39 protein-coding genes and 3 rRNA genes (2 of these 42 running past the window's edge) are annotated in these 57671 nt (G+C 67.1%); 33 read left to right on the plus strand and 9 right to left on the minus strand.

Features of this window, described 5'->3' with window-relative positions; translation table 11 throughout:
• From AIF0345_RS06090 to AIF0345_RS06120, 7 genes are all read left to right on the plus strand, one after another.
• Positions 1-149, plus strand: partial view of a flavodoxin domain-containing protein gene (locus tag AIF0345_RS06090; protein ID WP_043563907.1) — the final stretch only. It extends 346 nt beyond the left edge of the window; the window shows 149 of its 495 coding nt (coding positions 347-495); its start codon lies beyond the left edge, outside the window; its stop codon occupies positions 147-149.
• Positions 150-292: 143 nt separating this feature from the next.
• The gene (gene argC, locus AIF0345_RS06095; protein ID WP_285297650.1) at positions 293-1411 is read left to right on the plus strand and encodes an N-acetyl-gamma-glutamyl-phosphate reductase; all 1119 of its coding nucleotides are present in this window, start codon (positions 293-295) and stop codon (positions 1409-1411) included.
• A complete protein-coding gene (argJ, locus tag AIF0345_RS06100; protein ID WP_268916714.1) occupies positions 1408-2601 on the plus strand; it encodes a bifunctional glutamate N-acetyltransferase/amino-acid acetyltransferase ArgJ in 1194 nt (397 codons plus the stop codon). Before argC ends, argJ begins: the two co-directional genes overlap by 4 nt.
• Positions 2598-3563, plus strand: coding sequence for an acetylglutamate kinase (argB, locus tag AIF0345_RS06105; RefSeq protein WP_285297652.1), 966 nt, complete (start codon positions 2598-2600; stop codon positions 3561-3563). Before argJ ends, argB begins: the two co-directional genes overlap by 4 nt.
• Positions 3560-4834: an acetylornithine transaminase gene (locus AIF0345_RS06110; RefSeq protein WP_285297654.1), complete on the plus strand. Its 1275-nt coding sequence runs from the start codon at positions 3560-3562 to the stop codon at positions 4832-4834. The genes argB and AIF0345_RS06110 overlap by 4 nt, the downstream gene beginning before the upstream one ends.
• Entirely contained in the window at positions 4831-5424 is a 594-nt protein-coding gene (locus AIF0345_RS06115; protein WP_285297657.1) for an arginine repressor, read from the plus strand. The genes AIF0345_RS06110 and AIF0345_RS06115 overlap by 4 nt, the downstream gene beginning before the upstream one ends.
• A 68-nt stretch (positions 5425-5492) precedes the next feature.
• A complete protein-coding gene (locus tag AIF0345_RS06120; RefSeq protein ID WP_043563896.1) occupies positions 5493-6716 on the plus strand; it encodes an argininosuccinate synthase in 1224 nt (407 codons plus the stop codon).
• A 254-nt stretch (positions 6717-6970) separates the two neighbouring features.
• On the opposite strand, the gene AIF0345_RS06125 is transcribed toward AIF0345_RS06120, so the two are convergent.
• The 3 genes from AIF0345_RS06125 to AIF0345_RS06135 form a co-directional block, all read right to left on the minus strand.
• Positions 6971-8818 (minus strand): variant leucine-rich repeat-containing protein, encoded by a 1848-nt coding sequence (locus AIF0345_RS06125; RefSeq protein WP_285297659.1) that lies wholly within the window; start codon positions 8816-8818, stop codon positions 6971-6973.
• A 236-nt stretch (positions 8819-9054) separates the two neighbouring features.
• Positions 9055-10797 carry a variant leucine-rich repeat-containing protein gene (locus AIF0345_RS06130; RefSeq protein WP_285297661.1) on the minus strand — a complete coding sequence of 581 codons (1743 nt, stop codon included), beginning with the start codon at positions 10795-10797 and terminating at the stop codon, positions 9055-9057.
• A gap of 156 nt (positions 10798-10953) precedes the next feature.
• Entirely contained in the window at positions 10954-13602 is a 2649-nt protein-coding gene (locus AIF0345_RS06135) for a variant leucine-rich repeat-containing protein (RefSeq protein ID WP_285297663.1), read from the minus strand.
• A gap of 242 nt (positions 13603-13844) precedes the next feature.
• Here AIF0345_RS06135 and AIF0345_RS06140 point away from each other — a divergent pair, with 242 nt between their 5' ends.
• The 11 genes from AIF0345_RS06140 to AIF0345_RS06190 all read left to right on the plus strand — a co-directional run bounded on the left by AIF0345_RS06140 (position 13845) and on the right by AIF0345_RS06190 (position 28308).
• Positions 13845-15194 (plus strand): O-antigen ligase family protein, encoded by a 1350-nt coding sequence (locus AIF0345_RS06140; RefSeq protein ID WP_043564399.1) that lies wholly within the window; start codon positions 13845-13847, stop codon positions 15192-15194.
• Positions 15195-15309: 115 nt separating this feature from the next.
• Positions 15310-16800, plus strand: a complete 1491-nt coding sequence (gene argH, locus AIF0345_RS06145; protein WP_285297664.1) for an argininosuccinate lyase — start codon at positions 15310-15312, stop codon at positions 16798-16800.
• A gap of 4 nt (positions 16801-16804) precedes the next feature.
• On the plus strand, positions 16805-17470 hold the full coding sequence (locus tag AIF0345_RS06150; protein WP_285297665.1) for a DNA-3-methyladenine glycosylase: 666 nt from the start codon (positions 16805-16807) through the stop codon (positions 17468-17470).
• Complete coding sequence (locus tag AIF0345_RS06155) at positions 17470-18093, plus strand: class I SAM-dependent methyltransferase (protein ID WP_285297666.1); 624 nt, start codon at positions 17470-17472, stop codon at positions 18091-18093. The genes AIF0345_RS06150 and AIF0345_RS06155 overlap by 1 nt, the downstream gene beginning before the upstream one ends.
• Positions 18090-18767, plus strand: coding sequence for an endonuclease III domain-containing protein (locus AIF0345_RS06160; RefSeq protein ID WP_285297667.1), 678 nt, complete (start codon positions 18090-18092; stop codon positions 18765-18767). The genes AIF0345_RS06155 and AIF0345_RS06160 overlap by 4 nt, the downstream gene beginning before the upstream one ends.
• 174 nt (positions 18768-18941) lie before the next feature.
• Complete coding sequence (gene tyrS / locus AIF0345_RS06165) at positions 18942-20246, plus strand: tyrosine--tRNA ligase (RefSeq protein WP_285297668.1); 1305 nt, start codon at positions 18942-18944, stop codon at positions 20244-20246.
• A 553-nt stretch (positions 20247-20799) separates the two neighbouring features.
• Positions 20800-22350 (plus strand): 16S ribosomal RNA (locus tag AIF0345_RS06170).
• 555 nt (positions 22351-22905) lie between these two features.
• Positions 22906-26097, plus strand: a 23S ribosomal RNA gene (locus tag AIF0345_RS06175).
• Between the two features lie 204 nt (positions 26098-26301).
• A 5S ribosomal RNA gene (gene rrf / locus AIF0345_RS06180) occupies positions 26302-26418 on the plus strand.
• The 16S, 23S and 5S rRNA genes sit together here, the layout of an rRNA operon.
• Positions 26419-26732: 314 nt before the next feature.
• Positions 26733-28037, plus strand: coding sequence for a threonine/serine exporter family protein (locus AIF0345_RS06185; RefSeq protein WP_268918621.1), 1305 nt, complete (start codon positions 26733-26735; stop codon positions 28035-28037).
• Positions 28038-28146: 109 nt separating this feature from the next.
• Positions 28147-28308 (plus strand): hypothetical protein, encoded by a 162-nt coding sequence (locus tag AIF0345_RS06190; protein ID WP_156966737.1) that lies wholly within the window; start codon positions 28147-28149, stop codon positions 28306-28308.
• Positions 28309-28829: 521 nt separating this feature from the next.
• On the opposite strand, the gene AIF0345_RS06195 is transcribed toward AIF0345_RS06190, so the two are convergent.
• From AIF0345_RS06195 to AIF0345_RS06205, 3 genes are all read right to left on the minus strand, one after another.
• Positions 28830-29381 carry an O-acetyl-ADP-ribose deacetylase gene (locus AIF0345_RS06195; protein WP_043563105.1) on the minus strand — a complete coding sequence of 184 codons (552 nt, stop codon included), beginning with the start codon at positions 29379-29381 and terminating at the stop codon, positions 28830-28832.
• A gap of 110 nt (positions 29382-29491) precedes the next feature.
• Positions 29492-30514 carry a DUF5692 family protein gene (locus AIF0345_RS06200; protein WP_285297669.1) on the minus strand — a complete coding sequence of 341 codons (1023 nt, stop codon included), beginning with the start codon at positions 30512-30514 and terminating at the stop codon, positions 29492-29494.
• A 2-nt stretch (positions 30515-30516) separates the two neighbouring features.
• Positions 30517-31482 carry a hypothetical protein gene (locus AIF0345_RS06205; RefSeq protein ID WP_268918620.1) on the minus strand — a complete coding sequence of 322 codons (966 nt, stop codon included), beginning with the start codon at positions 31480-31482 and terminating at the stop codon, positions 30517-30519.
• Positions 31483-31739: 257 nt separating this feature from the next.
• Between AIF0345_RS06205 and AIF0345_RS06210 the strand changes: the two genes are divergently transcribed.
• The gene (locus AIF0345_RS06210) at positions 31740-33107 is read left to right on the plus strand and encodes a DUF5692 family protein (protein ID WP_285297670.1); all 1368 of its coding nucleotides are present in this window, start codon (positions 31740-31742) and stop codon (positions 33105-33107) included.
• A 37-nt stretch (positions 33108-33144) separates the two neighbouring features.
• Here the strand turns inward: AIF0345_RS06210 and AIF0345_RS06215 are convergent, their stop codons facing one another.
• The gene (locus tag AIF0345_RS06215) at positions 33145-34758 is read right to left on the minus strand and encodes an aspartate:alanine exchanger family transporter (RefSeq protein WP_043563097.1); all 1614 of its coding nucleotides are present in this window, start codon (positions 34756-34758) and stop codon (positions 33145-33147) included.
• Between the two features lie 289 nt (positions 34759-35047).
• Between AIF0345_RS06215 and AIF0345_RS06220 the strand changes: the two genes are divergently transcribed.
• From AIF0345_RS06220 to AIF0345_RS06235, 4 genes are all read left to right on the plus strand, one after another.
• Positions 35048-36841, plus strand: coding sequence for an acetolactate synthase large subunit (locus AIF0345_RS06220; protein ID WP_285297671.1), 1794 nt, complete (start codon positions 35048-35050; stop codon positions 36839-36841).
• Between the two features lie 4 nt (positions 36842-36845).
• Positions 36846-37358, plus strand: a complete 513-nt coding sequence (gene ilvN, locus AIF0345_RS06225; RefSeq protein WP_285297672.1) for an acetolactate synthase small subunit — start codon at positions 36846-36848, stop codon at positions 37356-37358.
• A 9-nt stretch (positions 37359-37367) separates the two neighbouring features.
• Entirely contained in the window at positions 37368-38399 is a 1032-nt protein-coding gene (ilvC, locus tag AIF0345_RS06230; RefSeq protein ID WP_285297673.1) for a ketol-acid reductoisomerase, read from the plus strand.
• Positions 38400-38586: 187 nt separating this feature from the next.
• Entirely contained in the window at positions 38587-39396 is an 810-nt protein-coding gene (locus AIF0345_RS06235) for a hypothetical protein (protein ID WP_285297674.1), read from the plus strand.
• Between the two features lie 10 nt (positions 39397-39406).
• Here the strand turns inward: AIF0345_RS06235 and AIF0345_RS06240 are convergent, their stop codons facing one another.
• Complete coding sequence (locus AIF0345_RS06240) at positions 39407-40159, minus strand: gametogenetin (protein WP_285297675.1); 753 nt, start codon at positions 40157-40159, stop codon at positions 39407-39409.
• Positions 40160-40436: 277 nt separating this feature from the next.
• Between AIF0345_RS06240 and AIF0345_RS06245 the strand changes: the two genes are divergently transcribed.
• The 10 genes from AIF0345_RS06245 to AIF0345_RS06290 all read left to right on the plus strand — a co-directional run bounded on the left by AIF0345_RS06245 (position 40437) and on the right by AIF0345_RS06290 (position 57573).
• Positions 40437-41630 carry an LCP family protein gene (locus AIF0345_RS06245; protein ID WP_285297676.1) on the plus strand — a complete coding sequence of 398 codons (1194 nt, stop codon included), beginning with the start codon at positions 40437-40439 and terminating at the stop codon, positions 41628-41630.
• Between the two features lie 63 nt (positions 41631-41693).
• Positions 41694-42974: a UDP-N-acetyl-D-mannosamine dehydrogenase gene (wecC, locus tag AIF0345_RS06250; protein WP_285297677.1), complete on the plus strand. Its 1281-nt coding sequence runs from the start codon at positions 41694-41696 to the stop codon at positions 42972-42974.
• 56 nt (positions 42975-43030) lie between these two features.
• On the plus strand, positions 43031-46015 hold the full coding sequence (locus tag AIF0345_RS06255) for a bifunctional glycosyltransferase/CDP-glycerol:glycerophosphate glycerophosphotransferase (protein ID WP_285297678.1): 2985 nt from the start codon (positions 43031-43033) through the stop codon (positions 46013-46015).
• A gap of 153 nt (positions 46016-46168) precedes the next feature.
• Positions 46169-46561, plus strand: a complete 393-nt coding sequence (gene tagD / locus AIF0345_RS06260) for a glycerol-3-phosphate cytidylyltransferase (protein WP_285297679.1) — start codon at positions 46169-46171, stop codon at positions 46559-46561.
• Positions 46561-47961 (plus strand): tetratricopeptide repeat protein, encoded by a 1401-nt coding sequence (locus AIF0345_RS06265; RefSeq protein WP_285297680.1) that lies wholly within the window; start codon positions 46561-46563, stop codon positions 47959-47961. The genes tagD and AIF0345_RS06265 overlap by 1 nt, the downstream gene beginning before the upstream one ends.
• Positions 47861-50341: a glycosyltransferase gene (locus AIF0345_RS06270; RefSeq protein WP_285297681.1), complete on the plus strand. Its 2481-nt coding sequence runs from the start codon at positions 47861-47863 to the stop codon at positions 50339-50341. The genes AIF0345_RS06265 and AIF0345_RS06270 overlap by 101 nt, the downstream gene beginning before the upstream one ends.
• A gap of 60 nt (positions 50342-50401) precedes the next feature.
• The gene (locus AIF0345_RS06275) at positions 50402-52204 is read left to right on the plus strand and encodes a glycosyltransferase family 61 protein (protein ID WP_285297682.1); all 1803 of its coding nucleotides are present in this window, start codon (positions 50402-50404) and stop codon (positions 52202-52204) included.
• A 52-nt stretch (positions 52205-52256) separates the two neighbouring features.
• Positions 52257-54110: a glycosyltransferase family protein gene (locus tag AIF0345_RS06280; RefSeq protein WP_311136105.1), complete on the plus strand. Its 1854-nt coding sequence runs from the start codon at positions 52257-52259 to the stop codon at positions 54108-54110.
• Positions 54107-56401 carry a CDP-glycerol glycerophosphotransferase family protein gene (locus tag AIF0345_RS06285; protein WP_285297683.1) on the plus strand — a complete coding sequence of 765 codons (2295 nt, stop codon included), beginning with the start codon at positions 54107-54109 and terminating at the stop codon, positions 56399-56401. The genes AIF0345_RS06280 and AIF0345_RS06285 overlap by 4 nt, the downstream gene beginning before the upstream one ends.
• Positions 56401-57573, plus strand: a complete 1173-nt coding sequence (locus AIF0345_RS06290) for a glycosyltransferase family 2 protein (RefSeq protein WP_285297684.1) — start codon at positions 56401-56403, stop codon at positions 57571-57573. Before AIF0345_RS06285 ends, AIF0345_RS06290 begins: the two co-directional genes overlap by 1 nt.
• Before the next feature lie 32 nt (positions 57574-57605).
• Here the strand turns inward: AIF0345_RS06290 and AIF0345_RS06295 are convergent, their stop codons facing one another.
• Positions 57606-57671, minus strand: the end of a protein-coding gene (locus AIF0345_RS06295; protein ID WP_285297685.1) for a DUF6270 domain-containing protein. The gene runs 666 nt beyond the window's last position; 66 of the gene's 732 nt are visible here — the last part of the coding sequence; the start codon falls outside the window, past its right edge — the gene reads right to left on this strand; it ends in the stop codon at positions 57606-57608.

Here is a 57671-nt window from a genome sequence, read left to right on the forward strand (position 1 = left end):
TTTCCGGCCGCTTCGACCCCGGCTCGCTGAACGTGCGTGAGCGCACCATCGCCCGTCTTGGTGGCGCCACCGAGGGCGACTTCCTCGACCTCGACGCCGTGCGCGCCTGGGGCGCCTCCATCGCGGCCACCCTGTGCAACAGCCTGTGAGCCGGTTGGCGTGACCCGGGCTGCCCGTACCGGACGCCGCATCATCCTGAACCGCATGTGAGCAGGGCCTATGTGAGCAAGGCTACGGCGCAGCGAAGCCGCCCAGGATCGTATTTCTATGCATAGCGTCGTATTGTCCTGGCATGACGTGGACAGCAGCAGTCGCCGGCGCAACCGGGTACGCCGGTGGTGAGGTCCTCCGCCTTCTTGCGGCTCACCCGGACATTCAGATCGGCGCCGTCACGGCGAACTCCTCCGCGGGGGACCGGCTCGGCACACACCACCCCCACCTCGTGCCTCTGGCGGACAGGACCGTGGAGCCCACCGACGTCGGCCGCCTCGCCGGGCACGACGTCGTCGTCCTCGCCCTGCCCCACGGAGCCTCGGGAGCCGTCACCGCGGCCATCCAGGACGCCGTGGCCGCAGGCGACTGGGGCGGCCCGCCGCCCGTCCTGGTCGACTGCGGGGCCGACCACCGCCTGACCGACGCCGACGCCTGGGCTCGCTTCTACGGCACGCCGTACGCCGGGGCGTGGACCTACGGCATGCCCGAGCTCCTCCACGCCGAGGAGACCGCCGCCGCCGCCCAGCGCCGCGAGCTGGCCTCCACCCGCCGCATCGCCGTCCCCGGCTGCAACGTCACCGCGGTCACCCTCGCGGCGCAGCCTGGCGTCGCCGCAGGCCTGATCGAGCCCTCCCAGCTCACGGCCGTTCTCGCCGTCGGCTACTCCGGCGCGGGCAAGTCCCTCAAGCCGCACCTGACCGCGGCCGAGGCGCTCGGCAGCGCCCGGCCCTACGCCGTGGGCGGCACCCACCGCCACATTCCAGAGATCATCCAGAACCTGTGCGTGGCGGGAGCCGACGCCGATGGCGTGCGACTGTCCTTCACCCCGGTGCTGGTGCCCATGAGCCGCGGCATCCTGGCCACCGTCACCGCCCCGGTGACCGACATCGTCCTGGACTGCGAGCACCCCGACGAGGTCCTCCGCAGCGCCTGGCACTCCTGCTACGGCTCCTTCGGCGAGGGGGAACGGGTCGTCCATCTCCTTGCGGAGGGGGTCTGGCCGACCAGCGGGGCCGTGGCCGGATCCGGCCTGGCCACCGTGCAGGTCGCCTACGACCGCGCCGCGGGCGCGGCCATCATGATGTGCGCCATCGACAACCTCGGCAAGGGCACGGCCAGCGCGGCTGTGCAGTCCCTCAACCTCGCCCTGGGCCTGCCCGAGACCACGGGCGTCATCGTGGAAGGAGTCGCCCCATGAGCGTCACCGCAGCCAAGGGATTCCGCGCAGCCGGCATAAGGGCCGGGCTCAAGCACTCAGGCAAGCCCGACCTGGCCCTGGTCGTCAACGACGGTCCGCTGGATGTGGCCGCTGGGGTCTTCACCACCAACCGGTTCATCGCCGCGCCCGCCGTGTGGTCGCGCGAGGTCATCGCCGGGAGGCACGGCCGCCCCGGCAGCGCCCGCGCCGTCATCGTCAACTCCGGCTCCGCCAACGCCTGCACCGGAGCCCGGGGGGTCGCCGACGCGGCCGCCACCGCCGAGCACCTCGCCGGTCTCCTGGACGCAGACGCCGGGGAGATCCTGGTGTGCTCCACCGGCGTGATCGGCGTGCCGATCGACATGCCGGTCCTCCTGGAGGGGGCCGGGGCGGCGATGCGCGTCCTGGCGGCCTCCCAGCGGGCGGGGCACGACGCCGCCGAGGCGATCATGACCACCGACACCGTGCCCAAGGAGGATGCGGTCACGGTCGCCGGCGCCGACGGCGCCTGGACGATCGGCGGGATGATCAAGGGTGTCGGCATGCTCGCCCCCGGCATGGCCACCATGCTGTGCTTCATCACCACCGACGCCGTCGTGGACGCGACCGCCGCCCAGCGCGCCGTGTCGGCGGCCGCAGCGCGCACGGTCAACCGCATCAGCTCCGACGGCTGCATGTCGACCAACGACACCGTCCTCCTCATGGCCTCGGGCGCCTCCGGCGTCACCCCCGAGCCCGGGGCCTTCGACGACGCCGTCGCCGAGGTCCTCGCCCGGCTCGGCCGCCGTCTGGTGGCCGACGCCGAGGGCGCCACCCACGACATCGCCATCACCGTGACCGGGGCGGTCAGCGAGGCCGCCGCCGAGGCCGCCGCCCGCACGGTGTCCTCCTCCAACCTCCTGAAGTGCGCCGTGGCTGGCGGTGACGCCAACTGGGGGCGCGTCGTGTCCCAGCTGGGGGCCGTGCCCGCGGACGTGTGCCCCTTCGACCCCGACCAGGTCGACGTCGCCATCAACGGCGTCACGATCTTCCGTCACGGCAGCCCGGGGGCGAGCCGGGAGACGGTGGACATGAGCGCCCGCGAGACCCGCATCAACATCGACCTGTCCGCCGGTGACGCCCGCGCCACCGTGTGGACCAACGACCTGACCCACGGCTACGTCACGATTAACGGGGACTACACGACATGACCGACTCGACAAGCTCGACGGGCTCGACGCGTTCAGACGCCGGCCCCGCCCTGCCCCCGGAGGTCAAGGCCTCCGTCCTCCTGGAGGCCGTGCCCTGGCTGCGCACCTACAAGGGCGCCACCATGGTCATCAAGTACGGCGGGAACGCCATGGTGGACGAGGATCTCAAACGGGCCTTCGCCCAGGACGTCCTCTTCCTGTACCAGGTCGGTGTGCGCCCCGTCGTCGTCCACGGCGGCGGCCCCCAGATCAACACCATGCTCAAGCGCCTGGGTATCGGCTCGGAGTTCCGCGGCGGCCTGCGGGTGACCACCCCCGAGGTCATGGACGTGGTCCGCATGGTGCTCACCGGCTCCGTGCAGCGCGAGCTCGTCTCCCTGCTCAACATCGACGGCACCGCGGCGGTGGGCATCAGCGGGGAGGACGGGGGCCTGCTGCGGGCCCGCCAGCGTCAGGCCACGGTGGACGGCCAAAGCGTGGACGTGGGTCTGGTGGGCGACGTCGTCGACGTACGGCCCGAGCCCATCATCGACCTGCTCGACCAGGGGCGGATCCCCGTCATCTCCTCGGTGGCGCCCCTGGTGACCGATTCGGTCACGGTCCTCAACGTCAATGCCGATACCGCTGCCGCGGCCATCGCCGTTGCCCTGAGGGCCCGCACCCTGCTCATGCTCACCGACGTCGAGGGGCTCTACTCCGCCTGGCCGGATCGCGGCTCCCTGGTCCCCTTCATCAGCGCGCACGCGCTCGAGGCGCTCCTGCCCACTCTGGAGACCGGGATGATCCCCAAGATGGAGGCCTGCCTGCGGGCCGTGCACGGGGGAGTGGGGCAGGCCCATGTTGTCGACGGGCGTCAGGCGCACAGCATGCTCCTGGAGATCGTCACCGATCAGGGCGTGGGCACCGTCATCCACCCGGGCGACGCCCCGATCCCACCGCTGAACGGAGGCAGAAAGCTATGACCGCATCATCCGCTGAGGCCGCTGGACCCGCTGAACAGCTTCACGCGCGGGCGGACTCCAACCGGGAGTGGCTGCAGCGCTACACCGGCGCCATCATGAACACCTTCGGCACGCCGGCGCGCGTCCTCGTGCGCGGGCGCGGTGCCCATGTGTGGGACGCCGATGGCGCCGAGTACATCGACCTGCTCGCCGGCATCGCCGTGGACTGCCTGGGTCATGCTCATCCAGCGATCGTGGCGGCCGTGACCGACCAGATCTCGACCCTGGGCCACATCTCGAACTTCTTCGCCTCGCCGGCCCAGGTGAGCCTGGCGGAGGAGCTCGACGCGCTCGTCTTCCCCTCCGCCCGCCCGGGCGCGTCCAAGGTCTTTCTCGCCAACTCCGGCACCGAGGCCAACGAGGCCGCCTTCAAGATCGCCCGCCGTCACGGGGGCTCGGCCAGGCCGCGCATACTCGCTCTGGAGAGCGCCTTCCACGGCCGTACCATGGGCGCCCTGGCGCTGACTCACAAGGCCGCCTACCGGGAGCCCTTCGAGCCGCTGCCCGGAGGCGTGGAGTTCATTCCCGCCGGCGACGTCGATGCGCTGCGGGCGGCCCTGGGCTCCGATGTCGCGGCGCTGTTCGTCGAGCCGATCCAGGGCGAGGCGGGTGTGCGCGAGCTGCCGGCCGGCTATCTCGAGGCGGCCCGCGAGCTGACCTCGGCCGCGGGTGCTCTGCTCATGATCGACGAGGTCCAGACCGGCATGGGACGCACCGGCGCCTGGATGGCCCACCACCTGCTCGCCCCGGGCGTCACGCCGGACGTCGTCACCCTGGCCAAGGGGCTGGGCGGGGGCGTGCCCATCGGCGCGGCCATCGCCGTCGGGCCGGCCGCCGAGCTCCTCGGACCCGGGCAGCACGGCACCACCTTCGGCGGCAACCCTGTCGCCGCGGCCGCCGCGCTGGCTGTCATCAGCACCATTCGCGACCAGGGCCTGCTCAGGCGCGTGAGCGAGCTCGGCGAGCGCTGGGCCGCCTCCCTGGGAGCGCTGGACGCCGTCATCGAGGTCCGCGGGCGCGGCCTGCTGCGCGGTCTCGGCCTGGCCGACGGTGTTGGACCGGCCGCACAGGTGGTCGAGGATCTGGCTCAGCGGGGCTTCATCATCAACGCTCCCCGTACGGACACACTGCGGCTGGCTCCGCCCTTCATCCTGTCCGACGCCGACGCCGACGCCTTCACCGGGGCGCTGTCCGAGGTCCTGGCCAGACGGCTTCAGCGGGGGGCGCCATGAGCCGACCGCAGACCTACCCTGCGGCCGATGAGATCGTGGCGGCCGGTGCGCCGTCGCCCGCCACCAAGACGGCCCGTCAGGGTCTCATCGTCCAGATCCTGGGCAAGGAGCGCATCCGCTCGCAGGCCGAGCTGCGCCGCGCCCTGGCCGACCGCGGGGTGTCCACCACCCAGGCCACGCTCTCACGCGACCTCGTCGAGCTGCGGGCCACCAAGATGCGCGGTCCCGGCGGCGTCCAGGTCTATGCGATACCCGAGGCGGGCGCGCCCGGTCAGGTCCGCCCCAGCATGCCCGGCCCGGCCACCTCCGACGACGAGTCGTCCATAGCCGATCACACGACCTCGCGCCTGACACGCTGGTGCGCGGACCTGCTGGTGACCGCCGAGTGGGCCGGCAACCAGGTGGTCCTGCGCACGCCCGCGGGTGCCGCTCAGCTGCTGGCGGGCGCCGTCGACGACGCCATGCTGCCCGGGATCCTGGGCTGCATCGCGGGGGACGACACCGTCCTGGTCGTCACCCGGTCCAAGGACGTCGCCAGCGGCCTGGCCGCGCATCTGCTGTCCCTGGCGGAGCCCGGCGCTCGACGCTGAGTCGAGGCCGCACCAATTCCTGGTCCCACACGCTGCTTCGGCAGCACCACCCAGAAAAGAGAAGACACATGAGTGCTCACAAGGACCGCGTTGTCCTCGCCTACTCCGGGGGTCTCGATACCTCTGTGGCCATCGGCTGGATCGGCGAGCAGACAGGGCGAGAGGTTGTCACGGTCGCCGTCGATGTCGGCCAGGGTGGAGAGGACCTCGATGTGATCCGCCGACGTGCGCTGGACTGCGGCGCCGTTGAGGCCTATGTGGCGGATGCGCGCGAGGAGTTCGCTGAGGAGTACTGCATGCCCGCCCTGAAGGCCAACGCCCTGTACGAGGGCATCTACCCGCTGGTGTCCGCCCTGTCCCGTCCCGTCATCGCCAAGCACCTGGTCAAGGTCGCCCGCGAGTTCGGCGCCACCACCGTCGCTCACGGCTGCACCGGTAAGGGCAACGATCAGGTCCGGTTCGAGGTCGCCATCACCTCCATGGCTCCCGACATGGACTGCATCTCCCCGGTGCGCGATCTGGCCCTGACCCGTGACGTCGCGATCGACTACGCCGAGCGCCACAACCTGCCCATCGAGACCACCAAGCACAACCCCTTCTCCATCGACCAGAACGTGTGGGGGCGCGCCATCGAGACCGGGTTCCTGGAGGACCTGTGGAATGCACCGACCAAGGACGTCTACGTCTATACCGATGACCCGACCTACCCGCCGCTGCCCGACGAGGTCGTCATCACCTTCGAGCGCGGCACCCCGGTGGCCATCGACGGCAAGAAGGTCACGCCGCTGGAGGCCATCCAGGAGCTCAACCGCCGGGCGGGCGCCCAGGGCGTCGGCCGTATCGACATGGTTGAGGACCGGCTGGTCGGCATCAAGTCCCGCGAGATCTACGAGGCTCCCGGAGCCGTTGCTCTCATCGAGGCCCATCAGGCGCTGGAGTCGGTGACCCTGGAGCGTCTTCAGCATCGCTACAAGCGGCAGATGGAACAGGCCTGGAGCGACCTGGTCTACGAGGCGCAGTGGTACTCCCCGCTCAAGCGGTCCATGGACGCCTTCATCGAGGACACCCAGAAGTACGTCTCCGGAGACATCCGCATGGTGCTGCACGGTGGGCGCGCCACGGTCAACGGCCGGCGCTCCGAGTCGGGTCTCTACGACTTCAACCTGGCGACCTATGAGACCGGCGACACCTTCGACCAGTCCTCCTCGCGCGGCTTCATCGAGATCTTCGGCATGCAGTCCAAACTCGCCGCCGCCCGGGACGCGCGCATGGGGGAGGGTGCCGGGTTCTGAGACCGGCGCTTCCCAAGAGGCGGCCCGACCCGGCGCTATGCCCCCGGACTCAATCATCTGGATGAGTGAGTCCGGGGGCCTGTCTCTGCACGACCGTGCGAGGGGCGAGGAGACCCGACCGCTCCCTTAAACCGATCGTGAGCCGGAGATCCACCCTACCGATCCCGACGCGGGTTTCTACCGATCTCGGCGAGGGGAGGGGTCGCAGGCCCGCCGAAGCCCGGTGGAGTCACGCATCTGGGGAGAAGACGCGTCTACTGCGCGGGGATGTAGCAGGAGAGGGTCTTGTCCTTGGAGACGAGCAGACGGGTCGGGGATCCCGCATGGCTCTTGACATTGCCCGCGCTGGGCAGGCTTCCGCGCACGCTCTGGAACAGTGGAGAGAGCATCGGTGTCGATGAGGGAGTCTCCCAGAGATGTTTCCCGGTAGAGACGTCGACGAGGGCCGTGACCTTGTTCCCCTCAGAGGTGGAGGAACAGTCGATAAATCCCGATCCGTCCGCCAGGATGTTCGCGGTGAGGTTCCACTTCTTCTCTGTGGAATCGTATCCCAGGTTGAGCAGGGGCTCGACCGCGCCGTCGTCGTTCCAACGGATGCAGCCGGTCCCGTACGGGACGAACGCAACGCCGTTCTCCGCAACGACGGCCTCCAGCCCGCTGAACTCCGCCAATGACTGCTGCACGACCTCGAGCGAGGGCACGCCATTGAACCTGATGCCTGTGCAGTTGCTGTCCTGCTCCCATTGCGGCTCTCCGGCGAAGCTGAAGGCATGAGCAGTCAGGACACCAGGCTTCGAGACGGTGCTGGTCAGGACGACGACCCCGTCTGCGGCCAGGATCATCCAGCCCTTGTCCTTGCCGTCCTCGAACGCGGGCAATGCCGCCACGATTTCTCCTGTGGATGTGCTCACGAGACTCGGAGTGAGCTCGCGCTGCTCATCCTGCGATGAAGTGCTGGAGGCCCGGTAACCAATGAGGATGTCCGGCTGCAATGGATCGAAGAAGGCGTTGGTGTAGGACTCGGATGTGCGCCAGAGCTCGTTCCCCTGACGATCGATCGCGGTTAGGGCCCCCGCTGTCTTGTTCTCCTCGCCCGGCGGCACCTCCAGAAGGAGAGCGGAGTCGTCGTCCACCGCCCCCAGGAACAGGGACGACGATGCGTTCCAGGGGACAGGGGTCACCTCTCCGCTGTGGGGATCGATGACCATGTCCTTCCGCATGGGCGACTCGCCCCACCATGATGTCCACACGCTGAATCGGCTCGGATCGCGCTGGTCGTCCTTGCTCCAGCTCGACAGCGGAACCTCGACGGGACTCCCGGGGCCGGAGTCGTCAAGTGGGTAGACGCGGTAGGCTGCGGGCTGCTCGTCTGTGCTCTGAGCGTAGAACTCGCCGAACAGATAGTCTCCCGCGGGGGATACGCTCTGACCCGCGAATGAGGCAATCGACCACGCCTGCGCAACGCCCCCGATGAACCGTCCGGACATTGCGGATACGGAGAAGCTCCGCTGCTCATCCGGAAATGCTGCTGGGGCGGCATTCTTCGGGCGTTGGGACAGCCTCCACGCGCCGACACCCGTCAGGGCTCCGACAACGGCAATGCCGATGCCAATGGGAAGTGCCTTGGTCACAGACCGGCGTCGCACACCTGACGGCGCCGGGTCCGCGCCGGGCTGGTCCGGCTGCTGGTCGGCCTCGGCCGGGGGCTGGTCGGCTTCGGCCGGGGGCTGGTCGGCCTTGGCCGGGGGCTGGTCCGGCTGCTGGTCGGCCTTGGCCGACGACTGCGGCTTGCCCGGAGCCTCTCCGGGCCGAGCCGACTGCTGGGAGACGGCGCCCGGCTCATCCGAGGGCCCGGTGTCGTCTGCCTGGTCCTCGGCATCCGCCTCCGCCTGGACCCGCGGATACGAGGTGGTTGTGGCGCTCTGCGTCGCGATCCAGTTGGTGAGCGCTCGGAAGCAGCGGGGATGCTCGAGGATGGCAGGGTGCAGGTCGGGACGCCGCGTGGCGATCCGTGCCAGCTCACCGGCGGGAGTATCGGGATTGCGCAGCGCTTCGGCATCAAGGTCCGGCTGCGATTGAGAAGAGGATGGGGTGTGGGTCACAGCCAGGAGGGTAGCGCAGATCCCGTGCTCGTATCGTTACCAACGACTATGACGTCCGTGACCACTTCGTGGGACGCACGAGGTCCGGCACCGGTTCTGACCTGCGAGACGCCGAGGCCGGACGGGCCCGGGTGCCTGCCACAGGGCCGCCCCAGGGCCGACGGCGATACCCGACCCTTGCGGGGCTGCCAGCGCCTGTGATCTACATCGCCTACAGCCTCCGGCGGTGCCGCGGGTCAGGACGCCGGCCTGAAGCAGGTGGTGGTCCTCTGCGAATCGAGACTGATGACGAGCAGAGTTTTTGATGGCCCGCCGACAGCGGAATCGTCGAGTCCTGTTTTTATCTTGCCCTGGTAGGAGCTCGGCAGCATGCCGATACCTTGGTTCCACGGGCTGTGTGCGAGATACCCGGACATGCCCCATTCCTGGGTCCCGGTGCTCGTGTTGAACATGCGGATATTCGCGTCGTCGATATTATTCGCCGCGAGAAGTCCTGATCCATCGGCCAGGACGGTGAAGTAGGAGAAATTATCTAGACGCGCTTCGCCGGCGTCGTATCTACTGAGTTCAATGGGCGTTCCCGCGCCTTCGCGGGACAAGGCGCGGTCCGCCGCCTGGACGAGGGCGGTGCCGTTCTCGGCGATGAGCGCGGTCGAGCCGTCCTGACGTGTCAGGGCTTGGTTGACCACGTTCAAGGACGGTACTCCGCAGAAGACGATCTCGGCGAATCCGCCGGTAAGGCTCCACGCCGACTCGCCGTCGAAAGCGTAAGCCTCCGCCGTGACGTTATGGCGATCGTTCGAGAAGAGCACGAGGCCGTCGGAGGCAAGGAGAAGGCCGCCGTTTCTCTCCTCGGCATCCGGGCTGGCGAAAGTTGTCGATGGGAGCTCTGCCCGCGTGGCGCCAGTTTTAGTGTCGAGGATGTGGGGCGTCGCCGAACTGCTTCCAGGATCCTTATCCCGATAGCCTATGAGCAGGTCGGGGTGAGCCGGGTCGAGAAATCCATTGGTATAGTTTTCGGCGGTGCGCCACAGCTCATGGCCCTGTCTGTCCACGCAGATAATGGCGCCTTGCGGATGCGCGAAAGAGTCTCTCTCGTAAGGGTGAGGGGCCTCTATGAGAATCGCCGTGTCTTTGTCCGGTGCACCCAGGAACGTATTATTGGTGGTGTCCCAGGGGACGGGGACGATGTGAGACGAAGAGGTGTCGTAAATATTGTCCTGAATAAGCGGGCAGTTGCCCCACCATGAGCGGACAACACTCTGCGGCATGCCGTCGAAGCCTATTTTTTCTCCCGAGAAGACAACGGGCGAGCCGAGGTTGTCTGCGCTAATGGGGTAGACCAGGATCTCTGATTCTCTGTCGTGCTCCGACTTCGAGCGCATCATACTCACGTTACCTCCGTCCGGAGACATGGAGGAAGACTGTCCGGAAATATCCCAGATTTCGGAAGGTCCTTGTAGGAACCCACCGTCCAGGGCGGACATCGAGAATGACGCCGAATTTCCGGTCGTCACATTGCGGTGGGTGGCCCACCAGGCGCCTGCGCCTCCGAGAGCCCCCACAGCGGTGATGCCGATGCCCGCAGACAGCGTCTTGACCACCGACCGGCGTCGTATCCCGGATGGCATATCCGGCGGGGTCTTCTGCTGCTGGGAGACGGACTGTGACGCGGACTGCTGCGGGCTTGTGCCTGACCGTTGTGGTTGTTGCGGGGCTGCGCTCGCCCGGTCCCGCTGTGGTGGAGTAGTTGGGCCGGGCTGGGCCGGGTGCTGGGAGTTGGCGCTCAGGGGCTGAGGCGCGTCGCCCTGGGCGGCGATCCAGGCGGCCAGGCCGGGATAGCAGCTGGGGTGCGCGGCGATGGCGGGGTGCAGGTCAGGGCGACGCGCCGCTATCCGCGCCAGCTCTGCAGGGGGAGTGGCCGGGATGCGCAGTGCGTCGGCGTCGAGGTCCTGATGCGGAGATGGGATCTCGGTCATAAATCGCAGGGTATCGCGGACCGCGCCGTCTCCGGCACCTCCCGACAGTTTCACTTCTAAGACTTCGGCAACGAGCGCCTCCCCCGACAGTCCGCCCGCAGTGACACTGCCGATGACCCGGTGCTCGGGTCGTCGGCAGCATGAGGGTGACGCGTCTCAGGACCCCGGTGCGAAGCAGGTAACGGTCGCCGAGAGGCCCGTGCCGCTGGAGACGAGCATGATCCCGGCAGGACTGGGGCCATTTCTCGTCACGCCCCCGGTTGAGCGCGGCAGCGCCTTCACGGTGCTCTGGTTCTGCGGAAGCCCGTCTTCCATAAGCTGGCCGGATAATGACCATGCGTCTGCCCCGGTGCTCGTGTCGATCATGCGGATGGAGTCGTCCTTCTTAGAGTCTTGGGCAAGGATGCCCGAGCCGTCGGAGAGCATGGTGAAGTAGGAGAAGTCAGCCAATTCGGCACTTTCGGCGTCGTACTTACCGAGTTTGAGGGCCGTGCCGGTGCCCGCGAGGGAGAAGTTGCCGTTAGACGCCTGGACGAGGGCGGTGCCGTTCTCCGCGATGAGCGAGGTCGAGCCGTCCTGTGCTGTCAGGGCTTGGTTGGCGACGTCCAGGGACGGTACCCCGCAGAAGACGATCTTGGCGAATCCGCCGGTAAGACTCCACGCAGACTGGCCGTCGAACGTGTAGGCCTCCGCAGTCATCGTGCTGCCGTCATTTGAGAAGCACACGAGTCCGTCGGAGGCGAGAAGAAGCCCGCCGGACTTCTTCCCCGAGTCATCGAAGACCAGCGGTGAGAGCGCGGCGCGCATGGAGCCGGTCTTCGGGTCGAGCAGATGCGGCGTCATAGTCATTGACTTGGAATCATTTCCATCGCCATCATTCTTGTACCCGATGAGCAGGTCGGAACGAGCCGGATCGAAGAAGCCGGAGACGTACTCGTCGGACGTGCGCCACAACTCCTTGCCCGACCCGTCCACGGAGATCATGGCCCCTTGCGGGGGCGCAGACGGCGCCTTATCGAAAACATGGGGAGCCTCGAGGAGTATCGCCCTCTTCTTACTGGGGGCGCCCAGGAACACCGTACTGGCGGTATCCCATGGCACCGGGGAACTCAATGAGGAGGAGGCGTCGTAGATGCTGTCCCAGATCAGGGGGCTTCCGCTCCACCAGGAGAAAACAACACTGTACTCGCTGTTGCTCTTGCTCATCTGGTCCGCCGGGAAGACGACGGGCGTGCCGAGAGCATCGGCGTCGAGCGGGTAGACCCGGGGCTCGTAGGAGAAGTCCGATTCCGCCAGCTTCGGGCACAGCGCCACCACGTGGGCGCCGTCTGGGGACATGGAGACGGTGGACCGTCCCTCGGCGATATTCCAGGTCTCGCGAGTCCCCTGAAGGAACGTTCCCTCCAGCGCAGACATTGAGAAGGGCCCCGAGGCCGCCTGGTCGTCATCTTCCGAGCCGCTCCGTTGGGTTACCCACCAGGTGCCTGTGCCCACCAGGGCCCCGACGGCGGCAGCACCGATACCGATCGACAGTACTTTGATCACGGACCGACGCCGCGCTCTGGATGACGCATTCGAATTCTTGGCCGGCTGATCCGACCGGATCCCGGGGCTGGGAGGCTGACTCGGCTGTTGCGAGATGCCGGTGGATTGGGCCGGTATCCGGTAACCAGCCAGCTGGGCTGCTGATCCCTGGAAGCCTGCTGCCGACTGGCCTGCCTGTCGGGCGCCGATCAGCTGGGTCTGTGCGGTGCTGGCCTGCTCGGTGATCCAGGTGGCCAGGTCGGGGTAGCAGCTGGGGTGCGCGGCGATGGCGGGGTGCAGGTCGGGGCGCTGAGCCGCTATCCGCGCCAGCTCGGCGGCGGAGGTGGTGGGCCTGCGCAGCGCCTCGGCGTCGGAGTCCGGCTGCGACAGCGGGCCGGCGCCCTGGACAGGCTCCTGCGCGCCTGTGACCGACTGAGCCAGTTCCTGGTCGCTGGCCGGCTGGGTCTGTGCGGTGCTGGCCTGCTCGGTGATCCAGGTGGCCAGGTCGGGGTAGCAGCTGGGGTGCGCGGCGATGGCGGGGTGCAGGTCGGGGCGCTGAGCCGCTATCCGCGCCAGCTCGGCGGCGGAGGTGGTGGGCCTGCGCAGCGCCTCGGCGTCGGAGTCCGGCTGCGACAGCGGGCCGGCGCCCTGGACCGCCTGCGACTGGTCGTCAACCGGTTGTTCCTGAGGGGCGTCGCCCTGCTGGGACACGTCTTGAGCGTCAACGGAGCCTGCAGGTTCCTGAGAGTCCTCTGACTGAGCCGACTCCTGGGTGTCCGTGACGGGCGGGTTCTCGGAGTCTGCCGTTTGATCATGCTGCTGCGAGGCGTCAGTGGGCTGGGCCGCTTCCTGGGGACTCTCCAGTTGATCCGGCTCCCGGGCGCTCTCCGGCTGATCCGGCTTCTGGTCGGCCTCCGGCTGGGCGGTCTCCTCGGGGCTCGCCGGCTCCTGGTCGGCCTCCGGCTGACTCGGCTTCTGGTCGGCCTCCGGCTGGGCGGTCTCCTCGGGGCTCGCCGGCTTCTGGTCGGCCTCCGGCTGGGCGGTCTCCTCGGGGCTCGCTAGTTCCTGGTCGCCGATCAACTGGGTCTGTGCGGTGCTGGCCTGCTCGGTGATCCAGGTGGCCAGGTCGGGGTAGCAGCTGGGGTGCGCGGCGATGGCGGGGTGCAGGTCGGGGCGCTGAGCCGCTATCCGCGCCAGCTCGGCGGCGGAGGTGGTGGGCCTGCGCAGCGCCTCGGCGTCGGAGTCCGGCTGCTGGGGGAGCGGGGGCGGGATCTCGGTCATAGACCGGAGAGTAGCGCGGATTGCACGTGTTCCGGCGCTTCCGGAGGGTGCAAGTTCTTGTCGCACTCGTGTCCGGAACCGGGGGATGCCCCCACGCCCGAACCACGGCGCTAAGTCCTGCCGGTCAGCGATACTCTTCTGATCAGTTTACGATGCACGTAGCAATGTGGACCGCCGCCGGGCCTCGGACTCGACCATCGCTCTGCGGTGCAGGCGGTCTGATAACACGAGAGGACTTCCACGTGCCAATAGCCGAGGCTCGTTCCAGAGCCACTGTCGTCGGCGCACGGCGCAGTCTCATGCCCGCTCTGGGAACATGGGGCTTCATCGTCACGTTCTCAGGCCAGAGCCTGCGCAATGTTGTCGGCTGGTGGGCCTTCGGCGTCATCGCTGCGATCAGCGGCGTTATGCTCCTCGTGGTCTTCGTGCGTGAGGGACACCGCGTCCAGTGGCGGGCGCTGCCCGCTATGGCCTGCGCCTACACCATCCTGTGCATGGTGAGCGTCATCTGGTCCTATTACCCGCGCGAGACCGTTCTGGCCGGGCTCCTCATGCTGGCCACCACCACCACGGGCATCCTGCTGGCCTGCGGCCTGTCCCTGCGCCAATTCACCGACGCCCTCAGCCGCGCGCTTGAGGCCACCCTCGTACTGAGCTTCCTGCTCGAGCTCTACGTGGCGCTCATCCTGCGGGAGCCGCTGATCCCCATCTACATGAAGGACTGGAAGGAGGTCCCCCCCTCCTACATCTGGGTCGAGGGCAATATCCTCAAGGGCGGGCCGATCCAGGGGATCGTCGGCAATCGCAACCCGCTGGCTTTCATTGCTTTACTCACCCTGATCTGCGTGGTTGTGCGCTGGAGGGACCATCGGCTGAGACTGCCGAACTTCCTGACCTGGTCGACCCTGTCCATCCTGACACTCGTGCTGACCGGATCGGCCACTGTGATTGTCGCGGCCATTGTGTGCGGCATCGTCATGTCGTTCATGTGGCTGCTGCGTCACGTTCCCGTCGCTCTGAGAACCACCGTCACTGTCGCCGCCTCAACACTGGGTGTGGCGGCGGTCGCCTTCGCGATCGGCTGGCACTCCCAGGTGACCGCTCTGCTCGGGCGCAGTCCGGACATGACCGGTCGCTGGGAGATCTGGCTGAAGGTGATCGACTTGTGGGAGCAGCACACATTCCTGGGGTGGGGATGGATCATGTACTGGGTGCCGTGGATCCCCATGTTCGGCACACTCGTGATCCGTCCCGACGGCACGCCGACGCTCAGTGCCCACAACGCCTATATCGAGGCGCTTTTCCAGACCGGGGTCGTGGGCGCCTCAATGATCGTGGTGCTCGTCCTCACGCTTCTCATCCGCTCCTTCCAGCTGGCCGTGCGCTACCTGGACTCCGATGCCTCGGTGCTGCTGCCCGCTCTGCTCATGACCGCCATGGTCGTGCAGTCCATGACCGAGTCGCGCCTGCTCTCCGAGGGCAACTGGGTGACAGTGTGCGCACTGGGCACCTGGCTCAGGCTGCACAGGAACATGGAGCGCGAGCGCGACGACCCCTGGGCGCTCGAGAAGAGCATCTCGCGAACCTCCTGAGCAGGCGGCACGTCCCCACCGCGGCATCCGTGACGACGGCGCCGCGGCGGGCGGAGGCGGCATCCACCAGTCGAGCATCTCTCCCGCCCGACTCGCAATGCGCCATGATGGGCCCATGACCAGCGAGCAGAACCAGCACGAGGCCGCCGGCGCCGGGGCCGCCATCAGCCTGTGGGGCGGACGCTTCACCGGCGGCCCCGCCGACGCCCTGGCCGCGCTGAGCGTCTCCACCCACTTCGACTGGCGGCTGGCCCGCTACGACATCGCCGGCTCGCGCGCCCACGCCCGGGCCCTGGCCAGGGCGGGCCTGCTCGACGGTGCCCAGCTGGCCGGCATGCTCCACGCCCTGGACCGGCTCGAGGACGACGTCGCCGCCGGCGCCTTCGCCCCGGTCCCCGCCGACGAGGACGTCCACACCGCCCTGGAGCGGGGCCTCATGGAGCGGGCGGGGGCCGAGCTCGGCGGGCGCCTGCGCGCGGGGCGCTCGCGCAACGACCAGATCGCCGCCCTGATCCGCATGTACCTGCGAGACCAGGCCCGCCACATTGCGGGTCTCGTGCTCGACGTCGTCGACGCCCTCACCGACCAGGCCGCCCGCGCTGGCGAGGCGATCATGCCGGGGCGCACCCACATGCAGCACGCCCAGCCGGTCCTCGTGGCCCACCACCTGCTCGCCCACGCCTGGCCGCTCATGCGCGACGTCGAGCGCCTGGAGGACTGGGACGCCCGCGCCGCCGTCTCCCCCTACGGGTCGGGGGCGCTGGCCGGCAGCACCCTCGGCCTCGACCCCGACGCCGTCGCCGCCGACCTCGGCTTCGGCTCGGCCGCGGAGAACTCCATCGACGCCACCTCGGCCCGGGACGCGGTGGCCGAGCTCTCCTTCGTCCTGGCCATGATCGCGGTGGACGTCTCGCGCCTGAGCGAGGAGATCATTATCTGGAGCACCAGGGAGTTCGGCTTCGTCACCCTGGACGACGCCTACTCCACCGGCTCGTCGATCATGCCGCAGAAGAAGAACCCCGACGTCGCCGAGCTCGCCCGCGGCAAGGCCGGCCGCCTCATCGGCGACCTCGCCGGACTCCTGGCCACCCTGAAGGGCCTGCCCCTGGCATACGACCGCGACCTGCAGGAGGACAAGGAGCCGGTCTTCGACGCGGTGGACACCCTGGCGGTGCTGCTCCCCGCTGTGGCCGGCATGACGGGCACCATGACCCTGCACTACGAGCGGATGGCCGCCCTCGCCCCCCAGGGCTTCTCCCTGGCCACCGACGTCGCCGAGTGGCTGGTCAGGTCCGGCGTCCCCTTCCGCGAGGCGCACGAGATCTCCGGGGCCTGCGTGCGGGAGTGCGAGAGGCGCGGCGTCGAGCTGTGGGACCTGTCCGACGACGACTTCGCGGCCGTCGACGCCCGCCTGACGTCCGGCGTGCGCGAGGTGCTCTCGGCCCGGGGCTCCGTGGCGGCCCGTACCGGTCGCGGCGGCACCGCACCGGCGCGCGTCGCCGAGCAGCTCGCCCGGGCGACCGAGCACGCCGCCGCCCTGCGGTCCTTCAGCCGGGAGGGCTCGGTGCTGGACGCTCCGGCCGCGCCCGACGGCGGGGCGGTCTGAGGGCGTGGGCGCGCAGCCGGGCCGCACGGCGGCGCAGGACGTACTCGACCTCCTTGCGGGCGACTCCGTCGAGGTCGCCCCGCGATTGCTCGGGGCGGTCCTGACGGCCAGGGACGACGACGGCGCCGTGGCGGTCCGCCTGACCGAGGTCGAGGCCTACCGGGGCGAGGCCGACCCCGGCTCCCACGCCCACCGGGGGCGCACCGCCCGCAACGCCGCCATGTTCGGGGCCGCCGGCGGGATCTACGTCTACTTCACCTACGGCATGCACCACTGCGTCAACCTCGTGTGCGGACCGCAGGGCCTATCGCGGGCGGTCCTCCTGCGCGCGGGCGAGGTGACCGGGGGAGCGGACCTCGCCCGACGGCGCCGGCCGGCCGCGAGGACCGACCGCGACCTGGCCCGCGGCCCGGCGCGCCTGTGCCAGGCCCTGGGCCTGAGCCGCTCCGACGACGGCGCCCGCCTGGGCGGGCCCGGCGACCGCATCTGGCTGGCGCTGCCCGCCCCCGGGGCGGAGCCCGACGCCGCGTCGATCCGTCGCGGCCCGCGCACCGGCGTCGCCGGCCCCGGCGGGGACGGGACGGCCTTCCCGTGGCGCTTCTGGATCGATGGTGAGCCCACCGTCTCCCCCTACCGGCCCGCCGCGCCCCGGCGACAGAGGAGGTCGTGATGGCGCCGGCCCCGCCCGCCGCGTACTGGAACCACAACGTCGCCTTCCACCGCGAGCTGGTGGGCGACGCGGCCGTGCGCGGCGGTCGTGCGCTCGACGTCGGCTGCGGCGACGGGCTCCTCGTGCACAAGCTGGCGGGCGTGTGCCGCGAGGCCGTGGGGGTGGAGCGCGACCCCGAGGCCCTGTCGAGGGCCCGCCGGCGGCTGGCGGGGAGCCCTTCGGCGCGGGTGCTCGACGCCGATATCATGGACGCTGCCGCTCCGGAGACTCTGGGTCGCTTCGAGACCGTGACCTGTGTGGCGGTCCTCCACCACCTGCCGCTGGAGGCGGGGCTCGCACGGCTGAGCGAGCTGGTCGCACCGGGCGGGCGGCTGATCGTCGTCGGCCTGGCCGCCAGCAGGAGCTCCTGGGACTGGCTGCTGTCCGGCCTGAGCGTGATCCCGATCCGGGTGGCGAGCCGGTGGCACCACGAGACGCGCGACATCGGGGTGCGCACCGCCCGGCCGCGCGAGTCCCTGCGTCAGATCCGCGCCGCGGCCCGGCGACTCCTGCCCGGCGCCCGGGTGAGGCGGCGCTTCTACTACCGCTACACCCTGGTGTGGGACCGCCCGGAGGGAACGTGATCTGGGACGCGGCTCGGAGCGGGACCCGCCCGATCCCCCTCCGCGAGGTCCTCCGCCTGCTGGACGCCGGGCTCGGAAGGGTCGAGCCGTGGACCGCGCGCTCGGACCTGGAGTACGTCTGCGGCGCCATCCTCGTGCAGAACACGGCCTGGACGAACGTCCGGCGGGCCCTCGCAGCGCTGCACGGGGCGACCGCCTTCGACCCCCGTCGGCTGCTAGCCCTCGACGAGGAGGATCTGACGGCCCTGGTGAGGCCAGCCGGCTTCATGCGCGCCAAGTCCAGGGCCCTGCGCGCCTACGCCCGCTGGTCGCTCGGCGACGACGGCAGGGCCGCCCGTGGGCTGGGCGACGACGCGCTGCGCGAGGCGCTGCTCGCCCTGCCGGGGATCGGCCCCGAGACGGCGGACGTCGTCGCCCTCATGGTCTACCGGCGGCCGCGCTTCATCTTCGACGCCTACGGGCGGCGCCTGCTGCGCCAGGCGGGCTACGCCGTCGAGCGGGACTGGGGCTACGAGCGCGCCAGGCGCGCCCTGGAGCCCGCCGTGGCGCGAGCCGGCCTCAGCACGCCCGACCTGGTCCGCTTCCACGAACTCATTCTTGAGGCCGGCAGAAGGGCCCGCGCAGCGGGAGGCTGGAAGTCCTACGGCCCCACGATCGGCATCGACGGCGCGTAGCGTGCGCGAACGGGCGCCCACGCGCACGCCGTCGTCGGGAAGGGAGGGCGGGCGCCGTCGCAGAGCGGACCGGTCCGGAGCCCGCGGCCGCGGCATGGCACACTAGCGGCGCCGGAGACGCGATCCGGCTCCGCGCGCATGACGCCGGAAGGAACCGAGGAAGGTAACAGGACCGTGACCGACATCCTGGACGAGCTGCAGTGGCGGGGCCTCATCGCCCAGCACACCGACATCGACGTGCTGCGCGCGGCGCTGGACGATGGCGAGCTCACCTTCTATTGCGGTTTCGACCCGACAGCCCCGAGCCTGCACCACGGGCACCTGGTCGCCGTCAAGGTGATGCGCCACCTGCAGATGGCGGGGCACCATCCGCTGGCCCTGGTGGGGGGCGCCACCGGTCTCATCGGCGACCCGCGGGCCAGGGGCGAGCGCACTCTCAACACCAAGGACGTCGTCGCCGACTGGGCGGGGAGCCTCAGGGCGCAGCTGGAGCGCCTCCTGGACTTCGAGGGCGACAACCCGGCGCGCATTGTCAACAACCTCGACTGGACCGATGAGCTCAGCGCCATTGACTTCCTGCGCGATATTGGCAAGCACTTCCGCATGGGCACGATGCTTGCCAAGGATGTCGTGGCGCGGCGCCTGGCCAGCGAGGAGGGTATCTCCTTCACCGAGTTCAGCTACCAGATCCTCCAGGCCAACGACTACCTCGAGCTGTTCCGGCGCTACGGCTGCACGCTGGAGGTGGGCGGCAACGACCAGTGGGGGAACCTCGTGGGCGGCATGGACCTCATCCACAAGGTCGAGGGCGCGGCGGTGCACGTTATGACCAACCCGCTCATCACCAAGGCCGACGGCACCAAGTTCGGCAAGACCGAGGGCGGAGCCGTCTGGTTGAGCCCGCGGCTGCTCTCGCCGTACGCCTTCTACCAGTTCTGGCTGCGGGTTGACGACGCAGACGTCGTGCGCTTCCTGAAGGTCTTCACCTTCCTGGACCGCGCCGAGATCGAGCGTCTTGAGGCGGCCACCGCCTCCAACCCGAAGGCGCGCGAGGCGCAGAAGATCCTCGCACGAGAGGTGACCACCTGGGTGCATGGGGCCGACGCCGTTCGTGACGCGCAGGCCGCCACGGCGGCGCTGTGGGGACGCGGCCGGCTCTCCGAGCTCGATGAGGCGACCGTTGCGGCGGCGACCGCCGACCTGCCCGCGGGGGAGCTTGTCGTGGGGAAGTCGACCATTGTGGATCTGCTTGTCGCCACGGGCCTGGAGAAGGGGCGCAACGCGGCCCGCAAGACGGTGGCCGGCGGAGGCGCCTACCTCAACAACGTCAAGGTCGCTGACGTGGACGCACCCGTGACGGCCGACCAGCTGCTCGCCGGAGGAGTGGTCCTCGTGCGCAGGGGCCGTCGCAACCTCGCGGTGGCGCGGCTGGCGCGCGCGGCCGGCACGGCGGAGCCCGCCGTGCCGGCACAGCCGTAGCCCCCGGGCGGATCGTGCCCGCCTGAAACCCGCGGGCCTGCCGGCAGCCTGCCTGCTGGACCGACTGGAGAGGACGGCCAGGACCGGTGGCTGGCGCTGGCTCGGTGGTGGCGGCCCGCTGTGAGTGCCGCCACCACCGTTGTGCTTGACCTTCCAGTGGGCAGTTGCGTAACGTCTCCCGCGGCCCGAACGGAGTGGGAGTCATCCTGAGCCGGACGGGTGCCGAGAGTTCGAAAGAGGCGTCGTGGGTGAGATCGGGATCACGGATTCTGGGTTTGACCTGAGGGTGGCGGCTCGTTAAAGTTCCTCGGGTGCTTCCGGAGGGAGGCGGCCTCGCCGAGTGGCGGGCGCGTGATTCTCCGGTGGGTGTGTTGTTTGAGATCTCGATAGTGTGCTTGTTTTTTGTGCCATGGTTTGCCTGCTTTTTGGTGGGTGGGCTTGTTTTGTCTGGTGGTTTTGTTTTCTGGTTGTGGTTGCTGCTGTGTGCTGTCCTGTGTGGGGTGGTGTGTGGTGGTGGTTGTGGCTGGTTGTTGTTTTTTGGTTTGTTTGTTTTTTTTTGGAGAGTTTGATCCTGGCTCAGGACGAACGCTGGCGGCGTGCTTAACACATGCAAGTCGAACGGGTCTGCCTTGTTTTTTGCGGGGTGGGTCAGTGGCGAACGGGTGAGTAACACGTGAGTAACCTGCCCCTCACTTCTGGATAACCGCTTGAAAGGGTGGCTAATACGGGGTGTTCTGGCTGTGCCGCATGGTGTGGCTGGGAAAGATTCACTTTTGTGGTGTTTTGGTGGGGGATGGGCTCGCGGCCTATCAGCTTGTTGGTGGGGTGATGGCCTGCCAAGGCTTTGACGGGTAGCCGGCCTGAGAGGGTGGGCGGTCACACTGGGACTGAGATACGGCCCAGACTCCTGCGGGAGGCAGCAGTGGGGGGTATTGCACAATGGGCGGAAGCCTGATGCAGCGACGTCGCGTGAGGGATGGAGGCCTTCGGGTTGTGAACCTCTTTCGCCGGTGAAGAAGGTCCTGTTCTTTGTGGTGGGGCTGACGGTAGCCGGGTTATGAAGCGCCGGCTAACTACGTGCCAGCAGCCGCGGTAATACGTAGGGCGCGAGCGTTGTCCGGAATTATTGGGCGTAAAGGGCTTGTAGGCGGCTGGTCGCGTCTGCCGTGAAATCCTCTGGCTCAGCTGGGGGCGTGCGGTGGGTACGGGCTGGCTTGAGTGCGGTAGGGGAGGCTGGAACTCCTGGTGTAGCGGTGGAATGCGCAGATATCAGGAGGAACACCGGTGGCGAAGGCGGGTCTCTGGGCCGTTACTGACGCTGAGGAGCGAAAGCGTGGGGAGCGAACAGGATTAGATACCCTGGTAGTCCATGCTGTAAACGTTGGGCACTAGGTGTGGGGGGTCTTTCCGGGTCCTCCGCGCCGTAGCTAACGCTTTAAGTGCCCCGCCTGGGGAGTACGGCCGCAAGGCTAAAACTCAAAGGAATTGACGGGGGCCCGCACAAGCGGCGGAGCATGCGGATTAATTCGATGCAACGCGAAGAACCTTACCAGGGCTTGACATGGGCCGGCTGCTCCTGGAGACGGGGGCCTCCCTTTTTGGGCCGGTTCACAGGTGGTGCATGGTTGTCGTCAGCTCGTGTCGTGAGATGTTGGGTTAAGTCCCGCAACGAGCGCAACCCCTGTCCCGTGTTGCCAGCGTGTTGTGGCGGGGACTCGCGGGAGACTGCCGGGGTTAACTCGGAGGAGGGTGGGGACGACGTCAAATCATCATGCCCCTTATGTCCTGGGCTTCACGCATGCTACAATGGCCGGTACAGTGGGTTGCGATGTCGTGAGGCGGAGCGAATCCCTTAAAGCCGGTCTCAGTTCGGATCGGTGTCTGCAACTCGACACCGTGAAGCTGGAGTCGCTAGTAATCGCAGATCAGCAGTGCTGCGGTGAATACGTTCTCGGGCCTTGTACACACCGCCCGTCACGTCATGAAAGCCGGCGACACCCGAAGCCCGTGGCCCTGTGGGGAGCGGTCGAAGGTGGGGCTGGTGATTGGGACGAAGTCGTAACAAGGTAGCCGTACCGGAAGGTGCGGCTGGATCACCTCCTTTCTAGGGAGCCTTTAGGGAGCTTTTAGGGAGCTTTTGGGGAGGCTGCTGGGCTGGCTGCCTCCTGTCCTGCCGGGTGTGTGCTGGCGTGTGCCGGCCGGCTGCTGGTGGGGTGGGGGGTGTGGGGTCTGTCTGCTGGTTGCGGGGGCTGCTTGGTGTGTGCTGGGTGGTTCCTGGTGGGTTGGCTGTGGTGCGGGGGACGCGTCCTGTGTGCTGTGGTGTGTGCTGCGCTGTGTGTGTGGCTGCTGTGGTGTGCGGGGTGTCTGCTGGTTGCCTGTGGCTGTCTGCTGGTGCGTGCGTGCGTGCGTGTGCTGGTGGGGGCGGGGGGCTGGTGGGGGTGCGCTGTCGGGTTCTGGGGCGGTGCGTCCCGTTGGTGGCTCTGTCGTGGCTGGCTGGTTGCCTGCTGCTGTCTGCCTGTTGTGGTTCCTGCCGGCTTTGTGGCTGGTGGGGGCCCCTGGGGTGGGTGGTGGGTGGGTGGTGGCTGGCTGGTGTGGGCGGGTTGGTTGTGATCTGTATAGTGGACGCGAGTATCTTTGTTCTTTGTGTGTTTTGTTGGGTTGTGCTTGTTTTTTGGGCGTTCGGTGGATGCCTTGGCATCAGGGGCCGATGAAGGACGTGGTGGCCTGCGATAAGCCTCGGGGAGCCGGCTGGCGGGCTGTGATCCGAGGGTGTCCGAATGGGGGGACCCGGCGCGGGTCGTGCCGCGTCACTCGTGCCTGATTTGTGTAGGGTGCGGGGGGTTACGCGGGGAAGTGAAACATCTCAGTACCCGTAGGAGAGGATATTCCGTGAGTAGTGGCGAGCGAAAGCGGATGATGGCTAAACCGTTGTCGTGCGAGACCCGGCGGGGGTTGCGGCGGCGGGGTTGTTGGGGCGTGCCTGTTTCCTGCTGCCGCCGTGGTGGGGGGCGTTGTGCTGGCTGGGTAGCTGAACCGTCTGGGACGGCGGGCCGTAGCGGGTGAGAGCCCTGTAGGCGGAACCTGGCTGGTGGCGTGTGGGCGTGTTCCCGTGGTAGCACGGGGCTCGTGGAATCCTGTGTGAGTCTGCCAAGACCGCTTGGCTGCCTGAATACCTCCTGGTGACCGATAGCGGATGAGTACCGTGAGGGAATGGTGAAAAGTACCCCGGGAGGGGAGTGAAAGAGTACCTGAAACCGGGCGCCTGCGAGCCGTCAGGGCCCTGCCGTCCTCCTTGTGCTGCGGCTGTGCGCCGCCGGGGGGTGGTGGGGTGGTGGCGTGCCTATTGAAGAATGAGCCTGCGAGTCGTGCTGCGTGGCGAGGTTAACCCGTGTGGGGGAGCCGTAGCGAGAGCGAGTCCGAACAGGGCGGTGGAGTTGCGTGGTGCGGACCCGAAGCGGGGTGATCTACCCATGGCCAGGTTGAGGCGCGTGTAAGAGCGCGTGGAGGACCGAACCCACCTGGGTTGAAAACCGGGGGGATGAGCTGTGGGTAGGGGTGAAAGGCCAATCAGACTCCGTGATAGCTGGTTCTCCCCGAAATGCATTTTGGTGCAGCGTCGCGTGCTTCCCGGCGGAGGTAGAGCTACTGGGTGGCTGAGGGGCCCGTGAGGGTTACCGGGGTCAGCCAAACTCCGAATGCCGTGCGGGTGGAGCGTGGCAGTGAGACCGCGGGGGATAAGCTTCGTGGTCGAGAGGGAAACAGCCCGGACCGTCGGCTAAGGCCCCTAAGCGTGCGCTAAGTGGGAAAGGATGTGCGGCTGCGGTGACAGCCAGGAGGTTGGCTTAGAAGCAGCCATCCTTGAAAGAGTGCGTAATAGCTCACTGGTCGAGTGGTCGTGCGCCGACAATTCAGCGGGGCTCAAGCGCGCCGCCGAAGCCGCGGACCCGCCCCCCTGCTCAGGTGCGGGGGCGGGTGGTAGGGGAGCGTCCTGCGCTGGGTGAAGCCCGGGGGTGACCCGCGGGTGGACGGTGCGGGAGCGAGGATGCAGGCATGAGTAGCGAGACCGGGGTGGGAGTCCCCGGCGCCGAGAGACCAAGGGTTCCAGGGGCAGGTTCGTCCTCCCTGGGTGAGTCGGGACCTAAGGCGAGGCCGACAGGCGTAGTCGATGGATGACGGGTTGATATTCCCGTACCGGCCTTGTACCGACCATGCTGACGCGCGGGTGCTAACCCACGCCGCCGGCCACGAGACGGTCCGCGGGTCGCCTTCGGGCGTCCCCGGGGGCCTGTGGCGGGTGGTCTGGGGGTCCTCCGTGCTGGTAGGCAAGCGTGTTAACAGGGGTGACGCACAGTGGTAGCCCGGCGGGCCTGATGGCTTGGCCCGTTCAAGCGCGCAGCCCGGCCCCCAGGCAAATCCGGGGGCCTGCCCCCCCTACCGGGGGGGCGGGGGCGAGGCGTGATGGTGACCCCGCCGCGGCGCGGCGGGGGACAGCAGGGTGATCCTGAGGTGCCGAGAAAAGCCTCGACGCGATGGTGCGGGCCGCCCGTACCCCAGACCGACACAGGTGGTCCGGCAGAGTATGCCTAGGCGGGCGAGCGAACCGTGGTGAAGGAACTCGGCAAATTGCCCCCGTAACTTCGGGAGAAGGGGGGCCCGACCCCTGAGGCCCCGCGCGGGCTGGGGGGAAGGGCCGCAGAGAGCAGGGGGGAGCGACTGTTTACTAAAAACACAGGTCCGTGCGAAGCCGCAAGGCGATGTATACGGACTGACGCCTGCCCGGTGCTGGAAGGTCAAGAGGATCCCTCAGCCCCCTTCACGGGGCGAAGGGGTGAGTTCAAGCCCCAGTAAACGGCGGTGGTAACTATAACCATCCTAAGGTAGCGAAATTCCTTGTCGGGTAAGTTCCGACCTGCACGAATGGCGTAACGACTTCCCCGCTGTCTCCACCACGGGCTCGGCGAAATTGCACTACGAGTAAAGATGCTCGTTACGCGCAGAAGGACGGAAAGACCCCGGGACCTTCACTACAGCTTGGTATTGGCGTCCGCCACGGCCCGTGCAGGATAGGTGGGAGACCGTGATGCCGCCGCGCCAGCGGCGGCGGAGTCGTTGTTGAGATACCACTCCGGCCGTGGCGTGCGCCTGAACCTCGGCCCGTGACCCGGGCCAGGGACAGTGCCTGGCGGGTAGTTTAACTGGGGCGGTTGCCTCCCAAAGAGTAACGGAGGCGCTCAAAGGTCCCCTCAGCCTGGTCGGCAACCAGGTGGCGAGTGCAAGCGCACAAGGGGGCTTGACTGCGAGACCGACAGGTCGGGCAGGTGCGAAAGCAGGAGCTAGTGATCCGGCGGCCCCGCGCGGGCGGGCCGTCGCTCAACGGATAAAAGGTACCCCGGGGATAACAGGCTGATCCTGCCCAAGAGTCCATATCGACGGCATGGTTTGGCACCTCGATGTCGGCTCGTCGCATCCTGGGGCTGGAGCAGGTCCCAAGGGTTGGGCTGTTCGCCCATCAAAGCGGCACGCGAGCTGGGTTTAGAACGTCGTGAGACAGTTCGGTCCCTATCCTCTGCGCGCGCAGGAGACTTGAGAAGACCCGTCCCCAGTACGAGAGGACCAGGACGGACGAACCTCTAGTGCGCCAGCTGTCCCGCCAGGGGCACCACTGGTTGGCCACGTTCGGACAAGGATAACCGCTGAAAGCATCTAAGCGGGAAACCACCTTCAAGACCAGGTCTCCACAGGAGCACACCTCCTGGAAGGCCCCCAGAACACCACTGGGTCGATAGGCCAGACGTGAACACCCGGCAACGGGCGCAGCCGACTGGTACTAACAGGCCAACACAAACACACCCACACCCCCCACCCACGGGCCAAGACCCACAAACACAAGGGAGGGGACCAAACACCAGGGAAACACACCGCGTCCACTATACGGCCCACAACCAACCCACCCACCACAACCCACCAACCACCACAACCACACCACAACAACCACCACAACCACACGACAACAACCACACCACGACAACCACGACACGCACCCCACCACAGACCCCTCGGCGGCCACAGCGGGGAGGACACGCCCGGACCCATCCCGAACCCGGAAGCTAAGACCCCCAGCGCCAATGGTACTGCGCCCAACCAGACGCGGAAGAGCAGGACACCGCCGAGACCACACAAGAGATGGCTGGCTCCCCGGACTCAGATCCGGGGAGCCGGCCATCTTTCTCTTCCCGTCCTCAGCCATCCGGAAGTGGCGCTGAACCGATCTTCGGCGGTGCGGTGCCCCGGGGCGACCGGACGGCCGACCAAATGGCTGACCGGATACCTGATAGGGCGCCCGGATGCACGTCACAGTGCGCGGATCGCTCCGTGGGCCTTCAGGCCGTGCATGGCGCCATCGGAGTGCGTCACCATTGCCACGTGAACTCCGATGTCCCATACGACCCCAACCATCCCGAGCCGGAGCTCGGCGCAGATCGGCTCATGCAGCAGTCCGCGGTCGTGCTTCGCCTCGGCAGCCTCATGCTCGCCAGCGGCGCAGGCTCGTACCGCGTGAAGTCATCGATGGCCAGGGCCGCCTCGGCAGTCGGACTGGACCGGCACGAGGCCACCGTGACGATGACAGAGCTTGTCACTTCCTCCTTCGTCGGCGAGAGATTCCGCACCGAGACCTGCGAGGTGCGTCGCGTCGGCGTGAACGTGGACCGCCTTGAGGCCCTCCGGCGGATCGTGCACGACCTGCGGGCTCACGAGACCGTGGAGCACCTCGATAAGAAGCTCGACGAGATCGAGGGCATGCGGGCCGTTTACGGGGCCTTCACCAATGCGGCTGCCTCCGGCGTGGCCTGTGCGGGATTCTGCTTCCTCAACCAGGGAGGATGGGTCGAGTGCCTCTCGGTCCTGATCGCTGCCTTCCTCGGCCAGTTCGTGCGGCGCCAGATGCTCGTGCGCCAGTACCAGCACTTCTTCACCTGGATGGTGTGCGGTGTTGTCGCCTCCGGCGTCTATATGAGTATTGTGAGCCTGCTTCACGTCACCGGCGCCGTCGCGGGCGATCACCAGGGCGGAATCATCTCCTCGATCCTGTTCCTCATCCCCGGATTCCCCATGGTGACCTCCATGCTCGACCTGGCGCGCCAGGACTTCTCCAGCGCGCTGTCCCGCGCGGCCTACGTCCTCGTCGTCATGGCTGCGGCAGGCGTGTCGGTATGGACCGTGACCTTCCTCGTCCACTGGGAGGTCGAGGCCACCGACACCGCCGTCCCCACCGGCTTCTTGCTGCACGCACTGCGGTGCTTCTGCTCCTTCATCGCTGCCTACGGCTTCGCCATGCTCTTCAATGCCAGAACAAAGGCGTCGCTGCTGGCCGCCATCGTCGGCGCCATGGCCAATACCGCTCGGCTCGTGCTCATCGACTTCCATGTGCCATGGCAGCTCGCCGTGGGTCTCGCCGCTGTGACGATCGGTCTGCTCGCCCAGCTCTTCGTCTCGCGCGCCTCCCTGTCACGCGTCGCCCTGTCGGTGCCGGCGGTGGTCATTATGATTCCGGGAGTCCCCTTCTACCGCGCGATCTCGGCGCTCAACAACCAGACCGTCGAGGCCAACATCGCCGTCGGGCAGGCAGCCGGGAACCTGGCCGAGGTCTTCTTCGTCATCACGGCGATCGGCGTCGGCCTCGCAGTCGCGCGCATCCTCACCGACCGCAACTGGCGCCACGACGTCGCCACCTCCGGACACATCGTCCTGCCCGAGTCCCACGGGAGCGCCTCGGAGCTGCACCACCGCTGAGATCCTCGACCCGGCTCCGCGCCGCCGCCCGACGACGTCGGGTCCGAGGCCCGGCGCGGCCGGCCGCATTCGATGTTCCGGGGAGTCGCATTACACCCTGTTCATCCCGTTGGCGGCTCGGGTCTGCGTCTTCAGGCGCTTCCCCGAGTACTTCCGCGATGGGGCCGCCCTCTCACTCACCGACGCCATTCCCACCGGCCTGCTCGACGACTCGTCGTCGGAGTACGGCCACATGGTCTCTGTGGCCCGGTACCGCAACCCGGCCAGATGAGGCGGGCATTCGCCTCCGGGCGGGGGCGGGGCGGTAGGTGCGCTCATCGCCGCCGACGTACTCGGGCTCGACTGGAGCAGCATCTCGCCCCCTCAACCCCGACACTGCTGATCGCCTCGGGGCCCTTCCAGTACTTCCGCGGCCCTTCTTCACCCAGGCGCGCTCTCCTCGGCAGGAGGCTGGCACTGTGCACCCGCGTCGCAATGGCGGTCGCGGACCGCTACCTACGGGCGCGCGGTCATCGTTCACCTCAGGCTCCAACTCCAAGAGCCTTGAGAACGGGACAGAAGATGGTCCCCATGATCGTGCTCAATGAGCAGATCGATATCCTCGCGCCCTTCGAGAGGCTGAGTGCCTGGTCACCTCCGCTTCGTCTTCGACAGGACAGGGAGGTGGCGCGCATCATCCTCGGGGGCCGGCGGCCCCCCGGGCGGCTGCCGTTTCTCCCCTACTACGGAGGAGCTCGGCCTGAGAACGTCGCTGACGGGGGCGGTGAAGGAGCTCAGGGCGACGGGCGGGTGCTAAAGCAGCGGGTCACAGGAGAGCTCGGCCTCGAAGACCTTCAGGAGGCGCTCGCCGAACAGGACGAATCGAATGAGCTCCACGGACGTGCCGGCAGAGTGCTGGCCCTCCCGGGGCCCGACGACGTCGCGGGCGGCGGCGACGCCGATCCGGGCGACGTCGCGGGCGTCCCAGCCGTAGATACCGGCTGAGATCGCGGGAAAGGAGATGCTCGCGCAGCCGAGTTCGGCCGCCACCCGCAGTGAGCTGGTGAAGGCCGAGCGCAGCAGCGCGGGGTCCGTCTGGCCGGCACGGCGGTTCGGGCCGACCGTGTGGATGACCCACCGGCACGGCAGGTCGAAGCCGGGCGTGGCCACCGCCTCGCCGACGGGCAGGCCGTTCGGCAGACTGGTGCGGCGCAGCTCCCGGCAGGCCTGGAGCAGGCGCGGACCCGCCGCCCGGTGGATGGCGCCGTCGACGCCGCCCCCGCCGAGCAGGCCGGAGTTGGCCGCGTTGACGATCGCGTCGGTGCGCTCGCGCGTAATGTCCCCGAGGACCGCTTCAATAGTCATGTCGCTAGCCTTTCAGTGCTCCCGGCCCGGGGGCGCCCACGGGCTCCTGAAGGAGTTGTCGTGTCGCACATGACACCGAGTGTAGGCGGAGAAGGACTCCGCGACGGCGGTTACAGGTACCCCGCCTCGGCCGGGGTCTTCCCCAGCCGGGCGGCCATGAGCTCCTTGTCCTCCTCCCCGGCCATGTCGCGCACCCACTGGATGCAGGTCGGCGTGTCCGAGTAGACCTCCTGGGTGAGGGGATTGCGCCGCAGGCGCACAATGCGGTGGACGTGGCGGATGAAGACGCCGACGTTGACAGCCAGGGCCAGCGCCGAGACGGTGAGCAGGGCCGCCGGGTTGTGCGAGCTGCGGTGGGCGAACATGGAGTCCTGCATGAAGTGCGGGAAGGTGAGCACCACGGCGCTCCAGAAGGTGAGCGTGTAGGCCCGGTACTGGATCCACGACCCCCGCCCGAAGCGGAGGAAGGCCGGGATCGTGCACGAGACGAGCAGCGCCAGCCCGGAGTACCAGGCCCGGTCCGCCAGGCAGTTGTACACGTAGGCGAAGTTCCACAGGTCGTAGGCGATAATCCACCAGATCGTCAGGTCGCCCCACACGATGGCGCGCTTGCGGTCCTTCGACACGAAGATGCCGATCCACCCCGAGATCATGGCCAGGTTGAGGATGCCGGCGACGCCGTTGAGGATGTTCCACGGCCCTCCCCAGGTGACCATCCCCTGGGAAGGATCCATTCCGTGGATCGAGTAGCACTGCAAGTCGCGCACGACCGCCTCGGCGATATTGAGGGCGAGAATGAGCGGCGGTATCAGCAGGTACCAGCGGTTGCGTCGCAGGCGCGGGACCACCTGGAGGGCGACCAGGCTCAGGCTGCCGGCCAGCGCCGAGTACTGCTTGACCACGGGGAACCAGCCGGCCGAGTTCGTGCCGGCCGTCGATGTCGGCCACCACAAGAGCGTCAGCCCCACGGGGATGACGACGAAGACGGCGAGCACCACCCACATGCTGCGTTGGGCCAGCCACGCCGTGAGCGTCAGGGCCGCGATGACGAGGGCGAGCATTGCGTAGTCCCACCACTGGCCGGTCTCGAAGAGGAAGAGCGTCGGGTAGTCGGGGGGCACGACTCTCCCCATGGTCAGCGCCCCTTGCCCCAGCCGGGCAGGTAGGTGCGCTCGGTCTTCTGACGGATCTGCTCCTCCCAGGAGAACTCGGGCTCGCTCCACCCGTCGAAGTAGTCCTCGTCAATAATCCCGGACCACGGCGTTGACGGGCCGAGCGGGGGCCAGTGCGGGTCGTCGGTCACCGGCGGGCGGATCTCCGCGACCGCCGGGTTCCGGCGGCCGTAGCGGAACCACTGGGTGTAGGTGTCCTCGAAGAGCGGGGTGCCGTCGTAGCGGCCCGCGGGCGTGGAGGTCGGCAGGAAGCGGCCGCCCAGGACGCCGCGCATGAGGCGGCCCGTCAGGTGCTGCTTCTTGCGGAACTCCAGGACGCGCTTGAGGTAGATGTTCTGCATGTGCGTCATGCAGCCACCGATGAACTCGATATTGACCCAGTTCAGAACGCTCTGCAGGGCCGTGCGGGGCTCATAGCCGATGCGCCAGTGGTTGATGAGGCGGGTCCCGCCGTCCTTGAGCGGCACCATGTAGAAGCACCACGCCGCCGCGAAGTGGGTCATGGTGGGGAAGCGGAAGGCATAGGAGCCGGGCGCCCGCGGCGGGTTCTTCGTGTCGACCCACTGCACCAGGTACTTGCCCGGCACCACGTCCGCCCACTCCATCGACATGCCGTGGTAGTCGAAGGCCGCGATGTCGCCGGGCATGAGCGAGTCGCGCTGCTGGAACTCCTCCTGGATCTCGTAGGAGTTGAAGAAGGGCAGGCGCGCGAAAGTGCGCTCGAGGAACTCCGAGCTGAAGGAGCCGCTCTTGTCGGCGCCGATCTGCTTGAGCAGGCGCCACACCGCGTAGGCCGGCGCGTCGATGTCGATGGCGTAGGTCGAGGAGTAGGCGTTCGCGTAGTTGGTGTCGATGAGGTCGTCACCGGGGTAGCGCCACGCCTGCTCCTCCTCGGTCGCCTTGCCGGACAGCTGGCTGAAGGCGTACATGCCCCCCAGCGCACCGGCGGCGACAGCGCCCGCGAGCGAAACGGCCCTGCGGGCCCTCGTGCCACGTGCGAAACCCATCTCGACTCGTCCTCCCCCCGCCGCGTCCGACGGACCGGCGGATCACGCACGGGCGCGGCCTGCGCCTCCTTGCGCAGGTTGCGCCCGTGCAATGCACATGATCACTCGTGTGATCCTTGTGGGAAAACTATAATCGACCACCGCCCATCCCGTACCGCTTTCAAAGAAGAAGGTGCTCTATGGACTCACTGTTCCTGTGGGAGCTCGGCAGCCCCGGGGTCTACCTGATCTGGCTGGCCGTCTTCGGCGCCCAGGTCGTCGTCGCCGAGGTCAACCGTCGATGGAGCTGGACGGTCTTCGCGCTGTGGACGGTCGGGGGCATCGCCCTCATGCCCTACGCATGGATCCACGGGACCCCGATGGTCGGGTGGTTCCCGTTCGGCAAGTACGCGATCATGGTCCTCACCGCGACGATGACGGGCGCGGTGCTCGTCTACGCCAAGCGCCGCCCGGTCGAGGCCCACCGCTACGCCATCTGGCTGGGGGTCGCCCTGTGGATCGGTCTCGCCGTCAACATTATGGAGGCCAACGTCCGGGACCTGACGATCTTCTTCAACGCCGACTCCTACTACTCGTGCGGGGCCGACTGGCAGTGCCTCAAGCACGTCAACGACACCCACACGATCGACATGATCGCGGGGCTGCCCGAGGCCAGGGACGTCGCGGGCCGGCTCCACTCCCAGGAGTGGTACGAGGGCGTCGCGGCGAACATGCGCGAGCGCGGCATCGGCGTCGACCCCGAGACCGGGTTCAGGACCATCGGCGGGTACTGGAACCTGCTGTCGGCGGCGGCGGGTCTGCTCAACATCATCACGATCACGGGCCTGGGCAAGATCATCGTCACCTCTCCGGGCAGGCAGAAGGTCCGCGGCCTGATCTGGGCGGACATGGTGTGGCCGTGGGTCGTCGCCTACGACCTGTGGAACCACGCCTTCCTCTACAACTCGCTGGCCGACTACACCTGGTACTGCACCCTGGCCCTGCTGCTGGCATGCACCATCCCCGCCTTCACCTGGGCGAAGGGCCAGTGGATCTGGTTCCGGTGCTTCACCCTCATGTTCTGGATCGCGGCGAACAACATCCTCCCCGAGGTCCTCGTCCCGCCCTCGCGGATGTTCAACTTCGCGACGATGAACCCCACGGCGAACATCGCCTGCGCGGCCATCGCCCTGGCCGCCAATGTCGCGTTGTTCGTCTGGTGGCTCTCGCGCATCATCCGCCACCGGCGCAACCCGGTGACGAACGCCCTGTACTTCGAGATGAGCGAGTTCCGCACCATTGTGCGCGCGCACTGCGATGACCGCGACAAGTACTTCCTCACCGACCGCATCGAGCCCACGCCGACCGACCTCGGGTTCGAGCCCGACCGCCCCACTCCGCCGGTTGACGGGTACGTCGGGCACATGCCGTGGTGGGGGAGCGAGGACCGTCGCTGGCCGAAGCCCCGCACCCCCGTCTCGGCAGATCCCGGGCTGGTCGAGCGCGGCGTCGTCGCCGACCCGCGGTGGGAGGCGGCCCCGCGGGCCGCCGACGGCCCACCGCGGTGAGGCCGGCCCGCCGTCGTCGTGCGCGGCGGGCCGCCAGTCACAGGCCGCCGAGCACCTGGGCGATGAAGATCTTCACGATCATGGCGACCGGGTAGACCATGGCGTAGCCCAGGGCCACGCGCGGGTCGGCGCCGGTGCGCTCGTTGGCGAAGGCGAGAATAGCGGGCTGGGTCTGCGCACCGCCCAGGAGGCCCGACAGGCGCGTGCCGCCCATCTTCACGATCCACCGCATGGAGGCGTACAGGCCCAGGCCTACGATGGTGGTGATGACGAAGCCCGTGACGAGGATCTTCCACCAGTCGCCGCCGGTGAAGGCGTTGGCGATCTGCCCGCCGGCCCTCGTGCCCGCCTGGGCCAGGAAGATGAGCAGCCCCAGCTCGCTGAGCACCGCTGTGGCGGTGAAGGGCATGGCGGTCACGAAGTCCTTGATGCGGCCGATCTTGCCGAAGATCAGGCCGACGATGAGCGTGCCCGCGGCCGAGCCGATGGAGAAGGTCGCCCCGGTGGGGGTCAGGATCTTCCACTCGCCGATCACGACGCCCACCGCCATGCCGATGCCCAGAGCGACCGGGTTGATCGAGGACAGGCCGCGGGAGGAGTCGCCGAAGAACTTCGAGATCTCCGCGATGCGCCCCGTGGGCGCGACCACCCGCACCCGGTCGCCCTGCTGGAGGACCAGGTCGGGGGTCCCCACCATGTCGGTGTCGCCGCGGCGGACGCGGGAGATGGTGGCTCCGAACTTGTGGTCGATGTCCAGCTCGGCGACCGTGTGGCCGGCGAGCTTGGGGTCCGAGACCGTGATCCTGCGGAAGTCGAGGTACTTGCGGTCCTCGATCAGGGAGTGGGAGGAGCCGTGACCGAGGGCCGTGATGACCTGGTTGACGGCCTCCTGGGTTCCGACGACGGTGACCAGGTCCTCCTTGAAGAGCTTGTCCTCGCGGGCCGGGCGCGTAATGGGGCCCTGCTCGCCGCGGCGCAGGCGGGAGAACTTCAGCTCCCCGGAGATCGTCTCGGAGATGTCTCCGATCATGGGTCCGTCGGAGCGCTCCACCCGGATGGTGCGGTTGACCAGGGGGGAGGGGGCGTCCTTGTCGCTGCGGCGGTAGCGCAGGGCCATCAGGCAGAAGAAGAGCATGCCGATGACGCCGTAGAGGTAGGCCACCGCGTAGCCAACGGTGGCGATCGCGGCCCCGTCGGGATCCCCGGCGAGCGTGGCCGCACTGCCCGCCGCCGCCAGGGCGGGGGTGTTGGTGAGCGCGCCGGCGTAGGTGCCCGCGATCATGGGGCCGCTCATGCCCAGGGCGCGTCCGGCGCCGACGCCCGCGGCCGCGGCCAGGATGAAGAAGGCGAGCATGAGGGCCAGCGGTCCGACGGCGGTGCGGATGACGTGGAAGAAGTTGGGGCCGGACTGGATGCCGATGGCGAAGGTGAAGATCGCCAGGCCCAGGGTCCCCAGGTGCGCGGGAATCTCGAGGTCGACCCCCTTGGAGACCCCGACCGCCGCCAGGGCGATACCGGCGAACAGCACGGCGGCGGCGCCCAGGCTCACGCTCCTGACCTTGACGTGCCCGACGAGCATGCCCAGCCCGATGAGCAGGAACAGGACAAGAACCGGGTTCTTGGACAGGTGGTGAAGGAGACCGATGAGCACGGGTGAGAAGCCTTCCGGAGCCGCTGCTCGTCGGTGCGCAGCGGAAGAGTAGGTGCTGACAAAGAACCAGTCTAGCTCCCGTGCCGGAGGACCTGCGTCACCATGCCCCTGCCTCGGGAAGGACGCCGGCCCCACTTCGAGAACGCGTCCTCGACCAGTCCGTGATTCCATCATATGAGACAAGGGCCTCGACCATTCGACTCGCATCCTGAGACCACCTACGGTTGGCCTCATCTCGGCCGCAGGGCCGATTCCGATCGCGCAGATCGCACAGAGAGGAGGGCGGAGGATGCCACGCCGCAACGCTCCTTCGGCCCAGGAACCGCAGAACCGCCGGCTGATGACGGGGGCGCAGGCGCTCGTACGCGCGCTGGAGAAGGTCGGCGTCACCGACATCTTCGGCATGCCCGGTGGAGCCATCCTGCCTTTCTACGACCCGCTGCTCGCCAGCACCAGGATCCGCCATGTGCTCGTGCGCCACGAGCAGGGCGCGGGACATGCTGCCGAGGGATACGCCATGGTCACCGGCCGGCCCGGCGTGTGCGTGGTCACCTCCGGGCCCGGCGCCACCAACCTGGTCACGGCCATCGCCGACGCCCATATGGACTCTGTGCCGATGGTGGCCATCACCGGACAGGTCGGCACCCGGGCGATCGGCACCGACGCCTTCCAGGAGGCCGACATCATTGGTGCGACGATGCCGTTCGTCAAGCACTCCTTCCTCGTCACCACGCCCGAGGAGATTCCCGCTCGCGTCGCCGAGGCCTTCCACATCGCCTCCACCGGCCGTCCCGGCCCCGTCCTGATCGACGTCACCAAGAACGCCCAGGAGGGCATGACCGAGTTCCGGTGGCCGACCAGGCTCGACCTGCGCGGCTACACGCTGCCGGGCAGGCCCAACCAGCGCCGTGTGGCCCAGGCCGCCGAGGTCATCGGCGCCGCCGAGCGGCCCGTGCTCTACCTCGGCGGCGGCCTGAACCGGGCGGGCGTCCCGACCGACCGCCTCGCCGAGCTGATCGAGCTCATCGGCGCCCCTTTCACGACGACGCTCACGGCGCTCGACGTCATGCCCACCGACCACCCCCTCAACCTCGGGATGCCCGGGATGCACGGCACCGTGGCGGCCGTCGGGGCCCTCCAGCGCGCCGACGTCGTCGTCACCCTGGGCGCCCGCTTCGACGACCGCGTCACCGGCAGGCCCGATACCTTCGCGCGGCGCGCCACGGTCATCCACGCCGATATCGACCCCGCCGAGATCTCCAAGGTCCGCACCGCGGACGTGCCGATCGTCGGCGACCTGACCGACGTCGTCCCGGCGCTGACCGCGGCCTGCCGCGCGCAGTTCGCCGAGGAGCCGCGCACCGAGATCGACCAGTGGCTCACCGAGGTCGCCCACATCCGCGCCACCTACCCCACGGACTGGACCGACACCGACGATGGCCTCCTCCAGCCCCAGGAGGTCATCACCCACCTGGACAGGGCCGCCGGCGAAGACACCATCTGGGTCACCGGGGTCGGCCAGCACCAGATGTGGGCGGCCCACTTCCTGCACTTCCGCCGGCCCCACTCCTGGCTGACCAGCGCGGGCGCGGGCACCATGGGCTACGGGGTGCCGGCGGCCATGGGGGCCAAGGAGGCGGCGCCGGAGCGCCCGGTCTGGCTCATCGACGGCGACGGCTGCTTCCAGATGACCAACCAGGAGCTGGCCACCTGCACGCTGAACAACATCCCCATCAAGGTGGCGATCATCAACAACTCCTCGCTCGGCATGGTGCGGCAGTGGCAGACCCTGTTCTACGGGCAGCGCTACTCCAACACCGACCTGCACACCGGGGCCGGCACCAGGCGCATTCCCGACTTCGTGAAGATGGCCGACGCCTATGGCGCCGTCGCCCTGCGCTGCGAGCGGCTGGAGGACGTTGACGACGTCATCGCCCAGGCCAATGCCATTAACGACCGGCCGGTCGTCATCGACTTCATCGTCTCCGCGGACGCGCAGGTGTGGCCGATGGTGGCCGCGGGCGTGTCCAACGACGAGATCCAGCACGCCCGGGGCATGAGCCCGGCGTGGGAAGAGGAGTGAGACCGTGAGCCAGAAGCACACGCTGTCCGTCCTGGTGGAGAACAAGCCCGGCGTGCTCACGCGCGTGTCGGCCCTGTTCACCCGCCGCGGCTTCAACATCCACTCCCTGGCCGTGGGCCCCACCGAGCACGAGGAGGTCTCGCGCATCACGGTGATCGCCGACGCCGAGGGGCCGGCCATGGAGCAGGTGACCAAGCAGCTCAACAAGCTGGTCAACGTGCTCAAGATCGTCGAGCTCGACCCGGCCACCTCCGTGGGCCGAGAGCTCTTCCTCATCAAGGTCCGCGCCGACGACTCCAACCGCACCGCGGTGCTGCAGATCGTCGACCTCTTCCGCGCCCACGTCGTCGATGTGTCCCCGACCTCGGTGGTCATCGAGACGGTCGGCTCGGAGTCGAAGGTCAGGGCGCTGCTGGAGTCTCTGGGGTCCTACGGGGTCAAGGAGATCGTCCAGTCCGGTGCCGTCGCCATTACGCGCGGGCCGCGGTCCATCACAGATCAACTCAAGGAGAAGTGAGATTCCATCATGGCAGCTGAGAAGTTCTACGACGACGATGCCGACCTGTCCGTCATCCAGGGCAAGAAGGTCGCCGTCATCGGCTACGGCTCCCAGGGCCACGCCCACGCGCTGAACCTGCGCGACTCGGGAGTCGAGGTCGTCGTGGGTCTGCGTGAGGGCTCGCGCTCCGTCGCCAAGGCCGAGGAGGCGGGTCTGCCTGTCAAGCCGATCGCCGAGGCGGTCGCCTGGGCCGACGTCGTCACCGTACTGGCCCCCGACCAGGTCCAGGCCGAGCTGTACCGAAGCGAGATCGAGCCGAACCTCAAGCCCGGTGCCGCGCTGCTCTTCGCCCATGGCTTCAACATCCACTTCGGCTACATCAAGCCCGCGCAGGACATCGACGTCATTATGGTCGCCCCCAAGGGTCCCGGGCACACGGTGCGCCGCGAGTTCGAGGCCGGCCGGGGAGTTCCCGTGCTCGTGTGCGTCGAGCAGGACGCCTCCGGCGAGTCCTGGCCGCTCGTCCTGTCCTACGCCAGGGCCATCGGCGGCACCCGCGCCGGCGCCATCAGGACCACCTTCCGCGAGGAGACCGAGACCGACCTCTTCGGCGAGCAGGACGTCCTGTGCGGCGGGCTGTCCAGGCTGATCCAGTACGGCTACGAGGTGCTCGTCGAGGCCGGCTACCAGCCCGAGATGGCCTACTTCGAGGTCTGTCACGAGATGAAGCTCATTGTGGACCTCATTAACGAGGGCGGCATCTCCAAGCAGCGCTGGTCCTGCTCGGACACCGCCGAGTACGGCGACTACGTCTCCGGTCCGCGCGTCATCACCCCCGACGTCAAGGAGCACATGAAGGAGGTCCTGGCGGACATCCAGAACGGCTCCTTCGCCAAGCGCTTCATGGACGACCAGGCGGCCGGTGCGCCGGAGTTCAAGAGGCTCCGCGCCGAGGGCGAGGCCCACCCGATCGAGGCCACCGGCCGGGAGGTCCGCGCCATGTTCGCCTGGCGCTCCGACATCGACAAGGACTACACCGAGGGCTCCGTGGCCCGCTGAGACCAGATGGCGTCGGGCCTCGTCGTCCCCGGCAGCGCGACCGCTGCCGGGGACGCCCCCTGACGCTCTCGCTTCAGGTCCGGGGCCTCTCAGACGGAGCTCCGCGGTCTCCCCGGCGCGGGGTCGTGCGAGTGATCTCGCGCCGGGGCCCTGTGCAGGACCATTATCGCATCGTTACATTAGTGTCATGAGTACTCCCCATACTCGCCGTACTCGTCGCGTCGCCCGCATCGGCACTCTCATGCTGACCCTCGGACTGTCCGGCTGCAGCACCGGTCTCACGGACAATCCCCTGACCGACTCGGAGGTCTCCGCCTTCCTGACGCAGGCGACAGATGCCGCCTCTGCTTCTCACGGCAGCGCCTTCGAGGCGGCCGTGACGGCGGCTCAGGAGCAGCGCGCCGCAATCACGGGAACGGCCGCCCTCAATCGGGCCAGGAGCGAGGCCGGGCGCGCCTCGGCCGATCTCAAGACCAGGACCGACGCGATCGCGTCGGCGATGACCGGCGAAGAGACGAGCAGCATCAGCACCAAGAGGAAGGCCCTTGACGAGGCGCTCAGGGGCAGCAGCGTTGACGGCATCTACACCGCGCTGGCCGACTACACCTCGGCGGTCGAGGCCGCCGAGGTCGCCGTCGCCTCCCGGCTGCTCGCCTCCGATGACGACCAGGTCCCTGCGACGAGCGATGCCGCCCGAGCGGGACAGGACGGCGAGACCGGGTACGCCGGCGGCACCGATCCGGGGACCTCGGCGGATGCGGGAGCGGACGAGGCCCCGGCCGACCCGGGAACCGGATCGCAGCCCGCGCCGGGTCCGGGCGCCTCCGGCGACACGGGAGGCCCTGGGGCCGGCGGCTCCCCGGAGCAGCCGGCCCCCGCCGACCCGGAGCCGCCCGCCGCCCCCGATCCGGAGCCGTCTGCCGCTCCCGACCCGGAGCAGCCCATCAACCCCGATACGGGCTCGCCTGTCACCCCGGCCGACCCGGACCAGCAGTAACCGGGCGGCCTCAGCGGGTGGGCTGCGGCGTCGCCGACGGCACGGCACTTGTGGCACGCGAGGTCGGCTCACCACCGGGCCAGCGCGACGAGCCCGAGAGCCCCGAGATGGTCATGCCCTGCATGACGGCCTCCCAGGCGTCGTCGTCGAAAGCGCCTTTCTGGCACACCTCGGTGACGGACAGGACGACGCCGTCGGCGGACCATGCCCGCACGAAGGCCTTGCCGGTGATGTCCGAGCCGGAGACCCTCGCGCTGAAGGCCGTGGCCACCCCCGCGTAGAAGGTCTCCCCGTTGACGCCGGTGAGCTCGAGCCTGCTCGTCTCCTTGTAGGACTGGTAGCCCGAGCCCATCTCGTCGGCCCAGCTCGTGGAGAGCAGCCGGTCATCGCCCCCGGTGACGACGAGCTGTGAGCTGGTGGTCGTCGTGATGGTCACCGAGCACATCGTGGTGCGCGAGGAGTAGGTCTGCGACTGCGTCGTCGCATCCGAGTCCGTCGCGGCCGGGGACGGGTCGGCCTCGATGGTGTAGTCGGCGATCTCGGGGAAGGCGACGGTGACGGAGGAGGCGACCGTGGACTGCTCCGTCGGCACCGGGGTGGGCATGACCATGCCCGTGGGAATGACGACGACGGTGGGCGTGGGGGCGGGTGATGAACCGATGAGGTTGTCCAGATCCACCTCGGCGCAGGCTGCCAGACCCGCAGCGAGGGCCACCATGCAGGCTCCGGCCCGCATGCCCGTCCAGGCTCCAGGTATGCGCATAAAGATGACTGTACCGCGGTCACTCCCGCCCCCTCGGGGCCGGCAGGCGGGAGGGACCGCGTGGCGCCGGCGGAGCCACGCACACGCATGAGGCTTGCAAACACTGGTATCGACGGCGGTGAGGGGCATCGTCGGGGCTGCACCGGCGGGTCTTACTCGGGTGGCCGCTTTATGAATAGTCACAGTATAGTCACAGTTTCGGACTCTTTATGTGAGGATTCCTCGGAAGTCCGGCCACCTGCTCCGAGGGCGCCCGGCCATGTGGTGGCATAGCCACATGGTAGACAAGGCGGAGACTTCCTCCTCAGACCTCTCTGATGACGCTCCTCCTGCCAACGCCGACGCCGTTGGCCCCTCGACGACCGGCTCCGCGGCGACGGAGAAGAAGGACGCGCCCGCATCGGAGGAGCGGGAGAACAAGGAAGACGAGCCCTCTGGCGGGCGCCCCCACCGTCCCGGGCGGGGGTGGCGGGCCGCGCTGCTCTCCGTCCTCGCGATCTTCCTGGTGCTGACCCTGGCCACCGGCGGTCTCGCCCTGTGGGTGCGTCATTCACTGAGCTCCAGCCTGGAGACCATCGGGGACCCCTTCTCCAGCATCCCCACACGGGCCCCGGAGCAGCAGGTGGCCGATGGCCGGGAGGCCGCCACGAACATCCTCGTCCTGGGGACGGACTCGCGCACCAGCGCCGGTGACCCCTCCCAGTGGGAGGCCGGCGCGCAGCGCACGGACGCCATCATGATCATGCAGATCAGCGGGAACAAGAAGGACGTCTCCGTCATGTCCATTCCGCGCGACTCCTGGGTGGACGTTCCCGGGCACGGCGACGGGAAGATCAACGCCGCGTACTCCTACGGCGGGCCGTCGCTGACGATCCAGACGGTCGAGAACCTGACGGGCATCAGGATCAGCCACTTCGTCATCGCGGACTTCGAGTCGTTCCAGAACCTGACCGACGAGCTCGGCGGCGTCATCATCAACCTCAAGGAGCCCCAGACCCTCGCGGGCACGAAGTTCCCCGACGGCGCCCAGCTCCTCAACGGCAAGCAGGCGCTGGCCTACACCCGTGAGCGGAAGTCCCTGCCGGGCGGCGACTTCGATCGCGTCAAGCGCCAGCAGACGTGGATGCGCGCCATTGTCCGGCAGACTCTCACCAGCGGGACGCTGTCCAACCCGACCAGGCTCTACTCCTTCCTCAAGACCGCCACCCAGACGGTTGCGGTGGATGAGTCCTTCACCATCGATGAGATGCAGAGCCTCGCCCTGGGCCTGAACGGTCTGCGCAGCAACGACATCAACTTCATGACGGTGCCCACCAACGGCACCGGGAGGTCCCCTGATGGCCAGTCGACTGTCAAGCTCGACCCGGATGCGGACGCCCCCTTGTTCCAGGCCTTCGCCACGGACACGGTCAACGACTACCTCGAGCAGCACCCCGGTGCCGTCGAGCTGCTGCCGGCGATCGTCAGCTGATGTCGCCCTCGTCATTCCCCCGTAAGTGAAGCGGTTCACTAAATGAATCTCGGACTGGAAACCATGCCCGCTGTTGCCGTGATCGGCCTTGGACACATCGGCCTGCCGACAGCGGCGATTCTGGCCAGGGCCGGCCTGGACGTAGCCGGAGTCGACGTCACTCCGGAGCGCGTCGAGGCCGTCAACCGGGGCGAGCCGCCCTTCGCCGAGGAGGGCCTGGGGGAGGTGGTCGCCGCCCAGGTCTCGGCCGGTCGCCTGCGAGCCCGGGCTGAGACTCCTCGGGCGGACGTCTACATCGTCGCTGTACCGACGCCCTTCACGGGTGAGAACCATGAGGCGGACCTGTCCTGCGTCGAGGCGGCAGCGCGGCAGATCTCCCCAAGGCTTGCGAGTAATGCGCTCGTCATCCTGGAGTCCACATCGCCTCCGGGAACTACCGAGCACATGGCCGCGACCATCCTTGCGCGGCGCCCGGACTTGTCTTTGGACGGCAGCGGCGGGCGGGCCGTGATTCACTTCGCGCACTGCCCTGAGCGCGTACTGCCGGGACGGACCATGGCGGAGGTGGTGTCCAACGCCCGGATCATCGGCGGCCTGACTCCTCAGGCCGCCCAGAGGGCCCGGGCCTTGTATGCCGTGTTCTGCACAGGCGACCTGGTCCTCACCGATGCCCGGACCGCGGAGATGGCCAAGCTGACAGAGAACTCCTTTCGCGACGTCAACATTGCCTTTGCTAATGAGCTCTCCGTCGTCTGCGAGCGGATGGGCATTGACGTGTGGGAGCTCATCGACCTGGCGAACCGCCACCCGCGCGTCAACATCCTGCGCCCCGGACCGGGAGTGGGCGGCCATTGCATCGCAGTCGACCCCTGGTTCATCGTCTCCGCCGCACCGCAGGAGGCGCGCCTCATCCGCACGGCGCGGCAGGTCAATGACGCCAAGCCCGGGTACGTGATCGGACGGGTGCGCCAGGCCCTGGAGGGTCGGGAATCCCCAACAGTGGCGGCGCTGGGACTGACCTTCAAGGCCGACGTCGATGACCTGCGGCAGTCTCCGGCGCTGGCGATTGTTCGCGAGCTCGCGCTCTCGACGCCGGGTGCGGCGATCCTGGTGGTCGATCCGAACGTCTTCGAGCTGCCCAGCGAGCTCAAGGACCTGGACTCGGTGCGGATGACCGGGGCCCGGGAGGCGATCGCCCGGGCCGAGGTGGTGCTCCTTCTGGTGGAGCACCGCGAGTTCCGTGACCTGGACCCCGAGCTGCTGGCCGGAAAGACCATCATCGACACTCGTGGTGTATGGCGGAGAGCTCGTAGGGCCGCCCGCCCGCTCTGCACTGGCCGGTGACAGTCATGAGCCTCCGGCGTCTCGCAGGGCGGATTCGAGAAAGGACCCACCGCCCGTTGCTCAGCGTCGTCGTCCTGTGCGACGGCGCTGGGCCTCTCGCTGAGGGCGCCATACGGTCTGTCCTCAACCAGTCGTGCAAGGATCTTGAGGTCCTCGCCGTCGTCTCCGCCGAGGACGACGCGGCCGAGACCGTCACCCTGCTGGCTGCCCATGACCGGCGCATCCGCCCCGTGGCAGAAGGGGATGTCGAGGACGCGATCGGGCTTGCGCGAGGCCGTCTTCTCACCCTCGTCGACGGCCATGACTCTGTTCTGGCGGGAGCCTATGAGGTGATGACGAAGAGCCTGAAGCGCTCAGGATCGGACGCGGTGGTCGGTGAGAGCCGGTGCCTTTCAGCACTCGGCTCGAGCCGCAATCCGTCACAGGAGCATCGGGCAGTTCGCTTGGAGGATGTCCCGGATCTCCTGCGTGATCCCGTTGCCGGCACGGTCCTCGCCCGCGCAAGACTGTGGGCGACCGCGCCGGGCAGCACGGACGAGTCGCGTTCCCTGCCCGAGAGAACGATCGGGGTGCTCGTGGCCGCGGGCGCGCTCGATTCTCTTGACAACGAGGTCTATGCGTGGCGGAGCGGCTCCTCCGTTCCGGGGCCGAATGCTCGCAGTGACGCCGCAGCGCTGTGCGGTGTTGTGGAGCGGCTCGGTGCTGTCGCCTTCGGGGAGACCGAGCTGGTGCGCAGCGGACTCATGACGCACCGACTCGGCCCTGACCTGGTGAGCCTCGCCGAACGCTGCCCCCTGGAGCCGCCGGCTCTCGCGGACCGGATCCGGAAGACGGCCAGAAGCACCCTCCCCTCGGCAGAGTCCTCCATGTCCTCCATATGGGGTGGGATGAGGCTGTTGGACCGGGTTCTTCTGTGGGTCCTCGCGCATGGCAGCCGGGAGGACCTTGAGGAGGTCCTCGGCTCCCGAGCTGAGGACTCCACCTGCGTTCCGCTGGTGGCGGGCGAGGGCGGTCTGAAGGCGCAGCCTCCAGTGCTGGATCGGATCAGGGGTGTGCCGGCGCAGCTTACCGGTGTGCAAGACGCGGACCTCGTACTGCACTGCGTCATCGACTCTGTGGGGTGGAGCGGGCGGGGAGTACTGGTTGTCCGGGGCGCCGCCTACATCGAGGGTGTAGATCCCGCGGACACGGGCGCGCCGGTGATCGAGGCCGTCGGTCTGGATGGCAAGGTGCTCGCCCGCCGGACCGCGTCGCGTTGCCGGTCGCCGCAGGCGGACCTGGATGCGGGGGATCCGTGGCGCTCCTACACAGAGTCCGGTTTCACCGCCGCGGTCCCTGTGGATGAGGGGACCGTCCGCTTCCGGGCCTCCATCACGGTAGCGAACCGGGGCCTGACCCGCTGGCTGCCTGCGCCGGCGGGCTCCGGGCGATCCGTCCTGTCTCCGAGCGGGGACGGGGAATGCCGTGCTGCCCGTGGCGACGCTTATGGCTTCCTGGAAGTCGCGCCGGTCCCGTCTGGTGCCGCCGAACCGGAGGCGCATCCGGAGGGCGGCCCGCGCCACCGGGTGATTCTGACCGGAGCCTGCCTTACGAAGGGCGGCCTATTGAGACTCAGCGGGTGCGGCACGGGACTGACCGGACGCTTTGACCTGCTCCTGGTCTCCTCCCGCGGGCGGATTCGAGCAGCCGCGATGTCGGAGACGACTGGTACATGGCGAGCCGATTTCGATCTGACCGAATCGACGGTGCTGAGAGGCGCCTACTCGCTGCGCTGGGAGAGCGCAGATGCCTCAGGCAGGTGCGTGGTGGGCGGGGACCTGGACGGGCCCGCAACGGAGCTGACCGGTTCTGTGCGCAGCGCCAGGATTGTCGTGCACAGGGACGGTTCGGCTGCTGTCGCCGTGATGGCTCCGCTGACCATGACCGAACGCTCCCGGCGCGGGCATCGGCTGCTTGTGGAGCAGGACATGGGCCCACTGGTGAAAGGCGTCTTCCTGGAGTCCTTCCGCGGGCGCAGCGGGGGCGACAACCCTGCGGCGATCTGCGCCGACCTTGCCGCGCACGGGCTGGATGCACCCGTGTGGTGGTCGGTTGAGGACGGGACGGTCCCGGTTCCGCCAGGAGCAGATGCTGTTGTCGTGGGATCCGAGCCGTGGTTCCGGGCTCTGCGCACGGCGCGCGTCATCGTGACCAACGACAATCTTCCGTTCTGGTTCTCCAAGCGCGAGGGGCAGCGCCTGCTTCAGACCTGGCACGGCACTCCTATCAAGCGGCTTCTGAATGACGCCGCGCCGGGGGCGGTCTCGCTCGTCTACCGGCGGCTCATGGCCAGGCAGGTTCCCCAGTGGGATCTCCTGCTGGCCCAGGACGAGGAGGCCCGCCGTCACCTGTGCTTGGCCATGGGCTACACAGGGGACGTACTGGTGGGGGAGTACCCGCGCAATGTTGGACTGCTTGGAGGCGCCCGGGTACGACGCCGAGTTCGCGCTGAGCTGGGAGTGCCTGAGGGAAGCCCGGTGGTTCTGTATGCACCGACGTGGCGTGAGGCGCTTCGCGGCGCCGACGGGACCGGAACAGGCAGTCTCCTTGACGCCAGGACGCTGGCGCAGCGCACGGGAACCATCGTTCTTGTCCGCAGCCATCACATGAACAGGCTGCAGGCGGAACGGGATGACAGCAGGCATGTGGTGGATGTGAGCCAGTACCCCCGGTTGGAGGACCTCATGCTGGCGGCGGACGTTCTCGTCACCGACTACTCAAGCATCGTGTTCGACTTCCGACTCACCGGCAAGCCCATCGTTGTCTACGTCCCGGACCTGGAGCGCTACCGGAACGTGGAACGCGGCCTCTACGGCGGGTGGCCGGAGCGAGCAGGATGGCCGTGGACGTGCACGCAATCACAGCTCGTGGATACGCTCAGCAAGACGGTTGAGGACTTTCCCTGGCCTGTGGGGCGCGTGGATCCGGCCCCCATTATGAAGAACCTGGGACGAGTCCGTCGATGGATATTGGCATCGCTCGACGTGCAGGAGACAATATGATTAGCCGTCATCTTGCTCGCGTCGTGACATATATCTCGGATGCTGTCGCGCCCGCCTCCGGGCAGGACAGTGCGCGGGAGTTGCGAAATAATAACAGCGGCGTTCCGCGTCTCCGTGCGCGGGTGCGCCGACCTGACCTCGCTAGGAACCACTATGAAGCGCGTCATCACCTACGGCACCTATGACCTGCTGCACTACGGTCACATCGAGCTGCTGAGACGCGCCAAGGCCCTGGGCGACTACCTCGTGGTGGTGCTGTCGAGCGACGAGTTCAACGCGGGCAAGGGGAAGAGGGCATATTTCTCCTACGAAGAGCGCAAGACGATGCTGGAGGCCATCCGGTATGTGGATCTCGTGGTACCGGAGATGTCCTGGGAGCAGAAGCCCGAGGACGTGAAGAAGTACGCGATCGACGTCTTCGTCATGGGAGACGACTGGACCGGCAAGTTCGACGGGCAGCTCGCGGGCCTGTGCGATGTCGTTTATCTTCCCCGCACGCCCGAGATCTCGACGACCCAGATCAAGAACGACATGCAGGAGAGATAATGACGGCACGTGGAGGTATCGCGGGACGGGCTGTCACGGCGCAGTCAAGATTCAGGAGATCTCTCCGTCGCGTCGCGTCGCGTTCATGGTGGCTGTATAAAGCCGGTAATCGTGCTCTTGAGCGGGGTGACCTGAGTCTGGCCATTGAGCGAATAAACAAGGCATGTTCGATGGTTCCTGAACGAGCATCATGGTTGCAACGGCTCGGTTTTGTCAAGGAACGTGACGGCCGCGCAGAGGAGGCGCTTGAGGACTATGAGAAGGCCATCAATATAGATCCCGGGCATGCGGAGTGGTTTTATCGTTCCGCCGTATGTAAACGTAAATTGAGTAGGTACGATGAGGCTGCGGCAGATCTTGAGATCGCAATTGCCCTGGACCCGAACCATGCGCGCGCCCGGAAGGCGCTGGTGGGTGTTGCTGCTTTCATCGGCACCGACTGGCGTAGGTGCGGCCTGCTCGAGGCCGCCGATCGCGGGAGCCGGGACGCCGAGGCGCATCTTGCCTACTGCCGCGCGCTATTCGGCATGCGCCGGTATCTTGCCGTGATTAATTCGCTCGATATCGATCGGCTTGAGGGGGATGACAGGAAGGCTGCATGTATTATTCTTGCGCGTTCTCACCTTCAGCTGGAGAACGTGGCGGAAGCGTATGACCTGCTTAGCGACATCTCCGGCTCCAAGGAGAGCCCGGCGAAGTATATCGAAGATGTAGGTGACTGGCGCGGGGCCGAGAAGCTCTATCGTCATGCATGGAAATCGGGTATCCGTGATGCTGGCACCGCCTTCGGCCTTGCTTTTTCGCTAGACCGCCAGTACATGTGGAAGGAGGCTAACAAATGGTATCCTAGGGCAATCACGATGGCGTCAGGCAAGAAGCCTTACTGGAACTACAAGTATGGGCACTCTCTGGAAAGGCTCGGAGAGTATGATCTTGCTGCGTCCGCGTACAGCTACGCATTACATATAGGCGGGAACAAGCAGAAGGACTGGAAATTCCGACTCGGTACCTGCCTGTACGAGCTTGGACAGTATGAGGCGGCACTCGTCCCTCTGGAGGACTGGTGCGGTCCGAGTGCCCACGTGCCGCATTCGGCGGCTCTCGAGGCCTCAGATATGGTGCTTCGGTCGTTTGCGCACCGGTCGCATCTGTATCTTGCCCAGGATGATCTTCGTCAACGACCCATAATGGAGCTTGCCTTGGCGCGAGAGCGCCGAGCGTTAGGCGACTATGAGGGGGCGATGAACCACTACCTTAAATGTGCCAGGTCCTCGGCAGAGGTCGACCTTGCTGTCTCGCGTGAGATCTCAGATTTCATGGCCTCACAGTACCAGTACAAGGAACCAGTACAAGGAGGCGTGCGAGCTACTTCTTTCTTCACGGGAGTTCAGGAGGCCTGACGGAATACCGCTTAAGAACCTCATAAAGTCGAAGTATCAGCGTCGACGTTTTCGTTACGTGGAGTATCGTGAGCGTGAGGCGGTGGATCATGATGTTGTTCTCTTTGAGTCTTTCTGGGGAAAGAAGATCTCCGACAACCCGCTGGCGATCTATCTTGAGATGAGGAGCGACCCACGTTTCTCTCACTGCAGATTCTACTGGACCGTGACGGAGTCCACCACGATCCCGTCTGCCCTGAATGGTGATGACCGTACGTTCGTTGTGCCATATGGCTCTTCTCTCTACGAACGGCTCCTGGCTACAGCTGGAGTGCTGATTAACAACACCTCGTTCGTGGAGTACTTTGCTCGTAGGGATGGGCAGGAGTACATTAACACGTGGCACGGAACTCCATTGAAGACTCTTGGGAAGCGGATCGGAACTGGGGTCTTGGAGCACGCTAACGTGACGCATAATTTTTTGAACTGCACATTACTGTACCTTCCCAACGAGCATACGGCTCACTCCATCGTTCGTGACTATGACCTCGAAGGACTGTACTCCGGGGAAATCATTGTCGGAGGCTCCCCTCGGCTGGACCGACTTGTGAGCACGAGGAAGAACGGACGCCAGGACCTGCTGAGCTCACTGGGCATCGATGACCGCGGTGAGCAGATTGTTTTCTATGCGCCGACATGGAGAGGATCCGCGGACGAGCGATCGATGGATGTTGAGGGGGCTCAGTCTGCTATCCGTGCAATGGCTTCTGTCTCGAACGTCATACTGCTGTTTCGTTCTCACCATCTTGCTGAGTCGGCGATCGGCGAGGTTGAGGGTGCGGTCATCGTCCCAAGCGAGATCGATACGTACGATGTGCTTCGAGGTGCAGATGTTCTTGTGACAGATTACTCCAGTCTGCTGTTTGACTATCTTTCCACTGGCCGCCGAGTCATATCATATGCTCCAGACATTTCCGAGTACGAGGCGGAACGTGGCCTTTATCTACTGCCAAGTGACGTCATTTCTGACGCTGTGACAACGGTCGATGAGTTGAAGAGGCTGCTGGGGGACAGGGGATTTGAGCCCGATAAGAGATACCTGGAATCAAGAAACATCTATTGCGGCATGGAGGACGGGGGCGCATCAGTAAGAGTTCTTGATTGGATCCAGGGACGTTGGGCGAAGACTGAGTCTACCGTGACTGCTGCTGATTCTAGAAGAACGCTGGTATTTGCCGAATCGTTGGTTCCCAACGGAATCCGGAGTTCGATGTTCAATCTGTTCTCAAATCTCGGTGGATCAAAATACAGAATTTATGTCGCTCTTAACGCCGTTGATGTAGCGCATGATGAAAGCCGGGCCGCTGCTGTGCGCTCCTTGAACAAAAATTATGGCTTTCTAGGGAGAAACGGGCAGATGCTGGTCTCTCTTGAGGAGGCGTGGGTGCTGTCGCATTATTCTGCTAACTTTGGTGCGATATCTGAGCCTCTTCGTAACTACGTGCGAGTTGCCTACAGGCGCGAGTTCAGGCGCGTCTTCGGGGCGCCCCGTGATGTTACGTTTATTGACTTTGAAGGATACTCAAGGTTTTGGAACGCTCTATTTGCCTATGGTCCGCCACCTGGTAGCTCGAACATGGTTGTTCTTCATAATCAGATCAGACGTGAGATTGATGTCCGACTTCCTTACCTTGCAGAGATCGCCAGAATGTATGAAGATTTTGACGTTGTTGCATCGGTGGCTGACGCGATCTTCGATGAAAACGCCGAGCTTGCTCGGAGCATGAATCCACGTCATGATGCGCGAATGACGGTGGTTCATAACAGCCTCAATATCGATAAGATCAGGGAGGAGGCAGCCAGCGGTGAGAGTCTTTGGGACGCTGTCCCAAGCGATGGGCCACGTATCGTCACCGTTGGCCGGTTATCGCCGGAGAAGAACCACGAACTGCTTCTGCGATCGATGAGCGTACTGCATGCGCGTCTTCCTGATGCGCATCTTATGATCGTGGGGTCGGGGCCGATGGAGATGCGGCTGAAGGCGTTGTCAGCATCTCTTGGCGTGTCCGACTATGTCCATTTCTCAGAGTTTGTCAGCGAGCCCGCAGCAACAATCGCTGCGTCAGACCTGTTTGTGATGCCTTCTCTTCATGAAGGTCAGCCCATGGTTATTTTCGAGGCGATGACACTGGGAATTCCTGTGCTGACGTCTCCGGTGCCTGGTTCGGCGGAGGCTGTGGCGATGGGTACAGGAGAAGTTGTTGCAACCGACCCAGAGGTCTTTGCCGAGGCGATGGAGCGCTGGGTGAATAGGTCTTCTGTTTCGTCATTTGATGCGGACGACTATAACAGGAGGGCGGTGAAGGAGTTTCAGTCGGCGATTAGACAGGTGGATAAGTAGCTCCGCACGGGGACTACCGTTGCCATCCTACATCGGGGAAGGTAAATCACGATGAGAGAAATGAGCACTTCTGTCGGAAATTACTCTTCTGATCTGGACTCGATCGGGCGCCTGGTCGGGGCAGACGAGTCTTCCTCGGTCAGAGGTTACTTGCGCTGCTACCAGAAGATGTTCGAGGACTTTGTCGATAGAGGGGCTCGGGTCGGAATTCTTGGGGCTAATGGTGCCGAGAAGCTGGCAGCAGCGCTGGGGGCCTGGCGCCCAGATCTCCGTGTGACTTTATTGCATCTTGGGGGATCTTGTCTCGATGAGGATCTCGTCGGCCGATGCCGGAGTGTTGAGGTTGTAGCGGTTGACCGGGTGGAGGATGCAGGGTCTTTTCTGATATCCAAGGGCGACTGGGATGTCCTGGTAGAGGCGGGCAGGAACCTTCGCCACGAAAAAAGATTTGCATTCTCGAGCCTGTTCTGGAGCCTGCGAGAGGGAGGGCTTTATTTTGTTGAAGACCTTCATGCGGTGAGTGTGCCGGCTCTGTGCGACTCTGAGGAGCCGGACGTTCTGGAGGAGATTTTCTCGTTGGTCGACGATCGTCGTCGTATTTTCGACGATCGAAAGTTGCGGGGCTCTCGTGCGGAATTAAGCGAGTCGATCGGCTTCGCGCACATTGAAGGGACGTTAGCGGTTGTTCAGAAGCGTTTCCGTCATCTTATGAAGGTCTCGGAGGATACGTTGTCCTCGCCGGAGGTGAAGGAGCGCCTTGGAGAGTGGAGCCCAGTTGTCCTGTTTCGTAGGGAGGCTGAGAGGTTTGTCTCCCGGGCTGTTTACTGGTCTAATGTTCCTGGCTATCGTGAGCGATATCCAGAGGCGTTCGACGTCCCTCCGTTGGAAGTGCGTCGGTACGAGGACGTTGACGTCTATCCGAGACAGGTTGTGGTGCGAGGAAATGTTTTCCTTCCCGAAACTTTTAGGCTTTTTCGAAAGAAGTATCTTTCTAATAGTCGTCTGAGAGACGCGAGTCCGTTGTTTGCGCGGGGGCCGTCTATTCCGTCTCGACGACTGGAAGGTGATTTTTTCTATCTTGACTCAGAATTCATCGATACCTATGGGCATACGACGACTGAGTTGCTTGGAAGAGTGTGGGGGTTCGATCTGGCTCGTGAGTCGCAGCCTGGTCTGCGGGTTCTGGTGTCGTCCTCACGAGGGTGTGGGCTCGAGGACCTGAGGCCATGGGTGCCTCGTTTTCTGGAAGCGGCGGGCATTCCTGCGGACAGGATTGAGGTGTTTAACGGACCTGTTGCGGTTGAGCGATTATTTTCCTGTACTCCGATGTTCTCTAACTTAGGTTACGTGGCGCCCGGTATTGTCGATGTCTGGTCTAGGGTCGCCGATGCTCTTGCCGCCGATGGCCGGGCCGGCACTAAGTCCGCTGTAGAGTTCGGGGATCGCATATTTGTGGCCCGACCCGAGGGGCACGTGAGGAAATGCCGAAACGCGGCCGAGGTAGAGTCTTTGTTTCGGCGTAGTGGTTTTGACGTTGTTCATCCTGAAATGTTTGACCTGTCGGATCAGGCAAGGCTTTTTCGAAGCGCTTCAGTGGTTGCGGGATATGGGGGGAGCGGTCTTATAAACTCGTTGATGTCCCGGCCGGGAATTACCAGGATTATAATCGCACCGGAGACGTATAATGCGATTAATGAGGCCCTGATCGCGTCTGCTCTCGGCGGGAAAAGCTATTATTTTTATTGCGATGCAGAAATTCCTCACCCTGTTTCGGGGTGGAGCCAGCAGGCGTTTGGCTCTCCTTTCACTTTCGATTTCAAGCGAGATGGTGAAGCGTTACGGTCGGTGATTGAGGATGTTTAGGAGAGTTGCACGGTCTCTTCGTGTCCCCCTGTGGCACCTGCGCCACGGAGGCTTGACCGGGCTCAAGGAGTACCGGCGGCGCCGGCGGGCCTCGGCGTGGGCCCGACCGGCCAGGCGTCGTCGCGGGCGCAGGGGGGAGGCCGCCTTCGCAGAGTGGCCCGTCCCCGACCCGTCGTCGGCTGCTGGTCGGCACGACGTCACGGTGGGCGTCATCGCCGACGAGTTCACCGCGCTCGCCCTCCAGTACGAGTGGCGCGCTGTGCCGCTCACGCCCAACCGGTGGCGCGAACAGGTCGGGGACACGCCCATCGACTTCCTCTTCGTCGAGTCGGCCTGGCACGGCAACGCCGATGCCTGGCGCTACCAGGTCATCGGTCCCAGGGGCCCGTCCGCGCACCTCCAAGACATGGTTGCCGCCCTGCGCTCTGCGGGCGTCCCCACCGTCTTCTGGAACAAGGAGGACCCCGCCCACTACGAGGAGGCCATCGACACCGCCCGGCTGTTCGACTGGGTCTTCACCACCGATGAGACGCTCCTGGACCGCTACCGGCACGACCTCGGCCACAATCGCGTCGATACCCTGCCCTTCGCCGCCCAGCCCGCCATCCACAACCCCGTCCGGCTCCTCGGCGACGACGGCCGCCCGGCCCCGCTGCGGGACATCGCCTTCGCCGGCATGTACTTCGACCACAAGTACCCCGAGCGCCGCGCACAGATGGAGATCCTTCTCGGCGCAGCCGTCGACGCGTCGCCTCGACTGGCCACAGGCTTGGACATCTTCTCCCGTTACCTGGGAACCGATCCCGCTTACCAGTTCCCCGCCCCCTACGACGCCCACGTGCGCGGCTCCCTCAGCTATCCCCAGATGCTCAGCGCCTATCGCGGGTACAAGACCTTCCTCAACGTCAACTCCGTCGTCTCCAGCCCCTCCATGTTCGCCCGACGCATCCTGGAGATCACGGCCTGCGGCACCCCGGTGGTCACCACCCCGAGCGTCGCCACAGGAAAATTCCTGCCCGCTGGCGCTCTCGCCGTCGTCGAAGACCGCGACCAGGCCCAGCACGTCCAGCGGGCCCTGGTCTTCAACCCCGCCCTGCGCGACCGCATGACCTACCTCGCCCGGCGTGAGATCTGGAGCCACCACACCTACAGCCACAGGGTGGACGCCGTCCTGACCGCCATCGGCATGAGGGAGAGGACCTGTCGGCAGCCCACTATCGCCCCTCTCATCTCCACGATCCGGCCTCGGCAGGTCCCGCACGTCCTGGACACCCTTGCCGCGCAGAAGCAGGTTGCCCAGCAGCCCATCGTCGTCACTCACGGCTTCACCCCCGATCCGGCGCTCACGGAGCGCGCCCGAGACCTCGGTCTGGGCATCGACTGGATCGAGGCCCCCGCTTCCACCACTCTCGGCGCCAACTACAACCTCATGCTCGACCACGTCGATGCCGACTACATCGCCAAGATGGACGACGACGACCTCTACAGCGACCACTACCTCTTCGAGGCCCTCGCCGCCGCCGACTACGCCCGCGCCGAGGTCGTCGGCAAGCACGCCCACTACGTGCACCTCGCCGCGGAGGACATCACCGTCCTTCGTTTCCCCGACTGGGAGCACCGCTACAGCACCTTCGTCTCCGGCCCCACCATCGTCGCCCGTACCGACCTCGCCCGGCAGGTCCGCTTCCCCGACACCACCACCGGCGAGGACACCGCGTTCCTCAAGGGCTGCACCGAGGCCGGAGCCCGTATCTACTCCGCAACCCGCTTCGGCTTCGTCCAGCGCCGCAGAGCCTCGAGCGCCTCGCCCGCCCATACCTGGGACATCTCCAGCGCCGAGATCCTCTCCACCGCCACCGTCAGCCACTGGGGCCCGCCCAACGAGACGGAGGTGCCCGGCTCATGAGCGCGCCGCCCCTCCGCGTCCTGATCTTCGGCGCCGGAGACGCCCGGGCCACCCGCGGCAGCCTCCTGTCCGACACCCATCCCGAGGCCGAGGCGGTCATCTGCCCCGATCCGGAGGCCGTGTCCCGAGCGCTCGCCGGTCTGGACGGCGGACGGGTCCTCCTCGTGCGCGCCGGTGATACCGCGGAGGCCGGATACCTCGCCGCCCTGCCCCGGTCCCGGGCACGTACCGTCCTCACCCGTACCCTGACCACCTGGCCCGACGGCGCCCAGGACGACAGGCCCCTGGGGTGGCGCTTCGCCTCCGGCAGCCGCACCGTCGACCTCACCGCCGAGCCCCACGTCTTCCCCGACACCATCAGCGGAGTCCTGCTCACCGTCCCCCGCAGCGGCCTGCCCGCCTGGGACGGCGCCGGCGGCCCCGACGACGGGATCGGAACCCTCATCCGACACATCACCGCCACCGGCAACCGCCTTCACCTCCACGACGGACCCGCCATCGTCCTCCAGGCCGCCGGCAGCCCCGGGCCCTGGGCGAGCATCGAGCACTACCGGCGCCTGCTGGGCGTTTTCATCCCCGACTGGCTCCAGGCCGCCGGCCCTGCTCCCTCCTGGGTGCACCAGCTCGTCATCCGGCGCCTCATCCAGGTCACCGACGCCGATCGCGGACTGCGCTACGCCGCCCAGCGCCTCACCGCCGCGCAGCGCAGCGAGGTCGCCCTCCTCCTGCGCGGGGCCCTGGCGCGCATCCCCGCCCACGAGATCGAGGCCTACAGCTCCACGCCGCTCGCCCTCAACCGCCGCGCGGCCCTCCTCGCCGCCGTGGGCGCCCCCCTTCCCGACCCCATCCTGCCCTCCGCCCACAGCTTCCGACCCGACCGGCAGGTCACCTACTTCCACGCCGGCCCCACCCCCCGCGAGAGGTGGGCGGTCGACGGCGCTCCCGCCGCACCCACCTGCACCAAGACCGTCGACCACACCTACTTCGACGATGTTGTCGTCCACGAGCGCATCATCTGGCTCCCCGCAGGAGCGGTGACCGTCACCCTCAACGGGCAGGAACGACGCGTCGCCCCCTACCCGGGCATGAGAAGGCCCCCGACCCCGCCGCCGGGCCCGGGGCGGCGCGCCGCCCAGCAGGCCGCCCGGCTTCGTCGTCGCGCCTCACGGATCCTGCGCCGACTCGTTCCCGCAGGGGGCGCGTCAGACAAACCCGCCGCGGCGCTCACCGGCCCCAGGGCCCCTGCTCGCACCGCACCGGCGCAGACGTCCCCCATATGGCTCTACATGGACCGGCACGACTCCGCCGGAGACAACGCCGAGCCCCTCTACCGCCACGCACGCGAGCACGCTCCCGGCATCCGCCACCTTTTCGCCATCGAGCGCGCCAGCCCCGACTGGGCGCGTCTGGCCTCCGAGGGTTTCAACCTCGTTGACCCCACCGAGGCGTCCTTCACCTCGACGTGGCAGCAGGCCGGCACGCTCCTGCTCGCCGATGTCGGCGACCCCGTCATCAGCCACCGGCTCGCCTCGGGTCGAACGCGGGGCGATCAGCGCGTCGTCTTCCTCCAGCACGGCATCACCATGCGGGACATGTGGCGGTGGTTCAACCTCATGCGCCTCGACGTCGTCCTGGCCGCCACCCCCGCCGAGTACGAGGGCCTCACCGCCGATCACACCTCCTACACGCTCACCAAGCGGGAGGTCTGGCTCACCGGCTTCCCCCGCCACGACCTGCTTCACCCTCTCCTGGGACGCGACCGCGACCGCGTCCTGCTCGCCCCCACCTGGAGCCCGGAAATCTTCCGCGCCATCGACACCGGCGCCCCGGCCGACCCGCTCCTGGACGACTTCTACCGTCCTTGGCTGGGCCTCGCCCGCGCAGCACGGCGCGCGGGGCGCAGGCCCGTGCTCTTCGCCCACCCCAAGCTCGCACTCCTGGCCCCCGACTGGTTCGCCGAGCTCGATGCCGAGACCACCACGGGGCGTGACGTGCCCGACCAGCTCTCCCGCTCCTGGGCCGTGGTCTCCGACCGCTCCTCCATTCTCGACGACGGCATGGTGCTCGGCGCCGTCGGCGTCGTGTGGGACCCCCGCGGCGACCCCGACACCGACCGCTACCGCGCCAGGCACGAGGCCGCGGGCGCCCTGGGTGCCGACAGCGCCGCACAGGCGCTCTCCGCCATCGACGCCGCGGCCGCGGAGCGAGTCACCGCACCGCCCGGGCTCATCGTCCCCGATGCGGGCGCCTGCGCGCGCGTCACGGCCCGCCTCCTGGAGAGCACGATCTGATGCGACTGCTCACCCCCCGCCCACCTCGGGTCAGCCTCATCAGCGCTGTCTACGGAGTCGCCCGATACCTCCCGCGCTTCCTGGACTCCCTCGACGCCCAGGTTCACCCTCACGACCGGCTCCAGGTGGTTCTCGTCCTGGACGGCGCCTGCGACGACTCGCCCAGCATCTGCAGGACGTGGGCGGCCGCGACCGACATCGACGCCCTGGTCATTGAAATCGACAACGGCGGGCAGGGGCGCGCCCGCAACCTCGCCCTGACCCGGGCCGACGGGAGCTGGATCGGATTCCCCGACCCCGATGACTGGCTCGCTCCCGACTTTCTCTCACGTCTGCTCTCGTCGCGCGGACTCGGAGACATACTCCTGGTCGGTCGCACGATCATCGACCAGGGTGGGCGCGAGACCGCCCACCCCCTCGACTTCCGCTTTCAGAATGGCACTATCAGGGTCGATGCCGCCCGCCTGCCCCAGGCCATCCAGCTCTCCGTCCACGAGTGCCTTATCCGCGGCAAGGAGGCCCGTTCCGCTTGCTTCCCCGAGGACCGGGAGGCTCCCACCTTTGAGGACGCCCTCTACCTGGGACGCATCCGCGCCCGCAACCAACGGATCACCTGCGTGCCCGCCGCCGTCTACCACTACGAGAAACGCTCCTCGGGAGACTCCGCCGTCCAGGCCGCCTGGAGCCGCCCTGGCCGTTACACGACGCAGTTCCGCACCCGCTACCACCCCTATCTCGATGTCACCGGCGCCGCCGCCTGGGCGCAGCAGACCATCCTGTACGACCTGGGCTGGTACGCGGGCACTGTCGACCGCGGCCAGATGCCCACCGAGCCCGAGGGACTCGGAGCCGAGCACGCCGGCCTCATGCGAGAGCTCGTCCGCAGGCTCGACCCCCGCCAGATCCTCCGCAGCCCTTGGGGGCACCTCAGCGCCGGCGCCCGCGCCCGGATGCTTCTGTGGCACGACGCCCCCGAGGTCGCGATCGTGCGAGACGGCGCCGTCGTGCAGCTCTACACCCCGGACGCCCGCACCTGGGACGCGGAGCCGGTGGACTACGCGGGAGTCCCCGTCGGATACCGAGTCACCGGGCAGGATGCCGAGCGGCTCTACTCCGGGGGTGAAGCGCCGCGTGTTCCGGTCTGGCCGCGCCGGCCCCGGCTCGCGCCCTGAGACCCGCCAGGCAGCAGGTGCCACCGGCGGGCCTACTGTGCGCCGCGCCGCGCCTCGACGGCGTCCGCCACCCACTCGTAGAGACCCGGGGTGTAGTG

Source organism: Actinomyces israelii, from assembly GCF_030253495.1.
GTDB lineage: Bacteria > Actinomycetota > Actinomycetes > Actinomycetales > Actinomycetaceae > Actinomyces > Actinomyces israelii.

Coding starts and splice junctions, on each gene's coding strand:
- AIF0345_RS06290 (WP_285297684.1), top strand. CDS start 56,401: ATGCGACTGCTCACCCCCCGCCCACCTCGGGTCAGCCTCATCAGCGCT.
- AIF0345_RS06210 (WP_285297670.1), top strand. CDS start 31,740: ATGGACTCACTGTTCCTGTGGGAGCTCGGCAGCCCCGGGGTCTACCTG.
- AIF0345_RS06130 (WP_285297661.1), bottom strand. CDS start 10,797: ATGACCGAGATCCCATCTCCGCATCAGGACCTCGACGCCGACGCACTG.
- AIF0345_RS06245 (WP_285297676.1), top strand. CDS start 40,437: ATGGTAGACAAGGCGGAGACTTCCTCCTCAGACCTCTCTGATGACGCT.
- AIF0345_RS06115 (WP_285297657.1), top strand. CDS start 4,831: ATGAGCCGACCGCAGACCTACCCTGCGGCCGATGAGATCGTGGCGGCC.
- AIF0345_RS06120 (WP_043563896.1), top strand. CDS start 5,493: ATGAGTGCTCACAAGGACCGCGTTGTCCTCGCCTACTCCGGGGGTCTC.
- AIF0345_RS06185 (WP_268918621.1), top strand. CDS start 26,733: ATGCAGCAGTCCGCGGTCGTGCTTCGCCTCGGCAGCCTCATGCTCGCC.
- AIF0345_RS06205 (WP_268918620.1), bottom strand. CDS start 31,482: ATGTACGCCTTCAGCCAGCTGTCCGGCAAGGCGACCGAGGAGGAGCAG.
- argH (WP_285297664.1), top strand. CDS start 15,310: ATGACCAGCGAGCAGAACCAGCACGAGGCCGCCGGCGCCGGGGCCGCC.
- wecC (WP_285297677.1), top strand. CDS start 41,694: ATGCCCGCTGTTGCCGTGATCGGCCTTGGACACATCGGCCTGCCGACA.
- AIF0345_RS06285 (WP_285297683.1), top strand. CDS start 54,107: ATGAGCGCGCCGCCCCTCCGCGTCCTGATCTTCGGCGCCGGAGACGCC.
- AIF0345_RS06220 (WP_285297671.1), top strand. CDS start 35,048: ATGCCACGCCGCAACGCTCCTTCGGCCCAGGAACCGCAGAACCGCCGG.
- AIF0345_RS06200 (WP_285297669.1), bottom strand. CDS start 30,514: ATGGGGAGAGTCGTGCCCCCCGACTACCCGACGCTCTTCCTCTTCGAG.
- AIF0345_RS06265 (WP_285297680.1), top strand. CDS start 46,561: ATGACGGCACGTGGAGGTATCGCGGGACGGGCTGTCACGGCGCAGTCA.
- AIF0345_RS06110 (WP_285297654.1), top strand. CDS start 3,560: ATGACCGCATCATCCGCTGAGGCCGCTGGACCCGCTGAACAGCTTCAC.
- AIF0345_RS06195 (WP_043563105.1), bottom strand. CDS start 29,381: ATGACTATTGAAGCGGTCCTCGGGGACATTACGCGCGAGCGCACCGAC.
- ilvC (WP_285297673.1), top strand. CDS start 37,368: ATGGCAGCTGAGAAGTTCTACGACGACGATGCCGACCTGTCCGTCATC.
- AIF0345_RS06235 (WP_285297674.1), top strand. CDS start 38,587: ATGAGTACTCCCCATACTCGCCGTACTCGTCGCGTCGCCCGCATCGGC.
- argC (WP_285297650.1), top strand. CDS start 293: ATGACGTGGACAGCAGCAGTCGCCGGCGCAACCGGGTACGCCGGTGGT.
- AIF0345_RS06240 (WP_285297675.1), bottom strand. CDS start 40,159: ATGCGCATACCTGGAGCCTGGACGGGCATGCGGGCCGGAGCCTGCATG.
- AIF0345_RS06275 (WP_285297682.1), top strand. CDS start 50,402: ATGAGCACTTCTGTCGGAAATTACTCTTCTGATCTGGACTCGATCGGG.
- argB (WP_285297652.1), top strand. CDS start 2,598: ATGACCGACTCGACAAGCTCGACGGGCTCGACGCGTTCAGACGCCGGC.
- AIF0345_RS06135 (WP_285297663.1), bottom strand. CDS start 13,602: ATGACCGAGATCCCGCCCCCGCTCCCCCAGCAGCCGGACTCCGACGCC.
- tagD (WP_285297679.1), top strand. CDS start 46,169: ATGAAGCGCGTCATCACCTACGGCACCTATGACCTGCTGCACTACGGT.
- AIF0345_RS06155 (WP_285297666.1), top strand. CDS start 17,470: ATGGCGCCGGCCCCGCCCGCCGCGTACTGGAACCACAACGTCGCCTTC.
- argJ (WP_268916714.1), top strand. CDS start 1,408: ATGAGCGTCACCGCAGCCAAGGGATTCCGCGCAGCCGGCATAAGGGCC.